Origin of the sequence: Pseudomonas sp. NFACC13-1 (genome assembly GCF_900104425.1) — a bacterium.
Classification (GTDB): domain Bacteria; phylum Pseudomonadota; class Gammaproteobacteria; order Pseudomonadales; family Pseudomonadaceae; genus Aquipseudomonas; species Aquipseudomonas fluorescens_AA.
The window spans coordinates 226,156-283,561 of the sequence record NZ_FMXV01000001.1 but is presented as its reverse complement, the minus strand read 5'-3'; the positions used below and the strand labels follow the sequence as shown (position 1 = coordinate 283,561).

The following is a 57,406-nucleotide window of genomic DNA, read 5'->3' as shown; positions in this document are numbered from 1 at the left end:
GTGACCGATGTTCAGCTCGTTGATGCCCTTGATGGCCGCCACGGCTTCGACGTTGTGGTAGTGCAAGCCATGGCCGGCGTTGACGATCAAGCCCTGGGCCAGGCCAAAGGCGACGCCATTGGCGACCCGCTGCAGCTCGTCGGCCACGGCGGTGGGGGTTTCGGCATCGGCGTAACGACCGGTGTGCAGTTCGATGGCCGGGGCGCCGACCCGCTTGGACGCCTCGATCTGCCGTTCGTCGGCATCGATGAACAGCGATACCTCGGCACCGATCTTCGACAGGCGTTCCACTGCCAGGCTGATCCGCGATTCCTGCCCCGCTACGTCGAGGCCGCCTTCGGTGGTCAGCTCCTGGCGCGTCTCCGGCACCAGGCAGATGTGCGCCGGGCGGATGAGCTCAGCGAACGCCATCATTTCCTCGGTCACGCCCATTTCGAAGTTCATGCGGGTTTGCAGCACGTCCTTGAGCAGCAGCACGTCGCGCTCCTGGATGTGGCGACGGTCTTCACGCAGGTGCACGGTGATGCCGTCGGCACCCGCCTCTTCCGCGTCCAGCGCGGCCTTGACCGGATCCGGGTAGCGGGTACCGCGGGCCTGGCGCAGGGTGGCGACATGGTCGATGTTCACGCCGAGAAGAATGCGATTGCTGGTGCTCACAAAAAGGCTCCTGGAAGGGACAGATAGTCGGCCCACAGCATACGGGTTGATCAGGGCTTGCGAAACAACTCGCGACTGACCAGGGGCCGACCGCCCAGGTGCACGGCCAGGGCTTGGCGCATCAGACGCTTGGCCGCCGACAAGGCGCCCGGCGCGCTCCAGTCGGCCTCGGCCATGGCCAGCAGCTCGGCGCCATTGAACAGCCCCGGTTGCAGCAGGTACACCCGCTCCAGGCCAGCATCCACTTGCAAACGGTAGAGGCCGTCGGCGGCGATGGGCTCGCCGTGCAGGTCGGTGCTCAAGGCGAAGCCATAGCCCAGGTCATCCAGCAGCCGCCATTCGAACGAACGCAGCAGCGGCTCCAGTGGTCGGCCTTCGGCCAGGGCCAGCAGCGTGGCGGCGTAGTGGTCGAAGACGGCCGGGTGGGGATCTTCGGCGGGCAGCAGGCGGATCAGCAGTTCATTGAGGTACAAGCCGCTGAACAACGCCTCGCCGTTGAGCCAGGCGGCGACGCCGTTGCTTTCCATGCGCCCGACGTTCTTCAACTCGCCCCGCCCGCGAAATTCGACTTCCAGCGGCACGAACGGCCGCGCCAGCGTCCCCGCTTTGCCCCGCGCCCCCCGCAACACCGCCCGCAGCCGCCCCTGGGGCGTGAGGAAGTCCACCAAGGCGCTGCTTTCGCGGTAGGCGCGGCTGTGGAGGACGTAGGCGGGTTGGCCGGTGGGTTGGGTCGGGGGCATGGAAATCAGAGTTCTCAATATGACGAGCAGAGTTTTCAACAACCCCAAACCAATGTGGGAGCGAGCTTGCTCGCGATAGCGGTCTGTCAGTCAACATCCATGTTGAATATCAGGCCCTCATCGCGAGCAAGCTCGCTCCCACAATGGTTCTTGGTACATCCAGTCAGCTGATCAGAGGTCGCCGTAACCCAACGAACGCAGCGCACGCTCGTCATCGGACCAGCCGCCCTTCACCTTGACCCACAGGTTGAGCATGATCTTGGAGTCGAACAGCAGCTCCATGTCCTTGCGCGCCTCGGTGCCGATGCGCTTGATGCGCTCGCCCTTGTCGCCAATGATGATTTTCTTCTGGCCGTCACGTTCGACGAGGATCAACGCATGAATGTGCAGGGTCTTGCCCTGTTGCTTGAACTCCTCGATCTCGACCGTGATCTGGTACGGCAGCTCGGCGCCCATCTGGCGCATGATTTTCTCGCGCACCAGCTCGGCGGCGAGGAAACGGCTGCTGCGGTCGGTGATCTGGTCTTCAGGGAAGAAATGATCGTTTTCCGGCAGGTGTTCGGCAATCACCCGCTCCAGTGCATCGAGGTTATGGCCGTGCTGGGCAGAGATCGGGATGATCTGGGCATTGGGCAACTGTTCCTGCAACCAGGCCAGGTGCGGCATCAGCTCAGCCTTGTCTTCGATGCGATCGGTCTTGTTCAGCGCCACGATCAACGGCCCTGTCACGTACTGGACGCGTTCGAGAACCATCTGGTCTTCGTCGGTCCATTTGGTGCGGTCGACCACAAAGATCACCACATCGACGTCTTTCAACGCCGCCGAGGCAGTCTTGTTCATGTAGCGGTTCAGGGCTTTTTCGCCACCCTTGTGCATGCCCGGGGTGTCGACGTAGATCGCCTGCACGGCGCCTTCGGTCTTGATGCCCAGCATGTTGTGGCGGGTGGTCTGGGGCTTGCGCGAGGTGATCGCCAGTTTCTGGCCCAGGATGTGGTTCAGCAGCGTGGACTTGCCCACGTTCGGCCGACCGACAATGGCGACATAGCCGCAGCGGGTGACGGTTGTATCAGTCATTGCCATTCTCCACGCCCAGGGCTATCAGTGCTGCGGCGGCCGCTACCTGTTCGGCAATACGACGACTCACACCCTGACCCCGGCTTTTTTCATTCAGTAGGACAACTTCGCATTCGACGAAGAAGGTTCGGCAATGCGGCTCACCCTGGATATCCACCACTTCGTAGCGCGGCAGTTCGCAACTGCGCGATTGCAGGAATTCCTGCAAACGGGTCTTCGGATCCTTGTTGGTGTCCACCAGCGTCAGGCTGTCGATCTCGGAAGTCAGCCAGGCCAGCACGCGTTCGCGCGCCATGTCCATGCCTGAGTCCAGGTAGATCGCGCCAATCAACGCTTCCAGGGCATCAGCCAGGATCGACTCGCGGCGGAAACCGCCGCTTTTCAATTCACCGGAGCCCAGGCGCAGGTATTCGCCCAAGTCGAAACCACGGGCCAGTACGGCCAGGGTCTCACCTTTTACCAACCGCGCGCGCAAACGCGACAACTGGCCTTCGCGGGCCAGCGGGAAGCGCTCGAACAGCGCCTCGCCGGCCACGAAGTTGAGGATGGCATCACCGAGGAACTCCAGGCGTTCGTTGTTGCGCCCGGCAAAACTGCGGTGAGTGAGGGCCAGGAGCATCAGGTCCGGGTCCTTGAAGGTGTAGCCGAGCTGACGCTCGAGACGGCTTAGAGAAACGCTCACGGTTTACCCACGCTGAGTTCGTGGCTGGATTCCACCGCCAGGGTGGCGAGGCACCGTTGGCTTGGGACAATTAACGCTGTGTTCAAAAATGACGTCCTGACTATCGTTGGCTTCATGCCTCCGGGCAACCTTAGTGCAGGCTCCAGAAAAGCATTCGGCGCTGTGTTCAACAGCGCCGTGTGGGATTACTTGATCAGGCCAACCCGCGAGAAATTCGGCAGGTGGCTGAGTTTGGGTTCCGGCCAGCTCATCCAGACCGCAAAGGCCTTGCCGACGATGTTTCGGTCCGGGACCATGCCCAGCAGGTCCTTGGGAATGTTCGGATCATCCCAGTAACGGCTGTCGTTGGAGTTGTCGCGGTTGTCGCCCATCATGAAATAGTGCCCCGCCGGCACGGTCCACGAACGGTCCGGCGTTGCGCGGTAGCGGCTCATTTCCTTACGGATCAGGTGTTCGGCCTCGCCGAGTTTTTCCCGGTAGAGTTCGGCACTGCCCAGCGTACCCGGCTCGGAGCCGAGCAATTGTTCGGCCACTGATTCGCCATTGACGAACAGACGCTTGTCGGCGGTGTAGCGGATCGTGTCGCCCGGCAAGCCGACCACGCGCTTGATGTAGTTGACGTTCGGGTCGCTCGGGAAGCGGAACACCATGACATCGCCGCGCTGCGGGTCACCCACTTCGATGACCTTCTTGTCGATCACCGGCAGGCGGATCCCGTAGGAGAACTTGTTCACCAGAATGAAGTCGCCCACGTCCAGGGTCGGCTTCATCGAGCCGGATGGGATCTGGAACGGTTCCACCAGGAACGAACGCAACACCAGCACGATGAACAGCACCGGGAAGAACGACTTGCCGTATTCGACCAGCAGCGGTTCCTTGTTGAGCTTTTCGACCACCACGCCATCAGGCTGGCTGACGCTGCCCTGATAAGAGGCAATGGCCGCCCGGCGCCGAGGCGCCAGGAACAACAGATCAAGCAACGCCAACAGGCCGCAGACAAACACGGCGATAACCAGCAACAGCGGGAAATTTAGCGACATAGGACCTAACTATCCAACCTGAGCACCGCAAGGAAGGCTTCCTGTGGAATTTCCACGTTACCGACCTGCTTCATGCGTTTTTTACCGGCCTTCTGCTTTTCCAACAGCTTGCGCTTACGGCTGACGTCGCCGCCATAGCATTTGGCCAATACGTTCTTTCTGAGCGCCTTGACGGTTGTACGCGCCACAATCTGCCCGCCAATGGCGGCCTGGATTGCCACGTCGAACATCTGCCGCGGAATCAGTTCCTTCATCTTCTCGGTCAATGCACGACCTTTGTAGTGCGCGTTGTCACGGTGCACGATCAATGCCAGTGCATCGACTTTCTCACCGTTGATCAGCACATCCAGTTTCACCAGATTAGCCGATTGGTAACGATCAAAATGATAGTCCAGCGAAGCATAGCCGCGACTGGTGGATTTGAGACGGTCGAAGAAGTCCAGCACCACTTCGTTCATCGGCAGGTCGTAGGTCACCTGGACCTGCGTGCCAAGGAACAGCATGTCGTGTTGTACGCCGCGTTTCTCGATGCACAGGGTAATGACGTTACCCAGGTGCTCCTGAGGCACAAGGATGTTGGCCCGCACGATCGGCTCGCGCATGTCCTCGATGGCCGACAGGTCCGGCAGCTTGGACGGGTTGTCGACGTAGAGGGTTTCGCCGTTCTTGAGCAGCAGCTCGAAGATTACCGTCGGCGCCGTGGTGATCAGGTCCAGGTCGTACTCGCGCTCCAGGCGCTCCTGGATGATTTCCATGTGCAGCATGCCCAGGAACCCGCAGCGGAAGCCGAAGCCCAGGGCGTCGGAGCTTTCCGGGGTGTATTGCAGGGACGAGTCGTTCAGGGTCAGCTTTTGCAGCGCTTCGCGGAAATCCTCGAAGTCGTCGGAGCTGACCGGGAACAGGCCGGCATAGACCTGCGGCTGGATGCGCTTGAAACCGGGCAGCACGTCGACGTCGGGGGTGGAGCTCAAGGTCAGGGTGTCGCCGACCGGCGCCCCGTGGATGTCCTTGATACCGGCGATGATGAAGCCCACTTCGCCGGCCTTCAGGTCGACGGTGGCGGTATGTTTCGGGTTGAAGACCCCGACGCTGTCCACCAGGTGGATCTTGCCGGTGGACTTGACCAGGATCTTGTCGCCCTTCTTCACGCGGCCATGGCGCACGCGTACCAGGGAGACTACGCCCAGGTAGTTGTCGAACCAGGAGTCGATGATCAACGCTTGCAGCGGATCTTCGATGTTGCCGGTTGGCGCGGGAATGGTGGTGACCAGGCGTTCGAGCACTTCATCCACGCCCAGGCCGGTCTTGGCGCTGCAGGTGACCGCGTCGGTGGCGTCGATGCCGATGATTTTCTCGATTTCTTCCTTCACGCGGTCCGGATCGGCCTGGGGCAGGTCGATCTTGTTCAGCACCGGCATGACCTCCAGGCCCTGCTCGATGGCCGTGTAGCAGTTGGCAACCGACTGGGCCTCGACGCCCTGGCCGGCATCGACCACCAGCAATGCACCCTCACAGGCCGCCAGCGACCGGCTGACTTCATAGGTGAAGTCGACGTGGCCGGGGGTATCGATGAAGTTCAGTTGATAGGTGACGCCGTCCCGGGCCTTGTAATAGAGGGTAACGCTGTGGGCCTTGATGGTGATCCCGCGCTCACGCTCGAGGTCCATGGAATCCAGGACCTGGGCTTCCATTTCACGCTCGGCCAGGCCGCCGCACATCTGGATGAAGCGATCAGCCAGCGTCGACTTGCCATGGTCAATGTGGGCGATGATGGAGAAATTGCGGATATGACTCAAATCACTCACGGATCAACACTCAAAAAGGCTGCAGGCATGGCCCGCCGAAAAATAGCCGGGAATTGTACCTGATACACCGCGCGAGTGGGAGCAAAGCTTGCTCGCGAAACAGCCACCTCGATTTCCGAAAGACCGCATCGCCCGTATCGCGAGCAAGCTTTGCTCCCACACAGCCCAGCCCCCACAGCCCCCTCGCTACGCCTGCGGTCAACCCGCCCGACGCAGCAGCCAGACCCCGGCCAACGCGCAGACACCGGCCGGCACCAGCACCGCGAACAGTGGCGAGAAACCGAACACCAGGCTCGACGGCCCCAGCAGATCCTGGGCGATACGGAAGGTGAAGCCCACCAGCACGCCGGTGAACACTCGTTGACCGAGGGTCACCGAGCGCAGCGGGCCGAAAATGAAGGAAATCGCCATCAACACCAGGGCGGCGGTGACCAGCGGTTGCAACACCTTGACCCAAAAAGCCAGCCAGTAGCGGCCATTGTTCAGGCCCTGGTCCGCCAGGTAGTGGATATAGCCCCACAAACCGGTAATCGACAGCGATTCCGGCGCCATCACCACGGTGCTGAGCAACTGCGGACTGATCGACACGTCCCAACGCTCTTGCGGGGCGGAGACCACTTCGGTGCGCTTGTCATGGAACAGGGTGGTGGTGACATCACTCAGTTGCCAGTGGTCCTCGGCGAAATTCGCCCGCTTGGCGAAGCTCGATGACAGCATGTGCCGCTGGTCGTCGAAACGATAGCGGGTCACGCCATAGAGGATGCCATTGGGCTGGACCGAGTTGATGTGGATGAACTCGTCGCCCTGGCGGTGCCACAGGCCGTGCTTGGCGCTTTGCGCATCACCGCCGCCCTGGGCCAGGGAACGGTTCGCCTGGGCGGTGTTCTCGGTGGCCGGGGCAATGTATTCGCCGATCAACACACCCACCAGCATCAGCACCAGCATCGGCTTCATCACCGCCCAGACGATCCGACCAATGGACACGCCTGCGGCGCGCATGATGGTCAGCTCGCTGTTGCTGGCCAGGCTGCCCAGGCCGATCAGGCAGCCGATCAGCGCCGCCATCGGCAGCATGTCGTACAGGCGACGAGGCGCGGTCAGCAGCACGTAGCTCGCCACGTCCGTGAGGGTATAGGTGTCGCTGACGTCGCTCATTTCATCGATGAAGGCAAACAGGGTCGCCAGGCCAAGGATGATCCCCAGCACCGCGAGAATCGCCATGAACACGCTGCTGCCGATGTAGCGGTCGAGTTTAACCACGGGCCACCTCCAGCGCGCTGCGACGACTGGCCAGTTTCAGGCGCAGCGGTTCCCAATAGAGCAGCCCCAGGCCGATGGCCAGGAAGATGCCATGCACCCACCACAAGCCCAGCGCCGGCGGGATCTTGCCCTTCTCCAGGGCGCCGCGGGCGGAAATCAGGATGGTCAGGTAAGCCATATACAGGAGAATCGCCGGCAGCAACTTGAGGAAACGGCCCTGGCGCGGGTTGACCCGCGACAGCGGGACCGCCATGAGGGTCACGATGAATACCAGCAGCGGCAACGACAGGCGCCATTGCAGCTCGGTGCGGGCACGAATGTCCTGGTTGCCCAGCAGGCTGGCGGTCGGCATCGCATCGCGATCGGTGACTTCGTCGCTGACCTCGGGCTTGGGCAACAGCACGCCATAGGTGTCGTACTTGATGGCCCGGTAGTCGGCCTGCCCCGGCTTGCCATCGTAGCGATAACCATTGTGCAGGATCAGGTAGCGGTTGCCGTCGGGGTTGATCTCCTGCCGGCCCTTCTCGGCCACCAGCACGGAAATGCCACGGTCCTTCTTGGCGTCCGAAGACAGGTTCTTTTGCGTAATGAAGACGCCGCCCAGGTCGATCCGGTCATCCGAGAGCTGTTCGGTGTAGGTCACCCGGGTGCCATCGCGCAGGGCCTGGAAACGCCCTGGCACCAGGGTGTCGAATTCGGTCATGGCGTCCTGCTGGTTGATCAGCAGCTGGAATTGGTTGGCGCCCTGGGGCGACAGGCTCAGGCTCAGCCAGGCCACCACCAGCGCCACCAATGTGGCCGGGAACAGGGTCATGCGAAACAGCCGCTGCTGGCTCATGCCGGTGGCCGACAGCACGGTCATTTCACTGTCCAGGTACAGGCGCCCATAGGCCAGCAAAATGCCGAGGAACAACCCCAGCGGCAGGATCAATTGCAGGAAGCCCGGCAGGCGGAACCCCATGATCAGGAACAGGGAGCCCGGATCCAGGGCGCCGGAGGCCGCCTGGGCAAGGTATTTGATGAAGCGTCCGCTCATGATGATGACCAGCAGCACGGCGCTCACGGCGCTCAGGGTCAGCAGGACTTCGCGGGATAGATAACGAAAGACGATCACACCAGACACTCCAGGGTTGTCAGGCTGGGTTTTGTATGAAAATTGCCTGCGCGACGATCATGCAGCGTTGAAAACAGGCTCGGAATGCTCATTGACAGCCAGTCAACTCCGCTTCCTCGCCTGTTTTCGCCGTGCCTGATCGCCGCTCGGCGACTTTTCATACAAACCCTTAAGGCGGCCAAACAAGCAAACGTATCGAGCCGGCCCGCCAACGCGAACCGCCGAAAAAAGAGCCGCATTATCCTGTGATTGGAGGCGCCTGTCACTTCGCACGCTTTAAACCGCTGCTTAAAGCCAAAAGTTAGCGCCGCCGAGGGTTGTCAGGCTCGGGCGCCGGGGTTCAAACTGCGGCCTTTGTCGCCGGCAAGCACCGGCGCTTCTTTTATATAGAAGAAGCTCGCTCAGCGCGCCATTGTGTCGGCGCCTGGCCTCTTGACCATTCACTCAGGGATCCGGACATGGAACTGGTTGTAAAAAGCGTCAGCCCAGAAACGTTGAAAACCGCCACGCTGGTGGTTGCCGTCGGTGAAAACCGCAAGCTCGGCGTCGTCGCCACCCAGCTCGACAGCCTGAGCGGCGGTGCCATCAGCGCCGTGCTCAAGCGCGGCGACCTGGCCGGCAAGGTCGGCCAGAGCCTGTTGCTGCACAGCCTGCCCAACCTCAAGGCCGATCGGGTGCTGCTGGTGGGCGTGGGCAAGGACGCCGAACTGGGCGACCGTCCGTTCCGTAAAATCATCGCCGGCGCGCTGGGCACCCTCAAGGGCCTGGGCGGCACCGATGCCGTCCTGGCGTTGGACGAGTTGGTGGTCAAGGGGCGCGACAGCTACGGCAAGAACCGTCTGCTGGCGGAAACCCTGGTGGACGGCGAATACCAGTTCGACCAGTTCAAGAGCCAGAAAGCCGACCCTCGCGCCCTGGAGAAAATCACCCTGCTGACCATCAAGGCCGCCCAGGCTGAAGTCCAGCGCGCCGTGACCCACGCCACCGCGATTGCCAACGGCATGGCCTTCACCCGCGACCTGGGCAACCTGCCGCCGAACATCTGCCACCCGACGTTCCTCGGCGAACAGGCCAAGGCACTGGGCAAGGAGTTCAAGGGCCTGAAGGTCGAAGTCTTCGACGAGAAGAAGATCAAGGACCTGGGCATGGGTTCGTTCTATGCCGTCGGCCAGGGCAGCGCCCAGCCGCCACGCCTGATCGTCATGCAATACAACGGCGGCAAGAAGTCCGAGAAGCCTTACGCGCTGGTCGGCAAGGGCATCACCTTCGACACCGGCGGCATCAGCCTCAAGCCAGGCGCCGGCATGGATGAAATGAAGTACGACATGGGCGGTGCCGCGAGTGTGTTCGGCACCCTGCGCGCCGTGCTCGAACTGCAACTGCCGATCAACCTGGTGTGCATCCTGGCCTGCGCCGAGAACATGCCCAGCGGCACGGCCTCGCGTCCGGGCGACATCGTCACCACCATGAGCGGCCAGACCGTGGAAATCCTCAACACCGACGCCGAAGGCCGCCTGGTGCTGTGTGACGCCCTCACCTACTCCGAGCGCTTCAAGCCGCAGGCGGTGATCGACATCGCCACCCTGACCGGCGCCTGCGTCGTCGCCCTCGGTGCCCACACTTCGGGCCTGCTGGGCAACAACGACGAACTGATCGGCCAATTGCTCAGCGCCGGCCAGCAAGCCGACGACCGCGCCTGGCAGTTGCCCTTGTTCGACGAGTACCAGGAACAACTGGACAGCCCGTTCGCCGACATCGCCAACATCGGCGGCCCGAAAGCCGGGACCATCACCGCGGCCTGCTTCCTGTCGCGTTTCACCAAGAACCTGAACTGGGCGCACCTGGACATCGCCGGCACGGCCTGGACCAGCGGCGGCAAGGACAAAGGCGCCACCGGTCGCCCAGTGCCCCTGCTGACCCAGTACCTGCTGGACCGCGCCAAAGCCTGACACCAATGACCGTCGTTGGCGTCGCCCTCGGGTGGCGCCAGCGGCGGCTCAGGAACCGCAATGACCAAAGTCGATTTCTATATCCTGCCCAGCGCCGATCCGTCGGCGCGGCTGGATTTCGCCTGCAAGCTCGTCGAAAAGGCCTGGCGGATGGGGCACCGCATCTACCTGCATTGCAGCGATGCCGCCCAGCGCGACGACCTGGATGCACGCCTATGGGCTTTCAAGGGCGAGAGTTTCGTGCCCCACGGCCCGGCCGAAAGCGAACCCGAGGGGCTGATCGTGCTGGGGCTGGGAGATGACTGCGGCCAGCACCAGGACCTGTTGGTCAACCTCGACCTGAAAGTACCGGCCTTTGCCCAGCGCTTCGCCCGCGTGGCGGAAGTGGTGGTGGAAGACCCGGCCATCCGACAAGCCGCGCGGGAGAGTTTCCGTTTCTACCGCGAACAGGGCTATCCTCTGCAAGACCACCGTTTACAGCGACTCTGAGCCCTACGATGGACACTCCAAAATCGCCACAAAAGTCCGCGCACCTGCTGGATGACCTCGAGTCGATCCGCCAACTGCTCGGCGACGACAACCTGCAACCACCGCTGTTGACCGACACGGTCGTGCCCGAGCCGGTGCATGACGAGCAGATTCCCTTGCTGTTCGATCCGATCAACGGCCAGCCCGAACCCGAGCCTGCCGCCAAGGCCGAAGCCAAGGGCCCCGACGCCCTGCTGCACCTGGACCGCGAATTGCGCGCTGCGGCGCAGTTGATCATGCAAGACGTCATCGATGACTTCGCCCCGCACATCGAAACCGAGATCAAGCGCCGGCTGGATGCGCGGATGGAGCGGTTGCTCAGCCACTACGAGTAGGTTTTCCTGCCTCACAGTGGACACCTTGTGGGAGCCGAGCTTGCTCGCGATGGCGGCGGGTCAGCCTGCATCATTGTCGGATGTGCCGCCGCTATCGCGAGCAAGCTCGGCTCCCACAGGATTCGGCACTGCTCACACTTTCTGCGCCTGTGGCTTGCACCAGCCCCGCCCGCTATACTTCCCGGCTTTTCCTGAATAAATGCCAATAGGGTCCCGCCGCGCATGGATAAGACCTACCAGCCGCACGCCATTGAAACTTCCTGGTACAACACCTGGGAGTCCGAGAATTATTTCGCTCCGCAAGGCGCGGGCGATTCCTACACCATCATGATCCCGCCGCCGAACGTCACCGGCAGCCTGCACATGGGCCACGGCTTCAACAACGCGATCATGGACGCCCTGATCCGTTTCCGTCGCATGCAAGGTCGCAACACCTTGTGGCAGCCGGGCACCGACCATGCCGGTATCGCCACGCAGATGCTGGTGGAACGCCGCCTCGAAGCCCAAGGCCAGAATCGCCACGACCTGGGCCGCGAGAAATTCCTCGAGAAAGTCTGGGAATGGAAAGACGAGTCCGGTGGCAACATCAGCCGCCAGATCCGTCGCCTCGGCTCGTCCGTGGACTGGAGCCGCGAGCGCTTCACCATGGACGACGGTCTTTCGGAAGCGGTGAAGGAAGCCTTCGTGCGCCTGCATGAAGACGGGCTGATCTATCGCGGCAAGCGCCTGGTCAACTGGGACACCAAGTTGCACACGGCCATTTCCGACCTCGAAGTGGAGAACCACGACGAGAAAGGTTTCCTGTGGAACCTCAAGTACCCCCTGGCCGATGGCGCCAAGACCGCCGAAGGCAAGGATTACCTGATCGTCGCCACCACGCGTCCGGAAACCATGCTCGGTGACGCCGCCGTGGCGGTAAACCCGAACGACGAGCGCTACCAGGCCCTGATCGGCAAGTTCGTCGAGCTGCCCCTGGTTGGCCGGCGCATCCCGATCATCGGCGACGATTACTGCGACCCTGAATTCGGCACCGGCTGTGTGAAAATCACCCCGGCCCACGATTTCAACGACTACGAAGTCGGCAAGCGCCACAACCTGCCGCTGCTGAACATCTTCGACAAGAACGCCAACGTGTTGCCCGCGGCCCAGGTGTTCAACCTCGACGGCACGCTGAACGAAAGCGTCGACGGTGCGTTGCCGGCCGAATACGCCGGCCTGGACCGCTTCGAAGCGCGCAAGCGGATCGTCGCGGCGTTCGAGGCCGCCGGCCTGCTGGTCAGCGTCGACGATCACGCCCTGAAAGTCCCGAAAGGCGACCGCTCCGGCACCATCATCGAACCGTGGCTGACCGACCAGTGGTACGTGTCCACCAAACCGCTGGCCGAGCCGGCGATTGCCGCCGTGGAAGACGGCCGCATCCAGTTCGTACCCAAGCAATACGAAAACATGTACTTCTCGTGGATGCGCGACATCCAGGATTGGTGCATCAGCCGTCAGCTGTGGTGGGGCCATCGCATCCCGGCCTGGTACGACGAATCGGGCAAGGTCTATGTCGGCCGTGATGAAGCCGAAGTCCGCGCCAAGCACAACCTCGGTCCGGACATCGCCCTGACGCAGGACAACGACGTCCTCGACACCTGGTTCAGCTCGGGCCTGTGGACCTTCTCGACCCTGGGCTGGCCGCAGCAGACCGAGTTCCTGAAGAAATTCCACTCCACCGACGTGCTGGTCACCGGCTTCGACATCATTTTCTTCTGGGTCGCCCGGATGATCATGCTGACCATGCACCTGGTGAAGAACGAGGACGGCACTCCTCAAGTGCCGTTCAAGACGGTCTACGTCCACGGCCTGGTGCGCGATGGCCAGGGCCAGAAGATGTCCAAGTCCAAGGGCAACGTCCTGGACCCGCTGGACATCATCGACGGCATCGACCTGGAAACCCTGGTGCAGAAACGCACCTCCGGCCTGATGCAGCCGAAACTGGCGAAGAAGATCGAGAAGGCCACCCGCGAAGAATTCGCCGAGGGCATCGCCAGCTACGGCACCGATGCCCTGCGTTTCACTTTCTGCTCGCTGGCGTCCACCGGTCGCGACATCAAGTTCGACATGGGTCGCGTCGAAGGCTATCGCAACTTCTGCAACAAGATCTGGAACGCCGCGCGCTACGTGCTGGACAAAGGCGAAGACTGCGGCCAGAACGGCGAAGCCTACGAGCTGACCCTGGCCGATCGCTGGATCATTTCCCAGTTGCAACGCACCGAAGCCGAAGTGACCCGCCAACTGGACCAGTTCCGTTTCGACCTGGCCGCACAAGCCTTGTACGAGTTCATCTGGAACCAGTACTGCGACTGGTACCTGGAGCTGTCCAAGCCGGTGCTGTGGGACGAAAACGCACCGGTCGAGCGCCAGCGCGGCACCCGTCGCACCCTGGTTCGCGTGCTGGAAGTGGCCCTTCGCCTGGCGCATCCGTTCATGCCGTTCATCACCGAGGAAATCTGGCAGCGCATCGCACCGCTGGCGGGCATCCAGGGCAAGACGATCATGCTGCAACCGTGGCCGGTGGCCAACGAGACCCGCATCGATCCGGCAGCCGAGGACGACATCGAATGGCTCAAGACCTTCATGCTGGGCCTGCGTAACATCCGCGCCGAAATGAACATCGGCCCGGGCAAGCCGCTGACCCTGTTCCTGAAGAATGCCAGCGCCGAAGACCTGCGCCGCCTCAACGAAAACGAGGCGCTGCTCAAGAAGCTGGCGAAGCTCGAGTCGGTGACGGTGCTGGCCGCCGGCGAAGAAGCGCCACTGTCCGCCACCGCCCTGGTCGGCGAGATGGAAGTGCTGGTGCCGATGGCCGGCCTGATCGACAAGGCCGCCGAACTGGCGCGCCTGGACAAGGAAATCCTGCGTCTGAAGGGTGAAGTGCAGCGGGTCGGCGGCAAGCTGTCCAACGCCGGTTTCGTTGACAAGGCTCCGGCCGAAGTCATCGAGAAGGAACGGGCCAAACTGGCCGAGGCCGAGCAGGCCCTGGGCAAGCTGGCCGAGCAGCATGGGCGGATCTCCAGCCTGTAACGGCGGTTCGTCACTGAAGAAGGAGGCCCTGGCGGCCTCCTTTTTTTCTGCCTGGCACTTTCCTACTCATGCTGAGCCCCTCTGTGGGAGAGCTTGCTCGCGATAGCGGAGGGTCAGCTTGCATCAATGCCGGATGTGTCGCCGCCATCGCGAGCGAGCTCGCTCCCACATTTGAACTGTGCAGTCATCAAGACCAGGCTGGATGTGGGACAATACCCGCCACTTTTTGAGCCACCCCGAATCGACCCGCCCATGACAGCCCCTCGCGCCCCAAAACCTGTCCGCCAGAAGCCCAAGCCCGCCATCGAGGCCAAACCTGTGGTGCCGCGGGAGAAGGCCAGCCTCCACCCGCGCAACCGCCACCAGGGCCGCTACGACTTCCCGGCGTTGATCAAGTCCACGCCTGAATTGGCCAGGTTCGTGATCCTCAATCCGTACGGCAAGGAGAGCATCGACTTCGCCAGCCCCGACGCGGTGCGGGTGTTCAACCGGGCGCTGCTCAAATCCTTCTATGGCATCGCCCATTGGGACATTCCAGCCGACTACCTGTGCCCCCCAGTGCCTGGTCGCGCGGACTATGTGCACTTCCTCGCCGATCTGCTCGCCAGTCATAACGACGGCGAAATCCCTCGGGGAGCGGCGGTGAAGGTGCTGGACATCGGCACTGGCGCCAACTGTGTCTATCCATTGATCGGCTACAGCGACTACCGCTGGCACTTCCTTGGCTCGGAGATCGACCCAACCGCCATCGCCTCGGCCAAGGCCATCGTCCAATCCAACGGCTTGAGCAAGGCCATCCAGTTGCGCCAGCAAGCCAACCGCAAGCAGATCCTCCTGGGCCTGCTGGAGGATGGCGAACGGTTCGACCTGACGATGTGCAACCCGCCGTTCCACGCCTCCCTGGAAGAAGCCACCAAGGGCAGCCAGCGCAAGTGGCGGGCACTGGGCAAGGCCGATCCGAAGCGCAAGCTGCCGGTGCTGAATTTTGGCGGCCAGGCCGCGGAGTTGTGGTGCGAGGGTGGGGAAGCCCGGTTCGTGACGCAACTGGTCGGCGAGAGTGCCCAGGTGGCCGGGCAAGTGTTGTGGTTCAGCACCCTGGTATCGAAGGCGTCGAACCTGCCGGCGATCCAGGCGGCGTTGAAGAAAGCCGGTGCGCTGCACAGCCACGTGGTGGAGATGTCCCAGGGCCAGAAGCAGAGCCGCTTCGTGGCCTGGACCTTCCAGACCGAGGCGCAGCAACAGGCGTGGCGCCAAATGCGCTGGGTCCGCAAAGATTAGAAGGACATTGCGCTAGCGTAGGAGCTGCCGAGCGAAGCGAGGCTGCGATCTTTTGATCTTTCGCTTGAAATTTAACAGCCAGGGGAAAGATCGCAGCCTCGCTCCGCTCGACAGCTCCTACGGGCGGTTTCCCAAGGCAATAAAAAACCGTGCCCGGATCACTCCGAGGCACGGTTTTTTTACAGCGATCTTACTTGTTGACCGCGTCGGTCAGGCCTTTGGCCACAACCAGCTTGATCACTTTCTTGGCAGCGATTTCGATGGCAGCGCCAGTCGAAGGGTTACGGCCGGTACGGGCAGGACGCTCGGTGACTTTCAGCTTGCCGATACCTGGCAGGGTGATTTCGCCGCCGTTTTCCAGCTGATCGGCAACGATTTGGCCCAGTTGGTCCAAAGCGTTACGCGCGGTGGTTTTTGGCGCGTCGATAGCTTCAGCGATGTCAGCGATCAGTTGGTCTTTAGTAAGAGCCATGTAGTGTTCCTTCCCTATCAAATTCATATGGATTGCAGAGTGCAGTGTCAGCCATCGAGCCCGATCTCTCTGGATCAGGCACCCTCGGCAATCACCACGACGGATCGGGGTAATAGATGCCGAAAACCGGGTTTGGTTCGACCTGACAGATGCTGAATGCACGCTTAACGCAGTGACTTCGCGTAAGACCGGGCAAAACTAGCACAACGCCTCTGAAATATCCGCCTCTAGCTACCCATTTGGTCAGCTTTCTTGCACTAAAACGTTAAAAAAATGCATATAGGCAGTCGGACGGGCCTGAAAGGACCTTTGCCGGGTTCCAAAACCAGTGATTGCGGTACACTGGGCCTTTTTCGGGGAGCACGCCCTCCTCTCTTTCATCAGCCGAGAAATCCATGCCGATCCGTCATTGCATCGTCCACCTGATCGACAAAAAACCCGACGGCACCCCTGCCGTGCTCCATGCCCGCGACTCCGAACTGGCAGAGTCCACGGCCATCGAGAACATGCTCGCCGACCTCAACGAAAGCTATAACGCCAAGCAAGGCAAGGCCTGGGGTTTTTTCCATGCCGAGTCCGGGGCGCATCCGTTCAGCGGCTGGCTGAAGGAGTACCTGGACGGCGGGAAGGATTTCACCGCGTTCAGTCGAGTGGCGGTGGAACACCTGCAAAAACTGATGGAAGAGTCCAACCTGTCGGTGGGCGGCCACGTGCTGTTCGCCCATTACCAGCAGGGCATGACCGACTACCTGGCCATCGCCCTGCTGCACCACAGCGAAGGCGTGGCGGTGACAGATGAATTGGACGTGACCCCGTCCCGCCACCTGGACCTGGGCCAGCTGCACCTCGCGGCGCGGATCAACGTCTCGGAATGGCAGAACAACAAGCAGTCCAGGCAGTACATCTCGTTCATCAAGGGCAAGAACGGCAAGAAGGTCTCGGAGTACTTCCGCGACTTCATCGGCTGCCAGGAAGGCGTCGATGGTCCCGGCGAGACCCGCACCCTGCTCAAGGCCTTCAGTGACTTCGTCGAAAGCGAAGACTTGCCGGAAGACGATGCCCGGGAAAAAACCAAGACCCTGGTGGACTACGCCAGCAGCCAGGCCAAGCTCGGCGAGCCCATGGGCCTGGAAGAACTGTCCGAGTTGATCGACGAAGATCGCCCGAAAGCCTTCTACGACCACATCCGCAACAAGGACTACGGGTTGTCGCCGGAAATCCCGGCGGATAAACGCACCCTCAACCAGTTCCGCCGCTTCACCGGCCGGGCCGAAGGCTTGTCCATCAGCTTCGAAGCGCATTTGCTGGGCTCCAAGATCGAGTATGACGAGGAAGCCGGAACGTTGATCATCAAGGGGTTGCCGACGTCGCTGACGGATCAGCTCAAGCGGCGCAATTGATGCTCGGTGGCGTACTGAAGAAAGTTCTGCTGGTCTTGCTGGTGGTGGTGGCTTACCAGAACTGGGGCAAGATCGAGCGGGTGTTCAACCCGTCGCAGAGGGTTTCAGAACAGATTCGCAACAATGCCCGCGTGGTGTTGTATGCCACCGACTGGTGCGGCTACTGCAAAGCCACCCGACGGTTCCTGGATGAGAAAGGCGTGCCGTTTCGCGAGTTCGATATCGAGAAGGACCCCGAGGCGCGCAAGGCCTACGAGGCGTTGGGTGGCCGGGGAATTCCGATCCTCGACGTAAATGGCACGTTGATTCGTGGGTACGAGCCGGAGAATATTCTCAAGGCGTTGTCTGCCATCTAGCCATCATCGCCAATCCCCTGTGGGAGCGAGCTTGCTCGCGATGGCGATGGATCGGCTTGCATCAATGCTGGATGTATCGCCGCCATCGCGAGCAAGCTCGCTCCCACAGGTCATTCGTTGCTCAGCGAGCCTCGATCCGAAACCCGAACCGCGGAAAGTGCACATGCACTACCCCGCCACGCTCATCTTCGCGACGCAGAATCAATTCTTCGCTGCCAGCAAACAATAACTCCCCGACCACCGGATCAACACCATAGTCCGTCGCGGCGATGGTCACCTGCTGCCCTGCGGTGAACCCGTTCGGCTCTTCGAACGACTCATCCGGCAGCGCTGCCGGTGTCGCGTTGCGGGCAACGTCCAGGGCTTCTTCGGCACTTATCTGGCTCGACGCGCCATGGCCGAAACCCAGCACCCGTGCCAACCATGCCGAAACGGCCGGATACGCGTCCACCAGCGGCGAGGTCACGGGGGTGCCCTTGAGGAACCACAGCGGATGGGCCATGGCGAAGTCGGCAATCGACGGTTCCCCCAACAGAAAATCGCCCTCTTCGCGCTGCAACTGCTGCTCCAGGCGCGCCATGATCGTTGGCCACTGGTGCTTGGCCTGCTCGGCAGGCAAGCGCGTGGTCGTGCCGCCACTGAACAGCCCGGCGCGGTCGCTGATGAACGCCTTGATGGCTTCAGGCGATAGCTTGGCGAAACGCACCGCCACCGATTCAGGCTGGAACACCAGGCTCACCGCATGCTGGAACACCACCGAGTCGGCCCAGGCGGCAAAGGACGCAGCCAGCATTTCCCGGCCTTCGGGGAACAGGGCCGGCGAGGCTTTTTCCTGCTCCAGCCGACGGGCGATCAGGGACGTATCGCAATAGATGTCCGCGCCAATCTGCAATACCGGCGTCTTGCGATAGCCGCCCGTCAGCGCCGTCAGGTCAGGCTTGGGCATCATTGGCGGAATGCTAGCCGAACGCCATGACAGGCCCTTGAAGCCCAGCAACAGCCGGGCCTTTTCCGCGAAAGGAGACGTAGGGTAATGATGAAGAATCAGCTCTGACATGAGACTCGCCACTGCAGGAATGAAGTCTTGCAGCTTAGCGCGACTGACCGGGCCAGCCTACCAGCCTGATAAAGGCCTATCAGCCAGGCTGATGAAGCGACAGCGCACTGGCCACCAGGCATTCCTTGGCGCTTTTCTTGAGCTTTTTGATCAGTCGCTCCTGGCGCAGGGCCTCGCCCTTGTCGCGACAGGCCTCGGTATACACCAGGGCCACTGCCGGGCTGGACAGGAAGAAGCGCGCGCCCTTGCCGCTTTGATGCTTGGCGAAGCGCCGCACCGGGTCATCACTGATGCCGCAGTACAGCGAGCCATTGGCGGCCCGTACCAAGTAGACGAACCAGGGTTTGTCCGCTTCGGAGGGACCTTGCGCAGGCAGATCGGGAGAGAGGTCGGCGGTCGTCACAAGATGTTCAACAGGTGGGCAAAGACAAGCCGCGATCTTATCAGCGACTGGCCTGGAACGCCCGCAACCCCTTCAGCGCCTGGGCCCTGACAGCGTTGCGCACCAGCGGCGTCCACCCCAGCAGCAGGCCCTTGGCGCCCAGCGCCTGGCGGGACCAGCGCCATAGATCGAAGCTGTCATGGTGCTCGCAGATCTTGCCATCGCGAAACACGAAGCGCGCCTGAATGTCGTTGATCACGATGTTGCCGGTCTGGCTGAACAGGTACGTCGCCACCCAGTGGGCACCGCCGGTACGCTCGTCGCTGCGCACGTTATCGAAGGTCAGGGAAAAGTCCTTGGCCCGGGTCGTCAACATGCGCCACATGTCACCGGCATCGCGTCCGCGCAGCTCGCCAAACGCCGGATCGCTGAACAACACGTCGTCGGTGTAGCAAGCGCTCATGGCGTCGGCGTCCAGGCGCTGGAAGGCCTGATAAAAACGGGTGATCAAGGCGTTGTGGGCATCACTCATGGACCGGCTCCGAAAAACGTTTCAGTAGGCCTGCACGATAATCTGCCAACGCGGGGAAAACTATCGTCATTCGCCATGAAAATGATATCAACGAAGGTCGGTGACTCTTTCGCTCTCGACCCCGACGTACAGCGCCCGGCCTGCGCCGATGCCCGCGATGATCGCCCCCAGGCCAATCAGGCCGAAGATCCAGCCGAGGGCATTCCAGCCCCCGGTCAAGTCGTGGACCACCCCCACCGCGAAAGGCCCCAGCGATGCCAGCGTATAACCGAAGCCCTGGGCCATGCTGGACAGGTTGGCGGCCACATGGGCATCCCGCGAACGCAACACGATCAGCGTGAGCGCCAGGCTGAACGTCGCGCCCTGCCCCAAGCCCAGCAATATCGCCCAGCCCCACAAACCATCGATGGGGGCGTAGAGGCAACCGAACAGCCCGCTCAGGGTCATGACCATGACGATCACGATGGCCAGGCGCTGGTCCTTGCCGCGCGTTGCCAGCCAGGGCGCCGCGAGGGAGCTGATCAATTGCACGATGACCGAGCCGGACAGCACGAGCCCGGCCTCGGTCGGGGTCAGGCCACGTCCAATCAGGATCGAGGGCAGCCAGCCAAAGACGATATAGGCCAGTGACGATTGCAGCCCCATGTACAAGGTCACTTGCCAGGCCAGGGGATCACGCAGCAAGCCGCGTACCCGGTACGCCACCTGATGGGCACCGGGTTTCTCGCCCACTTGCGGCAACCAGAACACCGCAGCCAGCAGCGCCGGGACCACCCAGAACCCCAGGCCCGAGGCCCAGCTATGGCCAAGGTGCTCGCTCAACGGCACTGTCGCCCCGGCCGCCATCGCCGCGCCCAGGCATAGCGCCATGGTGTACACACCCGTCATGGCGCCGGCCTGTCTGGCGAAGTCGCGCTTGACGATGCCCGGCAGCAGCACGCCGATCACGCCGATGCTCGCACCGGCCAGGATACTGCCGGCGAACAGCCCAACCTGACCGAACGCACTGCGCAGGACAATCCCACCCGCCAGTGTCAGCAAGATCCCCAGCACCACGCGCTCGGCCCCGAAGCGCCGCGCCAGCACTGGCGCCAGCGGGGCGAACAGGCCCAGGCAAAGCACTGGCAACGTGGTCAGCAAACCGGCCTGGGCAGCCGACAGGCCAAGGCTTCTTGACACGTCGCTGAGCAGCGGCGCCATGCTCGACAACGCCGGACGCAGGTTCAGCGCCACCAGGATCAGCCCGAGCAGCAAGAGCCAAGGCCGGCGCACCAACGCCTGGCTCTGCTGGACCTGGGCGTCGTCGGCTTCGGCGTCGATCAACAGTTCTTCGAGTTCGGCGGCGCGTTTGCACGCCGTCGAGGTGGCTGGGTCAAGCAGATCGCGGGACATGGAAAGCTCGGGTTCAGGGTTCATTGATCAACTGCCGACACAGGGCCTTGGCCTGCTCCGGGTCTTGGCGTTCGACCGCTTCGAGAATGTCGACATGCAGGTCGAACACATGCTGATGGCGGGGGACGATATTGAGGCTCTGGCGCAACTGCGCGCCGATCACGCTGGAAAAGTAACGATAAAGCTCGCTGAGCGTTGGATTGTGCGCGGCATCCACCAGCAGGCGGTGGAACACCAGGTCGCAGGCGATGTAGTGCTCCAGGTCGCCGTGGTAATGCTCGCCACTGGCCTGGAGCGCCTTGCGCAAGGCCTGCAAGTCTTCTTCGGTACGCCGCAGCGCGGCCAGGCCGATGGCCTCGACTTCGAGGATATGCCGGGTTTCCCGGGCCTGGTCCAGCGAACAGCGCGACAGCACCTTGAGGGTATCGAGCGGGTCCACCGTCGCCCGTACATAACTGCCGTCGCCCTGGCGGATCTCAATCAACCCGGAAAACGCCAGCACGCGCATGGCTTCGCGCACGGTATTGCGGCTGATACCCAGCTCGGCCACCAACTCGGGCTCGGTGGGCAAACGCTGGCCCACGACCCACACGCCATCACTGATGCGCTGGCGCAGTTGGTCCAGGGCTTGATCGACCAAGGACCGCTTAATTAATGGAGAAATGTCTGACATGGAGCTCACCCTTTCATCCAATCATAGGATGAATTTTCTGACATGTTAGTCAGCTTCATGTGGGACGGCAACCGCCTAGGGTCAACAGGAGGTAAAGAAACGAGATTTTCGATTAGTCAAAATTACCCTTTAAGGGTAATTTTAAGAACAAGGCACACCGTTCCATGGAAAAGAACACACCTCACTACGCCTTGGCGGCGATACAGGCAGATGTCAGGCGGCTTAAAGGGAAAGCTTTCACCAGCACTGCGAAGAACACTGCCCGGACGCTCGGTTTAAACGTCTCGGACATGCAGCAGGTCATCCATGGGCTTGAGCGAAAACAGTTCTACAAATCGATGCCCCCCCATGACGATCATCGAGTCTGGCATGACGTCTACCCCGCCAATTCACACGGTCTGCAGGTTTACCTGAAGGTGACGTACCGCCCCAGCGGAGGCCCACCGGTCGTTTCCTTCAAGGAGAAAAACTCATGAAACACCAGCAATGCTTCAGCTGTGGTGCCCCGGAAGGCATGTTGCATTTCGAAGGTCGCGGCGAAACCATGAGCGTCAAGGGATTGGAACGCCGGGTCGATGACTTGTCTGGCTGGGAATGTCAGATGTGCGGCGAAGTCGAGCTCGATTCAAGCTGCTCGGATCGCTACGACCACGCAGGTGATGAACTGGTCAACGCGGCCAGGCGAATGATCGGCGAAGAGATCAAACGTGTCCGGCGCAAACTGCATCTATCGCAAAAGGAAGCGGTACTGCTGCTATCGGGCGGTGGACACAATGCGTTTTCCCGCTATGAGCGCGGCGAGGTAGTGCCACCCAAGGCGTTGGTCTTGCTGATGCGCCTGCTTGATCGCTATCCGCACTTGCTTGCCGATGTCCATGCCTTCGCTGAAGACGCAGACTTGCGGCAATTCAAAACGACGGTGCACAAGGAACACGAGACCCTCACGGCTTGCTGAGCGGCCCATTAAAAACAAACCCGGAACACGTCCGGGTTTATTTCACTGCCTAAGACCGGATCAATGCAGAATCTGGCTCAGGAACAGCTTGGTGCGGTCGTTCTGCGGGTTGTCGAAGAAGTCGTTCGGCGCGGCCTGTTCGACGATTTCACCCTTGTCCATGAAGATCACGCGGTTGGCCACGGTGCGGGCGAAGCCCATTTCGTGGGTCACGCAGAGCATGGTCATGCCGTCTTCGGCCAGGCCGATCATGGTGTCCAGCACCTCTTTCACCATTTCCGGGTCGAGGGCCGAGGTCGGCTCGTCGAACAGCATGATTTTCGGTTTCATGCACAGGGCACGGGCGATGGCCACACGCTGTTGCTGACCGCCGGAGAGCTGGCCCGGATACTTGTTCGCCTGTTCTGGAATGCGCACGCGCTCCAGGTAATGCATGGCGATTTCCTCGGCCTTGCGCTTGGGCATCTTGCGTACCCACATCGGCGCCAGGGTGCAGTTCTGCAGGATGGTCAGGTGCGGGAACAGGTTGAAGTGCTGGAACACCATGCCGACTTCACGGCGGATCGCTTCGATCTGCTTGAGGTCGTTGGTCAGTTCCACGCCGTCGACCACGATGCGACCCTGCTGGTGCTCTTCCAGGCGGTTGAGGCAGCGGATGGTGGTGGACTTGCCGGAGCCCGACGGGCCGCACAGCACGATACGCTCGCCCTGCTTGACGTTCAGGTTGATGTCTTTCAACACGTGGAACTGGCCGTACCACTTGTTGACGCCCTGCATCTGAATAATGCCTTCAGGGCTCACAGGCTGTTTGATCGCTTCACTCATAAACTACGCTCCTAACGCTTGTGGCCAGTGTCCAGCTTGCGTTCCAAATGCATGGAATAGCGGGACATACCAAAACAGAAAATCCAGAACACCAGGGCGGCGAACACATAGCCTTCAGTGGCCATGCCCAGCCATTTCGGGTCGGCGGCAGCTTGTTTCACGCTGTTGAGCAGGTCGAACAGGCCGATGATGATTACCAGGCTCGTGTCCTTGAACAACGCAATGAAGGTGTTGACGATACCCGGGATCACCAGCTTCAAGGCTTGCGGCAGAATCACCAGGCCCATGCTGCGCCAGTACCCCAGGCCCATCGCCGCGGCCGCTTCGTACTGGCCCTTGGGAATGGCTTGCAGGCCGCCGCGCACCACTTCGGCCACATAGGCCGACTGGAACAGGATCACCCCGATCAGTGCTCGCAGCAGCTTGTCGAAGTTCATGCCTTCGGGCAGGAACAGCGGCAGCATCACCGACGACATGAACAGCACCGTGATCAACGGCACACCGCGCCAGAACTCGATGAAGGTCACGCAGACCACCCGGATCGCCGGCATGTTCGAACGCCGGCCCAGGGCCAGGACGATACCCAGCGGCAGTGCGCCGACGATACCGACGGTGGCGATCACCAACGTCAGCATCAGGCCGCCCCACTGGCTGGTCGCCACGGCATCCAGACCGAAAACGCCACCGTGCAGCAGGCACCAGGCAATGATCGGGTACAGCACCAGGAAGCTCAGGCCGTAGATCGCCTTGCGCGGGAAGCGCGAGATGAACAGCGGTGCCACGCCGAGCACTGCCGCCCACACGGTCAGGTCTACGCGCCAGCGCAGGTCCACCGGGTAGTAGCCGTACATGAACTGGCCGAAGCGCTGCTGGATGAACACCCAGCAGGCGCCCTCCTTCGTGCAGTCGGCACGAGTGGTACCGACCCAGTTGGCATCGAGGATCGCCCATTGCAGCAGCGGCGGTACGATCAGGTAGATCAAGTAGAACGCGAACAACGTCAGCAGCGTGTTGAGCCAGCTGGAGAACATGTTGGCGCGCATCCACGCCACCACGCCGATGCTACTGCTCGGCGGGGGCATGTCAGGTTTGAAAGTATGAGTCGTCATGCGCGTTTCCTCACCGCTCGATCAGCGCAATGCGCTTGTTGTACCAGTTCATCAGCAAGGAAATGCTGATACTGATCGCCAGGTACACACTCATGGTGATCGCGATCACCTCGATGGCCTGGCCGGTCTGGTTCAACACCGTGCCGGCAAACAACGACACCATTTCCGGGTAGCCGATACCGGCAGCCAGGGAGGAGTTTTTCGCCAGGTTCAGGTATTGGCTGGTCAACGGTGGAATGATCACGCGCAGGGCTTGCGGGATGATCACCTTGCGTAGGGTCGGACCGTTGCGCAGCCCCAGGGAGCGGGCCGCTTCGGTCTGGCCGTGGCTCACCGACTTGATGCCCGAACGCACGATTTCGGCGATGAACGCCGCGGTGTACACGGTCAAGGCGAGGGTCAAGGCCAACAGTTCAGGAATCAGAACCCAACCACCGACGAAGTTGAAACCCTTGAGCTCCGGCATTTCCCAGTGCACCGGCGCACCAAAGAGCAGCGCGCTCACGGCCGGGATCACCAGGAACAGCGCCAGGCCGGCCCAGAATTTATGGAACGGTTCACCGGTCGCTTCGAAACGCTTGTTGGCCCAGCGGGCCATCAGCACGATAGCGACAATCGCCAGCACGATGCTGATCACGAACGGCCAGAACCCTTCGGCCACCAGCGCGGCAGGCATGTTCAGGCCGCGGCTGCTGACAAAGAAGGTGTCGCCGAAGTTATGGGCGGCTCGCGGTCCCGGCATGCTCAGGAACACGGCAAAGTACCAGAACAGGATTTGCAGCAGTGGCGGGATGTTACGGAAAACCTCCACATAAACGGTTGCCAGCTTGGCGATGATCCAGTTCTGCGACAACCGCGCCACGCCGACGATGAAGCCGAGGATGGTCGCCAGGATCACGCCGATGAACGTCACCAGCAGCGTGTTGAGCAAACCGATGACAAAGACGCGGGCATAGCTGTCCGCTTCGGTGTAGTCGATCAGGTGTTGGGCAATGCCGAAGCCGGCACTGCGTTCCAGGAAGCCGAAACCGGAAGTGATGCCCCGGTGCGCGAGGTTGGTCTGCGTGTTGTCGAACAGAAACCAGCCCAGCGAAATGACCGCCACGATGGTGACGATCTGAAATACCCACGCACGCACTCGTGGATCGCTGAGGCTGAGCCTCTGCTTAGGTGCGCCGATTGAATTTTGCATGAAGTGCCCCGCAAGGAATGGAACAGAACATCACCCGGTGGTTGGCCCACCGGGTGACAGAACCATCAGCGCACTGGTGGTGCGTATTGGATGCCGCCAGCGTTCCACAGAGCGTTCAGGCCGCGGTCGATTTCCAGCGGAGTGCTCTTGCCGAGGTTGCGCTCGAACATTTCACCGTAGTTGCCGACTTGCTTGACGATCTGCACGACCCAGTCTTTCGGCAGTTTCAGATCCTTGCCGTATTCACCGTCAGCGCCGAGCATACGAGCCACGTCCGGGTTCTTGGTGGATTTGGCTTCAGCCTCGACGTTTTTCGAGGTCACGCCAGCTTCTTCAGCATTGAGCAGTGCGTAGCCAGTCCAGCGGACGATGGCCAGCCACTCGTCGTCACCGTTACGCACGACCGGGCCCAGGGGCTCCTTGGAAATGGTTTCCGGCAGAACCACATAGTCCTTCGGCGAAGCCAGCTTGCTGCGCTGGGCGAACAGTTGGGACTTGTCGGAGGTCAGCACGTCGCAACGACCGGATTCCAGCGACTTGGCGCTTTCATCGGAGGTGTCGAAGGTGATCGGGGTGTACTTCAGGCCGTTGGCGCGGAAGTAGTCGGAAACGTTCAGCTCGGTGGTGGTACCGGCCTGGATGCAGATGGTTGCACCGTCCAGTTCCTTGGCGCTCTTGACGCCCAGCTTGTTGTTGGCCAGGAAGCCGATCCCATCGTAGTAGGTGATGAAACCTGGGAATTTCAGGCCCATGCCCGCGTCACGGGAGCTGGTCATGGTGGAGTTGCGCGAGAGCATGTCGATTTCGCCGGACTGCAGCGCGGTGAAGCGCTCCTTGGCGTTCAACTGGCTGAACTTGACCTTGGTCGCATCGCCGAATACCGCAGCGGCAACGGCACGGCAGAAGTCAGCGTCGATACCGACGATCTTGCCGGTCGAATCAGGCACCGAGAAACCCGGCAAACCATCACTCACACCACATTGCACAAAACCTTTCTTCTGCACGGCATCCAGGGTTGCACCCGCCTGAGCGAACCCGCTGACACCGAGTACTGCTGCCGCAGTCACGACTGCCAGGGTGGATTTCAGTAACTTCATTCAAACCTCCAGTTTTGCTCTTGTTGTGTCGGAGCTCGAGTCCTGTCGCACCCTTTTGAGGCATTGCCGACCCTTGTTGGCTTTTTTTAGGGTCAACCGACGTCTGGACCTTCGCTATGAGTCTAATAATGAGGATGTCCGTAAACAGTGGTCATGCCCATCTCTCACCAATCGGCCGAACGGGCTGTAGCCCTTCACGTTCGCGAAGCCCGTAGCGGCTACTGGCGAACATTCATCACCGGATTTCTGATATCCCATGCGGCGCGTCTAACTGATAGTGTTACCGCGCAGCGTAAGAATCATCACTCAGCAACCCCATAGCAAAGCCCGTACCAGACCGCTGCGCTTAGGCCATGTAGAACACGTCAAGACAAAAACTTTCAACTTTGCGACATCTAATTAACTGAGGCACCGGGAGCGCACTGTAATCACGCACTGATTGGGCGCACCCGCACAGATTTGGAGCACAACCATGACCGACCCCTTGATTCTCGAGCCCAGCGGCACTGTTGACGCGTGCGTTATCTGGCTCCACGGCCTGGGCGCCGATCGTTATGATTTCCTGCCGGTGGCCGAAATGCTGCAGCAAAAACTGCTCACCACACGTTTCGTTCTACCCCAGGCGCCAACCCAGCCAGTCACGATCAACGGCGGCTATGAGATGCCCAGTTGGTACGACATCCGCGCCTTGAGCCCGGCGCGGGCCATTGACGAACAACAACTCGAAGCCTCGGCGCAACGGGTCATGGACCTGGTCGAAACCCAGCGAGCCAGCGGAATAGACGCCTCGCGGATTTTCCTCGCCGGTTTTTCCCAAGGAGGCGCGGTGGTCTATCACACCGCCTTCGTGAAATGGCAGGGGCCACTGGGCGGCGTGATCGCGCTGTCTACTTATGCACCGACGTTCAGCGATGAACTGCAATTGTCGGCCAGCCAGCAACGCATTCCGGTCCTGGCCCTGCACGGCCAATACGACGAAGTGGTACTCAACCCGATGGGCCGGACCGCAAAAGAGTATTTGAAGCAGCATGGTGTCACCGTGACATGGCAGGAATACCCAATGGGCCACGAAGTGTTACCCGAGGAGATTCATGACATCGGCACCTGGCTGGCCGAACGGTTGCGCTAAGAGGCCAAACGCCACGCCGGTCCTTTGACGATCCCACTACGCCGCGCCCGTTTCTTGCATTACACTGGCCGGCGTACATTCCTTAACCAATCGATGAGATGACCGTGCTCAAAGCACTCAAGAAGATGTTCGGTAAAAGCGAGGCCGAGCAACTCGCGCCTGGCTCCACTGCGCCGACCCACGGCCCGAGCCGTACCGATGCGCAACAACCGCGCCGGACGGCCCCCGTCGCACAGGCGAAAAAAGAACCCGTCGCCCAGCCTGTTACGCCCCCCGAGCCCGAGACACCACGCAACGAAGCCCCCCGGCCGCGCCGCGAACGCGCACCGAAACCGCCGGTCGTCGCCTGGAAACTCGAGGACTTCGTCGTAGAACCCCAGGAAGGCAAGACGCGCTTTCACGACTTCAAGCTCGCCCCGGAACTGATGCATGCCATCCAGGACCTGGGTTTCCCGTATTGCACGCCGATCCAGGCGCAGGTGCTGGGTTTCACCCTCGCCGGCAAGGACGCCATCGGTCGCGCCCAGACCGGCACCGGCAAGACCGCCGCGTTCCTGATTTCCATCATCACCCAGTTGCTCCAGACCCCGCCGCCCAAGGAGCGCTACATGGGCGAACCACGGGCGCTGATCATCGCGCCGACCCGGGAGCTGGTGGTGCAGATCGCCAAGGACGCCGCCGACCTGACCAAGTACACCGGCCTGAACGTCATGACGTTCGTGGGCGGCATGGATTTCGACAAGCAGCTCAAGCACCTCGAAGCCCGTCATTGCGACATCCTGGTCGCCACGCCGGGCCGTCTGCTGGACTTCAACCAGCGCGGCGACGTGCACCTGGACATGGTCGAAGTGATGGTACTGGACGAAGCCGACCGCATGCTCGACATGGGCTTCATCCCGCAAGTGCGCCAGATCATTCGCCAGACGCCCCCCAAAAGCGAACGCCAGACCCTGTTGTTCTCCGCCACCTTCACCGAGGACGTGATGAACCTGGCGAAGCAGTGGACCACCGACCCGGCCATCGTCGAGATCGAAGCCGAGAACGTCGCCAGCGAAAACGTCGAACAACATATCTACGCAGTCGCCGGTGCCGACAAGTACAAGCTGCTCTACAACCTGGTCAACGACAACGGTTGGGAGCGCGTGATGGTGTTCGCCAACCGCAAGGACGAAGTGCGGCGCATCGAAGAACGCCTGGTGCGCGATGGCGTCAACGCGGCCCAGCTCTCGGGCGACGTGCCCCAGCACAAGCGCATCAAGACCCTCGAAGGTTTCCGCGAGGGCAAGATCCGCGTGCTGGTTGCCACCGACGTGGCCGGTCGCGGTATCCACATCGACGGTATCAGCCACGTGATCAACTTCACCCTGCCGGAAGTCCCGGACGACTACGTGCACCGTATCGGTCGTACCGGGCGTGCCGGGGCCGCCGGGGTGTCGATCAGCTTCGCCGGTGAAGACGACTCCTACCAGTTGCCGTCGATCGAGGCGTTGCTGGGGCGCAAGATCAGTTGTGAAATGCCACCGACCCACCTGTTGCGACCGGTCGAGCGCAAGCGCCCTTAACCGTCTCCACAGAGCAAAAAGCGCAGCCAGGACAGGCTGCGCTTTTTTTTGCCTCGGGATATTGCTCGACTAAACTAAAAGTCCATAATGGACAAATTAGTTTACAAAGTACCCGGAGCCTCCATGCCCAGCACGCCCTATGTGATGACCCAAGCCCAAGTCAGTGAACTGCTCGGGCAAATCGACGTGCCGCACATCCTGCGCCAGCTGTTTCGTGATCTGGCGGCCGGGCAAGCGGTGCAACCGCCCCAACAATGGGTGGTGTTTCCCCAAGGCGCCGGGGACTTCATCAACTACCTGGGCGTGTTGGCGCAAGACCAGGTCTATGGGGTCAAGACTTCGCCCTATATCGTGCGCGAGCAAGGCCCATTGGTGACCGCCTGGACCTTGCTGATGTCGATGCAGACCGGCCATCCGCTGCTGCTCTGCGACGCCGCCGAGCTGACCACCGCCCGTACCGCCGCCACCACCGCCGTCGCCGTCGATGCCCTCGCCCCGCACAACGCCAGGCGCCTGGCGGTCATCGGCAGCGGCGCGGTGGCCCAGGCGCACGTGCACTACGTCAAGAACCTGCGGGACTGGCAAGGCATCCGCCTCTACTCGCCAGGCCTGAAAACCAAGTCGGCACAGGAACGTGCCTCGCTCACCGGCCTGGACCCGCGCCTGCACATCGCCGACACCCTCGAAGCGGCGCTGCACGACGCCGATGTGGTGATGCTCTGCACTTCGTCCGCCAAAGCCGTGCTCGACCCGCAGACCTTGGACAAACCGGCGCTGATCACTTCCATCAGCACCAACGCCCCACGCGCCCACGAAATACCGCCCCAGCGCCTCAACGACATGGACGTGTTCTGCGACTATCGTCAGACCACCCCGGGCTCGGCCGGTGAAATGCTGATCGCCGGCGAACAGCACGGCTGGGAGGCGTCGCGCATCGTCGGCGACTTGCCTGAATTGCTCAGCGAACACGTGGCGCGTCCCGATTACCAACGCCACGTGTTCTTCCGCTCCATCGGCCTGGGGCTGGAGGATGTTGCGCTGGCGAATGCGCTGTACCGACTTCGCACCTGACACACCCCAGTTTCCCTTGTGGGAGCGAGCCTGCTCGCGATAGCGGTTTATCGGATAAATATATGTGGCTGACACTCCGCTATCGCGAGCAGGCTCGCTCCCACAGGGCTGCACTAACACCCGGCAATGTGCTCTACAGGAGAGCTTCATGACCTCAGCAGACTTCATCATCATCGGCGGCGGCATTGCCGGTGCTTCCACCGGTTACTGGCTGGCGCCCCATGGCCGGGTGATTGTGCTCGAACGCGAGTCCCATCCGGCCTATCACTCCACCGGACGTTCGGCGGCGCTGTACTCCGCCGCCTACGGCACCCCGCAGGTGCGGGCGCTGACCCAGGCCAGCCGGGACTTTTTCGATGCCCCGCCGGCCAGTTTCTGCGAGCACCCGTTGCTAAGTCCTCGGGGCGAAATGACCGTGGATTTCACCGGCGACCCGGCCGAGCTGAACAACCAGTACCTGAGCGCCAAGGCCACGGTGCCACAGATGCAACTGCTCAGCGCCGATGAAGCCTGTGTGCGGCTGCCGATCCTGCGGCGGGACAAGGTCCACGGGGCGATCCATGACCCGACGGCCTGCGACATCGACACCGACGCCCTGCACCAGGGCTACTTGCGCGGTATTCGCCGCAATGGCGGTGCAGTGCACACCGACAGCGAAGTGCTGGGCCTGAGCCGCGACGACCAGGGACTTTGGCAGGTGAAGACAGCCAGCCAACGCTTCACCGCCCCCATCGTGATCAACGCTGCCGGTGCCTGGGCCGATCAGGTGGCCGACCTGGCTGGTGCCCGAAAGCTGGGGCTGCAACCCAAGCGGCGTGCGGCCTTCATCTTCGCCGGCCCCGAAGGCGTGGATATCCATGACTGGCCGATGCTGGTGAGCCTGGACGAATCCTTCTACATGAAGCCCGACGCCGGCATGTTCCTCGGCTCGCCGGCGAACGCCGACCCGGTGGAGCCTCACGACGTTCAGCCGGAAGAGCTGGACATCGCCATGGGCATCTACCAGATCGAAGAAGCCACCACCCTGACCATCCGCCGCCCGACCCGCACCTGGGCCGGATTGCGCAGTTTCGTCCACGACGGTGACCTGGTGTCCGGTTTCGATCCACAGGTGCCCGGACTGTTCTGGGTCGCGGCCCAGGGCGGCTACGGCATCCAGACGTCACCGGCCATGGGCCAGGCCAGCGCGGCGCTGGTGCGTGGCGAACCGCTGCCCGAAGCCCTGGCCCGTTTCGGCCTGAGCAGCGCCATGCTCTCCCCCAAGCGCTTGGGGTGAGCCAACCGGCGTGACGCATCGCCACGATTGCGGCACACTTCCCGCGCCCCTGTTCCACGGGGCGCTGACGCTGCCTGGAGCCCTGTCATGACCGCTTCGCCATCCGATCCGGCGCTGGAAAACTTCCGCACCATCGCCGACGCCATCGCCACGCTGTTCTATCCCCACGCCGAAGTGGTGCTGCACGACCTGCGCAGCCAGAAAGTCGATTACATCGCCAATAACCTGTCCAAGCGCGAAATTGGCGATGACTCGTCCCTGGAAGACATGCTCAGTGAGGACGTCAACGAACGTAACATCGGGCCGTACGAGAAACTGAACTGGGACGGACAGAAAATTCGCAGCCTCAGCAGCGTCCTGCGCGACGCCCACGGTCATCCGCTGGCGGTGCTGTGCATCAACCTGAATATTTCGCTGTTCGAGAATGCCAAGGCCGCGTTGGATTTGTTCCTGTCGCCGGGCAAGTTGATTCCCCAGCCGGATTCACTGTTTCGCGATGACTGGCAGGAACGGATCAACACCTTCCTCCACGCCTGGATGCGCGAGCGTCAGCTGAGCCTGAACCTGTTGACCCGCGATCACAAACGCGAGCTGGTGCTGGCGCTGCATGCCGAAGGCGCCTTCAAGGGCAAGAGCGCGTCCAACTATGTGGCTAATGTGCTGAACATGGGACGGGCGACGGTGTACAAGCATTTGAAGGAGTTGAAGAGCTGAGGTTTTGAGTTGCCTGGTCTGGCCTCATCGCGAGCAAGCTCGCTCCCACATTTGATCTCATTGCACACAGATATCGTGTACGACACCAATCCTCTGTGGGAGCAAGCCTGCTCGCGATAACGATCAGTCAGTCGCCATAGATATCCGACTTGAAATACTTGGCCTGGATCTCCTGGTACTTCCCATTGGCCCGAATCCCATCGATGGCCTTGTTCAAGTCCGCCACCAGTTGGGTATTGCCCTTGCGCACCGCGATACCGGCGCCCTCACCGACGTATTTCGGGTCCTTGAGTTCGGGACCGACAAACGCGTAACCCTTGCCACGGGGCATCGACAGGAAGTCTTCCAGCGGGATGGTATCGGCGAAAACCGCGTCCAGGCGACCGGACGCCAGGTCCATGTAGATTTCTTCGTTGTTGCTGTAGCGCTTGACCGTCACACCCTTGGGTTCGAGCACTTCAGTGGCGTAGCGGTCGGTGGTGGTGGCCCGTTGCACACCCACGGTCTTGCCCTTGAGGCTGGCGTACTGATCATCGACCACCGCCCCTTCCTTCATGACCAGGCGCGAGGAGGTGAAGTAGTACTTGTGGGTGAAATCCACCGACTTCTTGCGCTCTTCGGTGATGGTCATGGACGACAGCGCCAGGTCGATCTTCTTCACCTTGAGCGACGGAATCAGCCCGTCGAACTCACCCTCGATCCATTGGCACTTGACCTCCATCTGCGCGCACAGGGCATTGCCGATGTCGTAGTCGAACCCCTCGATTTTCCCTTCCGAGGTCTTGGAAGCGAACGGCGGATAAGCTGCCTCGATGCCGATGCGCAAGGTTTTCTCAGCGGCGAACAGGCTGCTGGAGGCCAACAGGCTCAAGGCCAGGCCGGTGATGAGGGGGAATTTGCTCATGATGTTCTCTCGCGGGTTGTTGTTGGTCTGGCAGAGAAAGGTGGACGCGGCTACTTGTACTTATAAATCCATACTGGACTTTAATGTACACATCGTCAATCGGCGGGCGGGGGGATGTGATGGGTGGCTGATGGCCTCATCGCGAGCAAGCTCGCTCCCACACTGGATCTTTATGCATCAAGGATCCCCTGTGGTAGCGAGCTTGCTCGCGATGACGGACTCATGACTTGCGAAAAACTACAGGGGGACTTACTGCTTCCAGCGATCCGCCGCCGCATGATCACTGTCCCGCCCTTCAACCCAGCGCGGGCCGTCGACGGTGTTTTCCTTTTTCCAGAACGGCGCACGGGTCTTGAGGTAGTCCATGACAAAGGCGCAGGCGTCGAACGCCGCCTGGCGATGAGCACTGGCGGCCGCGACGAAGACTATTGGCTCGCCCGGTTCCAGGGCACCGATGCGGTGCAGCACTTCCAGCTTGAGCAACGGCCAGCGCTGCTCGGCCTCGGTGGCGATCTTGCCCAAGGCCTTTTCAGTCATGCCCGGATAGTGCTCCAGAAACAGCCCGGACACATCAAGGCCGTCATTGAAGTCGCGCACGTAACCGACGAAGCTCACCACCGCCCCCACGCCGACATTGGCGGCGTGCATCGCGTTGACTTCGACGCCCGGGTCGAACGGTTCGGCCTGCACACGAATCGCCACGGCTCAACCTCCGGTCACGGTAGGAAAGAACGCCACTTCGTCACCGTCCGCCAGGGGCTCGTCGAGCTGGCACAGGTCTTCGTTGCGTGCGCACATCAGGTTCTGCTCTGTCAGCACCTCGGCTCCGTCGCGCTGGGCGAGCAGCGCGCGCACATCGTCGACCGTGGCGAACTCGCCTTCTACCCTGATCGAATCCACGCCGAGCGCTTCACGGTAACGAGCAAAGAACTTCACAGTGATGTTCATGATGCATCCGCCTGGAAGTGGCCGCTCTTGCCGCCGAGCTTTTCCAGCACCCGTACGCCTTCGATGGTCATGCCACGGTCGACGGCCTTGCACATGTCGTAGATGGTCAGCGCCGCAACGCTGGCGGCGGTGAGGGCTTCCATCTCCACGCCGGTCTGGCCCGACAGCTTGCAGCGGGCGACGATGCGCACCCGCTCCTCTCCTTCGGCCGTGAGCTCGACCTTGACGCTGGTGAGCAGCAACGGATGGCAGAGCGGAATCAGGTCGCTGGTTTTTTTCGCGGCCTGGATACCGGCGATGCGCGCGACGGCGAACACATCGCCCTTGGGGTGACCGCCGCTGACGATCATCTGCAGCGTGTCGGGCAACATGCGCACAAAGGCCTCGGCCGTGGCTTCACGGAACGTCACGGCCTTGTCGGTCACATCGACCATGTTGGCGCGACCTTGGGAATCGAGATGGGTCAGCACAGGGTTACTCCTGATCGGGAGCCTTGATTGTAAACCTGTGGGTCAGATTCCGGCAGGGTTGATTGTCGCACCTGCAATTTGCCAGACACTGTGGATCCCTGTGGGAGCGAGCCTGCTCGCGATAACGGTGTGTCAGACAGCGATGTTTAGCTGATGCGTCGCCATCGCGAGCAGGCTCGCTCCCACAGGGTTCTCGTTAGCGCCATAAAAAACCGGGCGGCTTGAAGGCCGCCCGGTTGGGTTACAGGTGGGATTCGGCGTATTCGGCCAGGATCGAGCGCGGTACGCCCTGCAGGGTGATGTGGACCCCGTTGGGGAAGTCCTTGAAGCGTTCGGTCAGGTAGGTCAGCCCGGAGCTGGTCGCGGACAGGTAAGGGGTATCGATCTGCGCCAGGTTACCCAGGCACACCACTTTGGAACCGGCGCCGGCACGGGTGATGATGGTTTTCATCTGGTGCGGGGTCAGGTTCTGGCATTCGTCGATCAGGATCAGGCTCTGCTGGAAGCTGCGCCCGCGAATGTAGTTGAGGGATTTGAACTGCAACGGCACTTTGCTGAGGATGTAGTCGACGCTGCCATGGGTGCTTTCGTCATCCATGTGCAAGGCTTCGAGGTTGTCGGTGATCGCCCCCAGCCATGGCTCCATTTTCTCCGCCTCGGTGCCGGGCAGGAAACCGATCTCCTGGTCCAGGCCCTGCACGCTGCGGGTGGCGATGATGCGCCGGTAGCGCTTGCTGACCATGGTCTGCTCGATGGCGGCGGCCAGGGCCAGGATGGTCTTGCCGGAACCGGCGGCGCCGGACAGGTTGACCAGGTGGATATCCGGGTCGAGCAAGGCGAACAGGGCCAGGCTCTGGTAGATGTCGCGAGGCTTGAGGCCCCAGGCTTCCTGGTGCAGCAGCGGTTCCTGGTGCAGGTCGAGGATCAGCAGTTTGTCGACCTGGATTTCCTTGATCCAGCCGACGAAGCCTTGTTCGTCGATGATGAACTCGTTGATGTGCACGGCCGGCAGGTTGTCGATCAATTGCACCTGGTGCCAGGTGCGGCCATGGTCCTGGCGAGTCTCGACCTTGCTCACACGGTCCCAGAAGGAGCCGGTCATGGTGTGGTAGCCGTTGGGCAACAGCGAAACGTCGTCAACCAGTTGGTCGGTGCTGTAGTCCTCCGCCGCGATCCCGCAGGCGCGGGCCTTGAGGCGCATGTTGATGTCTTTGGTCACCAGCACCACGGACTGGTCCTTGTTGCGCGCGTGCAGGTCGATCAACTGGTTGATGATGATGTTGTCGTTCAGGTGTTCGGGCAGCACCAGGTTGGGTTCGGTGCGCTTGCTCATCAGGATCGAAAGCAAGCCCTTGGGACCACTTTTACCGCGCTGGATCGGCACGCCGAGCTCTACGTCTTCCGGGGAGGCATCCCCCAGGGTCTTGTCGATCAGGCGGATCGCCTGCCGGCATTCGGCCGCAACACTGTGGTGCCCGCTCTTGAGCTTGTCCAGCTCCTCAAGCACGGTCATCGGGATGGCGACGTGGTGTTCTTCGAAGTTCAGGAGCGCGTTTGGATCGTGGATCAATACGTTGGTATCGAGTACATAGAGGATTGGCTGGTTGGAGGAAAGGCTACGTCCGTGGTCATCCATACTCGGTCACCTATGTGGGGGCCATTCGACGCAATACCGTGACAGTGCTGCGCCTCGAGGTAGCCACCGAATCCACCCGCGAGGGTTCAGGTGAACTGCACACAATCTGGGTCTTGGAAGACGCCACCTGTGTTGCAGGTTTCGGCGGTCTGACTTCTTGATACTCCAAAAACCATGACAGGAAAAAGCACTTTGACGCTTTTTTGAAGTTTATTTTTCAGAGTGACGAATAACCCTTGGCGTACCGCCGTCGCGCCGTTAAAGTCGGAAGTCCGGTTGTCATGAATCTGTCCCGGATTTTCCTCCTTCCCCAATGTTTCCGGGCCTTTCCCGGTTTCAGCGAAACGCCTCCTGACAGTCCGCCCACCCGATCCCGCTCTGCGCCGTCTGCGCCATGAGCCAGGGCATCGCCGTTTTCACCCCATCCTGCTTGGCGTTGAAATTGATCACCCCGTGGCGCCACAGCAGCATCAGGGTCAGCACACGCTGGGCGCTTTGCTCAGGCTTGAGCCGATTGCCGCTGTCCTGGGGATCGATGTCCCACAGCGCCACCTGCAGGCCCTGCTGTCGGAAAAACCCTTCGGCATCGCCACGCCGCTGACCTTGGGGCGGCCGGAACAACGGCACATAATTTTCGGGCAGCTTGCCCTTGACCAGCTCGACACTGCGCCGGACCGAGTCTTGCCAGTCCTGCCAATGACTGTGGGAACGGAACTCCCAGCCCTGCACACCTACGCACTGCCCTGCATACAACATCTGGAGACTGTTGACCGAGCGCTCTTCCAACCGCGCCTGGATGTCCTTGCCCAGCACGAAGAAGGTGCCGTTCATGTTCGCCTTGCGCAGGTAGTCGGTCAGCCACGGGGTGTTGTCCGGCACGACGTTGGCGGCGCTGTCGAAGGTCAACAGGAACAGCCGGTCGTTCATCTCCTCGCCGTTGCGCTCGTATTCGCCAAAACGGGCGATTTCACTGCTGGTTTGCGGGAAAAGCGCGGCCTTACGTAGCAGTTCATCACGATATTGCGTATGAAAGATCTGGCTCGGTGCCGCCCATTTGATGTAGTAGGAGTCGTCATCGAGATGGAACCTGCGGGCCTCTTCACGCAGGGTCGCCATGTCCTCGACCAGGTAACAGAAGGACGCATCCTGATCGCAACTGCGCTGGGCGAAGTTGTAGTTGCTCAGCAACCGTTGCCACAGCCGGGCGCGAAGAGCGTCGATCGCGACCATATTGACCGTGCGCAGCCCCAGGTACTGCTTGAGCGCGATTTCGTCCATGGCATCGACGTCCAGCAAGCCCCGGGCGAACATCAGGATCTCGGCCCGCGAGGCCACGTCGAACAGCGTCGGGCTGGTGAGTTGTTCCGGCCAGGTCGTGCGGTCCAGGGTGGCGACGTCGTTGGGCGCCGCGAGGGCGCCGAAGCTCAACAGCCAGGCCGATAACACAAGGGCGATGCGCAAAAGGGATGTCTCCATAACGAAACCCGCGCGGCATCATAGCCGATCTGTGACGAGGGGATTTATCCCCGCTGGGCTGCGCAGCAGCCCCAACAACAGTGGAATCAATCTGATTAATGAGGTTGCCGTGATTCAGGCGACACGGTCCAGCTGCGAGACTGCGTCATCGTTCATCGCGAGCAAGCTTTGCTCCCACAGCCCCCTCGCCACAAAAGCCCATCAATGCTCGCCCCATCCATCACCTATTGCCTCGATAGCTGGAGTCCACCCGGACAACCCCCTAGAATCGCCGAACCTTCAAGGAGACGATTGCATGCTGATGGTGATTTCCCCCGCCAAGACCCTCGATTACGAAACACCGCCGGCCACCGCGCGCTTTACCCAGCCGCAGTACCTGGATCACTCCCAGGAACTGATCGAACAACTGCGCGCACTCTCGCCGGCACAGATCAGTGAACTGATGCACGTCTCTGACAAGATCGGCGGCCTCAATGCCGCGCGATTCGGCAGTTGGACGCCAGCGTTCACCCCAGCCAACGCCAAGCAGGCGCTGCTGGCCTTCAAGGGTGACGTGTACACCGGCCTCGATGCGCAAAGCTTTGGCGAAGCCGACTTCGACTATGCCCAGCAGCACTTGCGCATGCTCTCGGGGCTCTATGGCCTGCTGCGCCCACTGGACCTGATGCAACCCTATCGCCTGGAGATGGGCACGAAGCTGGCCAATGCCCGCGGCAAGGACCTGTATGCCTTCTGGGGCACGCGCATCAGCGAATGGCTGAACGAAGCCCTGGCCGAACAAGGCGATGACGTCCTGTTGAACCTGGCGTCCAATGAATACTTCTCGGCGGTCAAGCGCAGCGCACTGAAAGCGCGCGTCATCGATACCGAATTCCGCGACTTGAAAAATGGCCAGTACAAGATCATCAGCTTCTACGCCAAAAAGGCCCGGGGCCTGATGAGTCGTTTCGTCATTGAAGAGCGTATCAACGACCCTGCGGCACTCCGCCAATTCGATGTTCAGGGTTATCGCTTCAATGCACTACAGTCGAGCCAGGACAAACTAGTGTTCTTGCGCGATCATGCTCCCGAATAAGGCATAACCTTATATCGCCCCTGATCGGGGGCTTCGATCAAGCCCCGATCTGTCATCTTAGTTCCCCGCCTGTTTCGCCAGTTTCATGACGTCAATTAATCGCCCCACTCCCCCTCTAACTTTTCTTTCACTCGACACTCGTCAGTTTTTTGCGTAGTGGCACCGAAATTTTTTATAGGTAGTGGCACAAAACCATCTACCACTCCTAACTCCCCATTAATAAAGGATGAAACGGCAAGTGCCATCATATTGAGGGCAGTGCCATCTTGGATAATATTTCGAAAAATTTCGAAAATCGCGATGAGCGGATCGGAACTATGTGAAATTGCACGGCTCATACCACCCGTAACGATTCTCACGGAGCGTGTAAGAGATGACTTACACAGGCTGTCGATCCAAGTAACCAAGTTGTCATGGCAATTTAGCGAAACGGTCGCCTATCTGGATCCATCTTATAAAGGACAGGAGATAACGCACCATTACTATCCCCTACAAGGCCAAGGCTGCGCCCCTATAACGTGCTCACCCGAGCACACAAGCTTCTGATTTTGTGGGCTTTTGCCAGGAATCGGAGGTGAGAGACTTTTTGCACGAGCGTTCTTGATTTACAGGGACTGGCTGCATAACAGGGCAGGTCATAACAACTAGGCCGCTTTGCGCACAACTTGAGTGCACTTATTTAGACACTCGGAACTTAGTATGCCTGCACACGGCACTGTGGCGCCTGCATTCCACACTTCCGAGTGCTCGATGACCGCTGAACACTATTAACTCCGGCCATTTAATGGCGTGAAAACAGAGGTAAATGCGATGCGCATTAGCATATTTGGTTTGGGTTACGTCGGTGCAGTATGTGCCGGTTGCCTGTCTGCACGGGGCCATGATGTAGTTGGCGTGGATGTCGCCAAAGACAAAATCGACATGATCAACGCCGGTAAATCGCCGATCGTTGAACCGGGTCTTGGTGAGCTATTGGCGCAAGGCATTCAAACTGGCCGACTGCGCGGCACGACCAACTTCGCCGAGGCGATTCGCGATACTGACCTGTCGATGATCTGCGTCGGTACACCGAGCAAAAAGAACGGCGACCTGGAACTGAACTACATCGAAGCGGTGTGCCGCGAGATCGGTTTTGTCCTGCGTGACAAGACCACCCGCCACACTATCGTAGTTCGCAGCACCGTATTGCCGGGCACCGTGGCAAACGTTGTCATCCCGATTCTCGAAGACTGCTCCGGCAAGAAAGCCGGCGTCGATTTCGGTGTCGCGGTCAACCCTGAGTTCCTGCGTGAAAGCACCGCGATCAAGGACTACGACCAACCGCCGATGACCGTTATCGGTGAGTTCGACACCGCCTCCGGCGACGTCCTGCAGTCGCTGTACGAAGAGCTCGATGCGCCGATCATCCGCAAGGACATCGCCGTCGCCGAGATGATCAAGTACACCTGCAACGTGTGGCACGCCACCAAGGTGACCTTCGCCAACGAGATCGGCAACATCGCCAAGGCCGTCGGCGTCGATGGTCGTGAAGTGATGGACGTGGTCTGCCAGGACAAGACCCTGAACCTGTCCCAGTACTATATGCGCCCAGGCTTCGCCTTCGGCGGCTCCTGCCTGCCCAAGGACGTTCGCGCCCTGACCTACCGCGCCGGCGCCCTGGACGTGGAAGCGCCGCTGCTCAACTCGCTGATGCGCAGCAACGAGTCCCAGGTGCAAAACGCCTTCGACATCGTTTCCAGCCACGACAAGCGCAAGGTCGCCCTGCTGGGCCTGAGCTTCAAGGCCGGCACCGACGACCTGCGCGAAAGCCCGCTGGTGGAACTGGCGGAAATGCTGATCGGCAAGGGTTTCGACCTGAAGATCTACGACAGCAACGTCGAATACGCCCGCGTCCACGGTGCGAACAAGGATTACATCGAGTCGAAGATTCCTCACGTCTCGTCCTTGCTCAACGCCGACTTCGACTCGGTGATCGACGGCTCCGACATCATCATCCTGGGTAACCGCGACGAGAAGTTCCGCGCGCTGACCGAAAACGTACCGGAAGGCAAGCAGGTCATCGACCTGGTCGGCTTCATGTCCAAGGCCACCAATCCGAGTGGCCGGACCGAAGGCATCTGCTGGTAAGTCTGTTTGCCGGCCGGGGCATGCCCCGGCCGGCCTTTCGCCTGCCTTAACCCATCGGGCCGCCCACAAGGCCCGCCCGAGATAGAGACGGATGCAGATTATGCACAGGCTAAAGCACGGCCTGCTTCAGGCCGCCGGTTGGCTGTTTTACTTGAGTTTATTGATGGGCATCGCCATGGCGCTGCCCACGTCCACGTTCGACTCCGAATCCAAGGACTTCATCTTCCTGATCGGCGCCGTGGGCATCTGGCGTTACTCCATGGGAGCGACGCATTTCGTGCGCGGCATGATCTTCCTGTACATCGTCTACCCACACCTGCGCCGCAAGGTCCGCAAGCTGGGCAAGGCGGCGGATCCGTCCCACGTGTATCTGATGGTCACCAGCTTCCGGATCGATGCGCTGACCACTGCCCAGGTGTATGGCTCGGTGATCCGCGAGGCCATCGACTGCGGGCTGCCCACCACCGTGGTCTGCTCCATCGTGGAAATGTCCGACGAATTGCTGGTCAAGAGCCTCTGGACCCGCATGAACCCGCCTGAGCGAGTCAAGCTGGACTTCGTGCGTATCCCTGGCACCGGCAAGCGTGACGGCCTGGCCTACGGCTTCCGCGCCATCTCCCGCCACCTGCCGGACGACCGCGCCGTGGTCGCCGTGATCGATGGCGACACCGTGCTCGCCGAAGGCGTCGTGCGCAAGACCGTGCCGTGGTTCCAGCTGTTCGGCAACGTCGGCGGCCTGACCACCAACGAGTTCTGCGAAGTGCGCGGCGGCTACATCATGAGCGAGTGGCACAAACTGCGCTTCGCCCAGCGGCACATCAACATGTGCTCCATGGCCTTGTCCAAGCGCGTGCTGACCATGACCGGGCGCATGTCGGTGTTCCGCGCCACCGTGGTCACCAACCCGGACTTCATCGCCGACGTGGAAAGCGACTCGCTGCAACACTGGCGCCTGGGCCGCTTCAAGTTCCTGACCGGTGACGACAAGTCGAGCTGGTTCAGCCTGATGCGCCTGGGCTACGACACGTTCTACGTGCCCGACGCGGCGATCAACACCGTCGAGCATCCGCCGGAGAAGAGCTTCATCAAGGCCAGCCGCAAGCTGATGTTCCGCTGGTACGGCAACAACCTGCGGCAGAACTCCCGGGCCCTGGGCCTGGGCCTGCGCCGTCTGGGCCTGTTCACCTCGGTGGTGCTGTTCGACCAGCGCGTGTCGATGTGGACTTCGCTGCTGGGCTTGACCGTGGCCTTGATCGCCAGCTTCAAATACGGCACCGCGTTCATCCTGGTGTACCTGCTGTGGATCGGCATCACACGGTTGATCCTGACCTTGCTGCTGTCGTGCTCCGGTCACCGGATCGGCCCCGCCTACCCGGCGATTCTCTATTACAACCAGATCGTCGGCGCGTTGGTGAAGATCTACGTGTTCTTCCGCCTTGACCAGCAGTCCTGGACTCGCCAGCCCACCTCACTGACCCGTGATCTCGCCAGCTTTCAACGTTGGTTCAACACTTGGTCGTCTCGGACCATGACCTTCTCCGCCGGCAGCATTTTTGTCGCCGTGCTGCTGACGATGGTCTGACCGGACTTGAATGAATTAACTAGGAAATCGCCCCTATGAACACCGCCGTGAATGTCAACGTAGTGCATGAATCCGAAGCCCAGCGCCAACATGCCCGGGTCAAAATCCCGGCCAAGCTGCGCTTCTTCGGCCCCGACCGTACGCCCATGGAAGTCAAGGTCCTGGACCTGTCCGCCGGTGGGCTGTGCTTCAACGCCGGCCAACTGCCGCTCAAGGTTGGCGAGACCTACAAGGCTCGCCTGCAGTTCGTGATCGACAACCTTGGCCTGGCCATGGACGTGGAGTTGCAGATCCGTTCCTACGACCGCCAGACCGGCCGCACCGGTTGCCAGTTCCAGAACCTGGAGCCGCGGGACATCTCGACACTGCGTCACATCATCACCTCGCACCTGGCCGGCGACATCGTCGGTGTCGGTGACGTGCTGGCGACCCTGCAACGCGACAACTTCACCAAGGCCCGCAAGCAGAAAGACGAAAACGGCGGCATGAGTGCCTTGGGTCGCCTGCGCGCCGTGACCTTCAGCCTGGGGGTCTTCGTCGTTGGCCTGGCGGCGTTCGGTTTCATCTTCAAGTCGGTGTACGGCATGTACTTCGTCAGCCACGCCCAAGCCGGCCTGGTGAACGTACCGGGCATGGCCATCACCATGCCGCGCGACGGCACCGTGCAGAGCCTGGTCAAGACCGACGGTGTGGCCGCCAAAGGCGCCCCGCTGGCGACCTTCAGCACCAGCATGCTCGACGTGCTCAAGGGTCACCTGGACGACAACCAGTTGCAGCCGGCCAAGGTCGAGGAGCTGTTTGGCAAGCAAATGACCGGCACCCTGACCTCCCCGTGCGATTGCATCGTGGCCCAGCAAATGGTCGCCAACGGCCAGTACGCCAGCAAGGGCGACGTGATCTTCCAACTGGTCCCACGAGGCACCGAAGCCAACGTCGAAGCGCGCTTCTCCTATCGCCAGTTCAACGACGTGCGCCCAGGCACCCCGGTCAACTTCCAGGTCGCCGGCGAAGACACCCTCCGTACCGGCAAGATCGTCAGCAGCACCAGCCTGAAAAGCGAAGACCTGTCCTCCGATATCCGCGTGCTGATCAAGCCTGACGAACCGCTGGACAGCGCGCTGGCCGGCCGTCCGGTAGAAGTCACCAGCGACCGTGGCCCGAACCTGAACTGGCTGATCGACAAAGCCATGGCTGTCGGTATTTAAGTCGAGGATATGCCCGTGACCACTCCACAAAACAACAATGCACCGCATTCCCTGTGGGAGCGAGCTTGCTCGCGATGGGATCGACGCGGTCTGTCTGGTACACCGAGCGGCCTGCATCGCGAGCAGGCTCGCTCCCACACAGGATATGCGTTGTGTGCTCTGGCGCTGGCAGTCAGTCTCAGTGGCTGTGCCGGCCTGCCCGACCAGCGCCTGGCCAACGAAGCGCTCAAGCGCGGCGACACGGCGCTGGCGCAGCAGAACTACCAGCAACTGGCCGACCTGGGCTACAGCGAGGCCCAGGTGGGCCTGGCCGACATCCAGGTGGACAGCCGCGACCCCGAGCAGATGAAAAAAGCCGAGGCGACTTACCGCGCCGCGGCCGATATCTCGCCACGGGCCCAGGCTCGCCTGGGTCGCCTGCTGGTGGCCAAGCCCGGTTCCACCGAAGCGGAAAAACACGAAGCCGAAGGCCTGTTGAAGAAAGCCTTCGCCAACGGCGAAGGTAACACCCTGATCCCGCTGGCGATGCTGTACCTGCAATATCCCCACAGCTTCCCGAACGTCAACGCCCAGCAGCAGATCAGCCAATGGCGCAGCGCCGGCTACCCGGAAGCGGGCCTGGCGCAGATTCTGCTCTACCGCACCCAGGGCACCTACGACCAGCACCTGGATGAAATCGAGAAGGTCTGCAAGGCCGCGCTGGCGACCACGGACATCTGCTACGTCGAACTGGCCACGGTCTATCAGAAACGCGGCCAGCCGGAACAGCAGGCCGCATTGCTCAAGCAGATGCAGGACGGTCACGCCCGTGGCGTCGTATCCGCCCAGCGCGTGGACAGCGTCGCCCGTGTCCTGGCCGATGCCAGCCTGGGCAAGACCGACGAAAAGACCGCCCAGTCGTTGCTCGAAGGCATCGCCCCTGGCTACCCCGCAGCCTGGGTCAGCCTGGCGCAACTGCTCTACGACTTCCCGGAACTGGGTGACGTCGACAAGATGATGCAATACCTGGAAAACGGCCGCGCCGCCGACCAGCCTCGCGCCGAGCTGTTGCTGGGCAAGCTGTACTACGAAGGCAAGTGGGTCCCGGCCGATGCCAAGGCCGCCGAGGCGCATTTCCAGAAAGCCGTGGGCCGCGAAGTGGCCGCCGATTACTACCTCGGCCAGATCTATCGCCGCGGTTACCTGGGCCAGGTGTACTCGCAAAAAGCCCTGGACCACCTGCTCAAGGCCGCCCGCAACGGCCAGAACAGCGCCGACTTCGCCATTGCCCAGCTGTTCTCCCAGGGCAGGGGCACCAAGCCCAACCCGGTCAACGCTTATGTGTTCAGCCAGTTGGCCAAGGCGCAGAACACCCCGCAAGCCATCGAGCTTGCCCAGACCCTCGAAGCACAATTACCGCCGGAACAACTTGCACAAGCGCAACGCCTGCTACAACAAGAGCAGGCCATTCGCGGCGCAATGAGCCCCGATACGCTGGAACTGCAAGCCCTAAAAGAAGATGACGGCGAGGAACCTCTATGAAGCTTTTGAAGCTCAATCCTTTTGTGCAGGCTGGTATTGGCCTGTCGTTTGCTCTGCTGTGGTCCTGCCCGACCCTGGCGGCACTGACCGAAAGCAAGAATTTCGGCCTGGAAGTGAAGATCACCGGCCAGTCCGAAGACGACCGTGACCTCGGCACCCAGAGCGGTGGCGACGTCAACGGTGTCGGCCTGGACCTGCGTCCCTGGGTCTACGGTGAAAGCGAAAGCGGTGCCTGGAGCGCCTATGCCATGGCCCAGGCCGTGACGTCCTCCGACATCATCGAGACCGACACCCTGCAACAGTCCGATGGCAGCACCCAGCAAACCGACAGCGGCGATCGCGAAGCCAAGAAAAGCTACCTGGCCATGCGCGAGTTCTGGATCGGCTACCGCGGCCTGACCCCCTACCCGGGCGAGCAGTTGAAGTTCGGTCGCCAACGCCTGCGCAACGACGACGGCCAATGGCGCGACACCAACATCGAAGCCCTGAACTGGACCTTCGACACCACCTTGCTGCGGGCCAACCTCGGCGTGGCCGAACGCTTCAGCGAATACCGCACCGACCTCAAGGAACTGTCCCCCAAGGACAAGGACCGCCTGCACGTCTATGGCGACGTGGGCTACCAGTGGATGCCAGGCCAGTGGGCCAGCATCCGTGCCCACCATTCCCACGACAACGGCAGCCTCGACTACCCGACCCCGGGCGAGCCCACCGACACCCTGGACAAGACCCAGAACGGCGACATCTCCTGGCTGGGCCTGGAAGCCAACAGCGATGCCTACAACTGGCGCAACACCAACACCGTCAACTACTGGGCCAGCATCACCGGCATGAGCGGCGAGCGCGACACCGTCAACCCGCTCAACGCCGACGGCACGCGCCCGACAGAAGCCAAGCACAGCGATGATGTGGACGGCTGGGCCACTGACCTGGGTATCCGCTTGCGTCTCGACCCGCAATGGCAAGTCGGTGCGGCCTATGCCCGCGCCAGCGACGAGTACCAACAGAACGGCCTGCAAAGCAACCGCTCGAACTTCACCGGCACCCGCTCGCGGGTCCACCGTTTCGGCGAAGCGTTCCGGGGCGAAATGGCCAACACCCAGAGCGCCAGCCTGTTCGGTTCCTGGCAGTTGCGTGACGAATACGATGCCAGCCTGGTGTACCACAAGTTCTGGCGCGTGGACGGCAACAAGCCCGTGGGCAGCAACGGCATCAACGCCGTGGAAAACAACACCGACGACGTGACCGGCGCGATCCTGTCCACCTCGACCCTGCCGCTGCGTGACGGTGACAAGGACCTGGGCCAGGAAGTCGACCTGGTGGTCACCAAGTACTTCAAGCAAGGCCTGCTGCCGGCCGCGCTGAGCCAGTCCATCGATGAGCCGTCGGCGCTGGTGCGCTTTCGTGGCGGTGTGTTCAAGCCAGGCGACGCCTACGGCAAAGAGGTCGATTCGTACATGCATCGCGCCTTTGTCGACGTGATCTGGCGCTTCTGATGCGAATGGCCATGGGAGTGCCCGATATGAACCGCTACCTCAGGAACAGCCAGGCGATGAAAGGTTCGATCAGCCTGTTGGTCGCAGCCATGCTGCTGGCTGGCTCGCCGGCGTTCGCCAACGTTGAACCGGCGGTCAAGCCGGGCAACGTGGTCAAGGAACTGCAACGGGCCAAGACCTACACGGTCAGCAGCGCGCCGACCGCACCGCTGGAATTGGCCAAGCCGACCCTGCCCGACCTCAAAGGCTTCACCGCCGAAGCGGCCGCGGCCAAGATCGTGCGCACCAAGCCCGGCAAGGTCAGCGTGCGCCGGATGATGCAGGAAAACGCCTTGAAGGACTTCATTGGCGGCGACAACAAGATGGCCGAGTGGGTCGTGCGCCAGCACGGTATCCCACAGGCCATCTTCCTCGACGATGGCTACATGAACCTCAAGGACCTGGCCAAGAAACAGCCCAAGTACATCATCGAAACCTCGCCGGGTGTCTACCTGGCGAGGATTCCGATCGTGGTCGGCCAGAAAGGCATCCTGGAGATCGACAAACAGACCCAGGAACTGCGCCTGTCCCAAGAGGGCGGCTCATTCCTGGTCAACGATGGCCAGATGTTCATCCGCGACACCAAGGTCACCGGCTGGCGCGAAAAGGACAACGGCCCTGCCACGTTCCGCTCGCCCAAGGAGTTCCGTCCATTCCTGCTGGCCTGGGGTGGCACCGAGACCTACATCGTCAACACCAAGATGGCCAGTTTCGGCTACGCCAACAGTAAGTCGTACGGGGTGAGTATTTCCCAGTACACGCCGAACATGGCCAAGGTCCTCAAGCGCCCGGAACCGACTGGCTGGATCATCGGTTCCGAGTTCTCGGACATGTGGTACGGCTTCTACTGCTATGAGACCCGCGACTTCGTGGTCAAGGGCAACACCTACAAAGACAACATCGTCTACGGCATCGACCCCCACGACCGTTCCCATCGGCTGATCATTGCCGACAACACCGTCTACGGGACCAAGAAGAAGCACGGGATCATTATTTCCCGTGAGGTCAACGACAGCTTCATTTTCAACAACCGCAGCTACGACAACAAACTCTCGGGCCTGGTGATCGACCGTAACAGTGTGAACAACATCATCGCCTACAACGAGATCTACAAGAACCACACCGACGGCATCACGCTCTATGAGAGTGCTGACAACCTGCTGTGGGACAACAAGGTGATCAGCAACCGCCGCCACGGCATCCGTATTCGTAACAGCGTGAACATCCGCCTCTACGAAAACGTCGCCATGGCCAACGGCCTGACCGGTATCTACGGCCACATCAAGGACCTGTCCAACACCGACCGGGACATCAAGCTCGACCCGTTCGACGCCGAGGTCTCGCTGATCGTGGTGGGTGGCGAACTGGCTGGCAACGGCAGCGGCCCGCTGACCATCGACTCGCCGCTGAGCGTCGAGCTGTACCGCGTGTCCATGCTCGCGCCGACCAAATCCAGCGGCATCACTTTCACGGGAGTTCTGGGCGAACGCCAGGATGAAATTCTCGACCTGTTGGTGCGCCAGCAGAAAGCCGTGCTGATCGACCCTGTCGAACGCCAGACCGAATTGCGGGACTGAGGATGACCTTTATGAACCCACAGATGATCAAACTCCTGGGCCTCTCCGCCCTGACTGCCGGCATCCTGGCCGCTGCAAGCGGCGCGCGCGCCGACGACATCAAGGCCCCGACCTTTACGGCCGAACCGTGCTGCAACCTGTGCCCCGCAGCTCACGATCCGAAGAACTACACCACGCGCTACCAGCAGAACTTCACCACGCTGGTGCAGGCCCAGGGCGACTGGCTGTTCCGTACCCAGGAAGACCTGCGCACCGAATTCAACACCACGCCGGCCGGCTACCAGCGCATGCAGCAGTTGCACGATGCGTTCAAGAAAAAAGGCATCGAGCTGGTGATCGTCTACCAGCCGACCCGGGGCCTGGTGAACCGCAACAAGCTCAACCCACAGGAAAAGGCCGCCTTCGACTACGAGAAAGCCCTGACCAACTACAAATCCATGCTCGGCCGCTTCGCCCAGATGGGTTATGTGGTGCCGGACCTATCGCCGCTGACCAACGAAAACCTGCCCGAGACGCTGCCGGCCCACGATTTCTATTTCCGTGGCGACCAGCACTGGACGCCGTATGGCGCCCAGCGCACGGCCAAGATCGTCGCCGAGAAGATCAAGCAGATCCCGGCCTTCGCCGACATTCCCAAGCGTGAGTTCGAGACCAAGAAATCCGGCCGCATGGGCAAGACCGGCACCCTGCACAACATGGCGGGGCAACTGTGTGGCACCAGCTATGCGATCCAGTACATGGACCAGTTCACCACCGAGCCCAAGGGCGAGGCCGGCGACGGCGACCTGTTCGGCGACTCCGGCAACCCGCAGATCACCCTCGTGGGCACCAGTCACAGCGGCAAGAACTACAACTTTGCCGGCTTCCTGGAAGAAGCCATCGGCGCCGACATCCTCAACGTGGCCTTCCCCGGTGGTGGTTTCGAAGGCGCGATGATCCAGTACCTGGGCAGCGAAGAATTCCAGAAAAGCCCGCCGAAAATCCTGATCTGGGAATTCTCGCCGCTGTATCGCCTGGACCAGGAAACCATTTACCGCCAGATGATGGCGCTGCTGGACAACAACGGTTGCGAAGGCAAGCCGGCACTCATGAGCAGCAAGACCGCGCTCAAGCCAGGCAAGAACGAATTGATGGTCAATAGCAAGAACATGGATCTGCGTAACAGCAGCCACCAGGTCGACATCCGCTTCGCCGATACCTCGGTGAAAACCTTGCAAGCCACCCTCTGGTACATGAATGGGCGCCACGAGGATATCAAGATCGAAAAACCGGATACCTCCGACACCGACGGACGTTTCGCCTTCCAATTGCGCACCGACGCGGACTGGGCTTCGCAGAACCTGCTGGCTGTCGAAGTCCAGGGTCCCGAAGCCGGCGCAGCGCCACAGCAAGTCGAGGCGAAAATCTGCAAACGCAACGCATCTCCGCAAGCCGAACAAACGGCTCAAATCGGACAATGAGGTCTCGTCTCATGACCAGAACCATGCGCACCCGAACGTTGAAAACACTGCTGGCACCGTCCCTGCTGACCCTGGCGATGTTCGCCGGGGCCACGCAGGCCGCGGCCCCGCTGCGCCCGCCACAGGGCTACTTCGCACCGATCGAGAAGGTCAAGGTCGGCGATGCCGCCCAGGGTTGCGACGCCACGCCGACGCCCTACACCGGCTCCCTGCAATTTCGCAGCAAATACGAGGGCTCCGACAAGGCCCGCGCGACGTTGAACGTGCAGTCGGAAAAAGCCTTCCGCGACAGCACCGCCGACATCACCAAGATCGAGCGTGGCGTCAGCAAGCAAGTCATGCAGTTCATGCGTGACGGCCGCCCCGAGCAGCTGGAATGCACGCTGAACTGGCTGACCGCCTGGGCCCAGGCCGATGCGCTGATGTCCAAGGACTTCAACCACACCGGCAAGTCCATGCGCAAATGGGCGCTGGGCAGCATGGCGTCGGCCTATGTGCGCCTGAAGTTCTCCGAATCGCGTCCACTGGCCAACCACCAGGAGCAGGCGCAACTGATCGAAGGCTGGTTCAGCCGGATGGCCGATCAGGTCGTCAGCGACTGGGACAACCTGCCGTTGGACAAGACCAACAACCATTCCTACTGGGCCGCCTGGTCGGTGATGGCCACCTCCGTGGCAACCAACCGCCGTGACCTGTTCGACTGGGCTGTCAAGGAATACAAGGTCGGCGTCAACCAGGTCGATGCCGACGGTTTCCTGCCCAACGAACTCAAGCGCAAGCAACGGGCCCTGTCCTACCACAACTATGCCCTGCCGCCGTTGGCGATGATCGCCAGCTTCGCCCAGGTCAACGGTGTGGACCTGCGCCAGGAAAACAACGGCGCCCTCAAGCGACTGGGTGACCGGGTGCTGGCGGGGGTGAAAGACCCGGACATCTTCGAAGAGAAGAACGGCGAAGAGCAGGACATGAAAGACCTGAAGGTCGATTCGAAATTCGCCTGGCTCGAACCGTTCTGCAGCCTCTACACCTGCTCCGAGGATGTGCTGGAGCGCAAGCATGAAATGCAACCGTTCAAGACCTTCCGCCTCGGCGGGGACTTGACCAAGGTGTACGACCCTTCGCGGGATAAGGGTGAGAAAGGAAGCTGAGCCCACCCTCCCCGCCTGGCGGGGAATCCTGTGGGAGCAGGCTCCCACAGGGAATGTGGTTTGTTTCGAATGTAATCAACCCCCCGGTTTTCATGGGGGGGTTTGGGGGGGCTCTGGCCCTTGACTGTTGATTCAACATGGAGAGATCGGGATGGTATTTTCATCCAACGTGTTCCTGTTCCTGTTCCTGCCGATCTTTCTCGGCTTGTACTACTTGAGCGGGCAACGCTATCGCAACCTGCTGCTGCTGATCGCCAGCTACGTGTTCTATGCCTGGTGGCGGGTGGACTTCCTCGCCCTGTTCGCTGGCGTGACCCTGTGGAACTACTGGATCGGCCTGAAAGTCGGCGCCGCCGGTGTGCGCACCAAACCGGCCCAGCGCTGGCTGTTGCTCGGCGTGGGCGTGGACTTGGCCATCCTGGGCTATTTCAAGTACGCCAACTTCGGCGTGGACAGCCTCAACGCCATCATCACCGGCTTCGGTCTCAACCCGTTCATCCTGACCCACGTGTTGTTGCCGATCGGGATCTCGTTCTACATCTTCGAGTCCATCAGCTACATCATCGACGTCTATCGCGGTGACACGCCGGCAACCCGCAACCTGATCGACTTCGCAGCGTTCGTGGCGATTTTCCCGCACCTGATCGCCGGCCCCGTGTTGCGTTTCCGCGACCTGGCCGACCAGTTCAACAACCGCACCCACACGCTGGACAAGTTCTCCGAAGGCTGCACCCGCTTCATGCAGGGCTTCATCAAGAAAGTGTTCATCGCCGACACCCTGGCGGTGGTGGCCGACCATTGCTTCGCCTTACAGAACCCGACCACGGGCGATGCCTGGCTCGGCGCCCTGGCCTACACCGCGCAGCTGTACTTCGACTTCTCCGGCTACAGCGACATGGCCATCGGCCTGGGCCTGATGATGGGTTTCCGTTTCATGGAAAACTTCAAACAACCCTACATCAGCCAGTCGATCACCGAGTTCTGGCGCCGCTGGCACATCAGCCTGTCGACCTGGCTGCGCGATTACCTCTACATCACCCTGGGCGGTAACCGCAAAGGCACGCTGATGACCTATCGCAACCTGTTCCTGACCATGCTCCTTGGTGGTCTGTGGCACGGCGCGAACATCACCTACGTGATCTGGGGTGCCTGGCACGGCATGTGGCTGGCCATCGAGAAAGCGGTGGGCATCAACACCACGCCACGCAGCATCAATCCGATCCGCTGGGCGCTGACCTTCCTGCTGGTGGTGATGGGCTGGGTGATCTTCCGGGCCGAGAACCTGCACGTGGCCGGTCGCATGTACGGCGCCATGTTCAGCTTCGGCGACTGGTCGCTGTCGGAACTGACCCGCGCCAACCTCACCGGCCTGCAGATCGCCACGCTGGTGGTGGCCTACGTCACCCTCGCCTTCTTCGGCCTGCGGGACTTCTACACCAACCGTCCGCCGGTCAAGACCAAGCCTGAAGTCAACACCGAGGCCAACGGCCCGGCCACTGCGCAACCGGGGCTGATCAAGGCGGTACCGGGCGACAACCCGGCGTCGATCCATGAACCCGGCTACACCGTGGGTGTCGAAGCCCAGGTGCAACCGGCCTACTGGACCGTGGACTGGTCGCGCTACGTGATGCGCGCCCTCGTGCTGCTGCTGTTCATCGCTTCGATTCTCAAACTCTCGGCGCAAAGCTTCTCGCCGTTCCTTTACTTCCAGTTCTGAGGGATCTGAACATGACCCGCTCATTACGCATCTTTTACATCGCACTGTTCCTGCTGATCCTGACAGCACTGGGCCTGTGGTCGATGCGCAGTTTCTTCGGCTTCAGCACCAACCCCGACGCGACCGTGCTCAACGGTCGCTGGGCCAAGGCCGTGGAAACGCACTATGACGACCAGTTCCCGATCAAGCGCCTGGGCACCAACATCTGGGCCGCACTGGACTACAAGCTGTTCAACGAAGGCCGCAAAGGCGTGGTCCTGGGCCGCGACCAGTGGCTGTACAGCGACGAAGAGTTCAACCCGATCGTCAACGAAGAGCTGAACCTGCAAGGCAACTACGCGCTGGTCGAAGGCGTGCGCCAGAAGCTCAAGGAACAAGGCATCACCCTGGTCATGGCGATCGTGCCGGCCAAGGCGCGGCTGTACCCCGAGCACCTGGGCGAAGTGAAGCCATCGAGCATTCACACCAACCTCTACCAGGATTTCCATGCTCGCGTCGCGGCCGACAATATCCTCGCGCCTGACCTGCTCGGCCCGCTGCAACAGGCCAAGCAAAGCGGCCAGCAAGTGTTCCTGCGCACCGACACCCACTGGACGCCGGAAGGCGCCCAGGTCGCTGCCGAGAACCTGGCCAAGGCCATCGCCGAACGCGCGCCGCTCAACGGCGAGCCGCAGCGCTTCGTCACCGAGCCGGCAGAAAAAATCACCCACAAGGGCGACCTGCGCCAGTTCCTGCCGCTGGACCCGCTGTTCGAAAACCTGATGCCAGCCCAGGAGCCGCTGGTCAAGCGCAACACCCGCGAAGTCGACGACCAGCCGGCCGGCGACGACGCACTGTTCGCCGATGCCCAGGTGCCCGTGGCCCTGATCGGCACCAGCTACAGCGCCAACCCCAACTGGAACTTCGTCGGTGCACTCAAGCAAGCCCTGCACAGCGACGTCGTGAACTACGCCGAAGACGGCCACGGCCCGATTCTGCCAATGCTCAGCTACCTCAAGAGCGATGCCTTCAAGAACAGCCCGCCGCAGGTGCTGATCTGGGAGTTCCCTGAACGTTATCTGCCTGTAAACAACGAAATCGGCGACGCCGACCCGCAGTGGGTCGCAGAGCTCAAGCAAGCCGGCGCTCGCCAACAGAACGTAGCCGCCAACACCCCATCCGAGACGCCCGAACGGGCGCAAAACTGAAAGAGAGGTCCACCATGACTTTCAACACTACTCCTCGCCGTCTCGCTGCTCGCTCCTTCAAGGCCGTAGCCCTCGTCGCCAGCATGAGCGCCCTCTCGTTGTCCGCCTTTGCCGGTGACTCGGCCCTGTACGGCCCGGTCGCACCAAAAGGTTCGAGCTTCGTACGCATCTACAACGCCAGCAACACCGAAGTCAGCGCCACTGTCGGCAGCACCAACCTCAACGACGTGGCGCCCCTGGCCAGCAGTGATTTCAGCTTCATGCCCGGTGGCGACTACAGCGCCAAGGTTGGCAGCCAGACCGTCCCGGTAAAACTGGCCCCCGACCACTATTACACCCTGGTCAACAACGCCAGCGGCCAGCCTCAGCTGATCGAAGAGCCGCCGTTCAAGAACAAGCAGAAGTCCCTGGTCCGCGTGCAGAACCTCAGCGACAAGGCGCTGACCCTCAAGACCGCCGATGGCAAGACCGAAGTGGTCCCGAACGTGGCGGCCAAAGGCCGTGGCGAACGTGAAATCAACCCGGTGAAAGTCTCCCTGGCGCTGTTCGAAGGCGACAAGAAAGTCGGCGACCTCAAGCCTGTGGCCCTGGAACGCGGCGAAGCCGCGGTGCTGTACGTCACCGGTTCGGGCAGCAGCCTGTCGCCAGTTTGGGTGAAACGCCCGGTGTCGACCCGCTGATGAATTCACCTGAAGGCTGAACGCCTATTTGTGTAGGAGCTGCCGCAGGCTGCGATCTTTTGATCTTGATCTTTCGCTTGGGATTCAAGTGTTAGCGCAAAGATCGCAGCCTCGCTGCACTCGTCAGCTCCTACAGCAGAGGCCAGTCATTCGGGTACGGAACAACAACAAGAGAGTGAAACGACAGAACGCAGTAGCTCTATAACCATTTCGATTTGTAGGAGTAACAAACATGATTCCGGTGATCTTGTCAGGTGGTAGCGGCTCACGTCTTTGGCCGCTTTCGCGTAAGCAATTCCCTAAACAGTTCCTGGCCCTGACCGGCGAACACACCCTGTTCCAGCAGACCCTCGAGCGCCTGGTGTTCGAAGGCATGGACACGCCGATCGTGGTCTGCAACAAAGACCACCGGTTCATCGTCAACGAGCAGTTGGCCAACCGCAAACTCGAAGCCCAGCGCATCCTGATGGAACCGTTCGGGCGCAACACCGCACCGGCCGTGGCCCTGACGGCCATGATGCTGGTCAACGAAGGCCGCGACGAGCTGATGCTGGTGCTGCCGGCCGACCACGTGATCGAAGACCAAAAAGCCCTGCAACGCGCCCTGGCCCTGGCCACCGTGGCCGCCGAACGTGGCGAGATGGTGCTGTTCGGCGTGCCGGCCACCAAGCCGGAAACCGGCTACGGCTACATCAAGTCGACCAACGACGCGCTGCTGCCTGAGGGCGTGAGCCGCGTCTCGCACTTCGTCGAAAAACCCGACGTCAAGCGTGCCACCGAGTTCGTCGATGCCGGTGGTTACTTCTGGAACAGCGGCATGTTCCTGTTCCGCGCCAGCCGTTTCCTCGAAGAGCTGAAAAAGCACGACCCGGACATCTACGACACCTGCCTGCTGACCCTGGAGCGCAGTGAACAGACAGCCGACACCATCACCTTCGACGAAGCCACCTTCGCCTGCTGCCCGGACAACTCCATCGACTACGCCGTGATGGAAAAAACCCAGCGCGCCTGCGTGGTACCGCTGTCGGCCGGCTGGAGCGACGTCGGCTGCTGGGCTTCGCTGTGGGAAGTCAACGAAAAAGACGCCAACGGCAACGTCACCAAGGGCGACGTGGTAGTCCAGGACAGCCGCAACTGCATGATCCACGGCAACGGCAAGCTGGTGTCGGTGATCGGCCTGGAAAACATCGTGGTGGTCGAAACCAAGGACGCCATGATGATCGCCCACAAGGACAAGGTCCAAGGCGTCAAGCAGATGGTCAACACCCTCAACGCACAGGGCCGCACCGAGACCCAGAACCACTGCGAGGTCTATCGTCCGTGGGGTTCCTATGACTCGGTGGACATGGGCGGTCGTTTCCAGGTCAAGCACATCTCGGTCAAGCCGGGCGCGTGCCTGTCGCTGCAGATGCACCACCACCGCGCCGAACACTGGATCGTGGTCAGCGGCACCGCCGAAGTGACCTGCGACGAGAACGTGTTCCTGCTCTGCGAAAACCAGTCGACCTACATCCCGATCGCGTCGGTCCACCGCCTGCGCAACCCGGGCAAGATCCCGCTGGAAATCATCGAAGTGCAGTCCGGCAGCTACCTGGGCGAAGACGACATCGAGCGTTTCGAAGACATCTACGGTCGTTCCACCCCGGTTGAGCGCGGCGTCTCGGTGAAAACCATCGCGCAGTAACCCTTGGCAAAAGAGAAGCCCCCGTCCAGCCCACTGCGTCCCCTATCCGCAGTGGGTTGGGTGGGGGCTTTTTTTTGAGTCGGGTGATGGCCTGATATCATTGCTTCAACATTGCCCGCGCCCTTCGGTAGGATGTGCCTACGGTAACGGAGGCTTCCACCATGCTTATCGGCGTCTTGCTGGTCATCACTTGGCTCATCCTGCTGTTGCGCTACCCGGCCAAGGCCTTGCCGGTCTCCCTGGCGGCCTTCATCGGGCTGGGACTGGTCGCCGCGTGGGTGCTCTGGCAGGAGAACCGCGAGACCCGCCAATTGGAGCGCCTGGAACTGCGCATCCGCTACGCCCCCGAACAATGCCCCGCCGACCGGCCGCTGTCGCTGACCCTGAAAAACAACAACGACGTGCCGCTGATCGAGCTGCGCTGGCGGGTTGCGGCCTATGCGCCCGGGGACACCATCAACCTGGCCGACAGTCCCTACGACGCTCCGCGCTACCGTGGCCCCGGCGAATTGCAAGCCGGCGCCGACTGGCAAGACTGCCTGCCGCTGCCGCCCCTGCGCCCGGGTTATCGCCCGCAGACCCTGGAGTTTCGCGCCGAACGATTGCACGGTAGCTTTTCCAACTGATTGCCCTCCCCCAACTTTTGCACAAGGACCGCGCCATGCCTGTTGCGTTGATTACCGGATGTTCCAGCGGCATTGGCCACGCCCTCGCCGACGCCTTCAAGGCCGCGGGTTATCAGGTCTGGG

The 57,406-nt window shown here is 61.3% G+C and carries 54 protein-coding genes (2 of these 54 running past the window's edge); 29 read left to right on the top strand and 25 right to left on the bottom strand.

Annotation, left to right across the window (positions count from 1 at the left end; translation table 11 throughout):
• The 8 genes from pdxJ to lptF form a co-directional block, all read right to left on the bottom strand.
• A protein-coding gene (gene pdxJ / locus BLQ55_RS01340) for a pyridoxine 5'-phosphate synthase (protein WP_092251908.1) crosses the window boundary here: on the bottom strand, positions 1-657 show its 5' portion. It extends 87 nt beyond the left edge of the window; only the first 657 of its 744 coding nucleotides appear in the window; its start codon is at positions 655-657; the stop codon falls past the left edge of the window.
• Between the two features lie 50 nt (positions 658-707).
• The gene (recO, locus tag BLQ55_RS01335; RefSeq protein WP_092251906.1) at positions 708-1,397 is read right to left on the bottom strand and encodes a DNA repair protein RecO; all 690 of its coding nucleotides are present in this window, start codon (positions 1,395-1,397) and stop codon (positions 708-710) included.
• A 171-nt stretch (positions 1,398-1,568) separates the two neighbouring features.
• On the bottom strand, positions 1,569-2,471 hold the full coding sequence (gene era, locus BLQ55_RS01330; RefSeq protein WP_092205367.1) for a GTPase Era: 903 nt from the start codon (positions 2,469-2,471) through the stop codon (positions 1,569-1,571).
• The gene (gene rnc, locus BLQ55_RS01325; RefSeq protein WP_060740811.1) at positions 2,464-3,153 is read right to left on the bottom strand and encodes a ribonuclease III; all 690 of its coding nucleotides are present in this window, start codon (positions 3,151-3,153) and stop codon (positions 2,464-2,466) included. Before rnc ends, era begins: the two co-directional genes overlap by 8 nt.
• Before the next feature lie 185 nt (positions 3,154-3,338).
• Positions 3,339-4,193 carry a signal peptidase I gene (gene lepB, locus BLQ55_RS01320; RefSeq protein WP_060740810.1) on the bottom strand — a complete coding sequence of 285 codons (855 nt, stop codon included), beginning with the start codon at positions 4,191-4,193 and terminating at the stop codon, positions 3,339-3,341.
• A gap of 5 nt (positions 4,194-4,198) precedes the next feature.
• On the bottom strand, positions 4,199-5,998 hold the full coding sequence (gene lepA / locus BLQ55_RS01315) for a translation elongation factor 4 (protein WP_060740809.1): 1,800 nt from the start codon (positions 5,996-5,998) through the stop codon (positions 4,199-4,201).
• A gap of 198 nt (positions 5,999-6,196) precedes the next feature.
• Entirely contained in the window at positions 6,197-7,258 is a 1,062-nt protein-coding gene (lptG, locus tag BLQ55_RS01310; RefSeq protein WP_092205366.1) for an LPS export ABC transporter permease LptG, read from the bottom strand.
• The gene (lptF, locus tag BLQ55_RS01305; protein ID WP_092251903.1) at positions 7,251-8,372 is read right to left on the bottom strand and encodes an LPS export ABC transporter permease LptF; all 1,122 of its coding nucleotides are present in this window, start codon (positions 8,370-8,372) and stop codon (positions 7,251-7,253) included. Before lptF ends, lptG begins: the two co-directional genes overlap by 8 nt.
• Positions 8,373-8,830: 458 nt before the next feature.
• Between lptF and BLQ55_RS01300 the strand changes: the two genes are divergently transcribed.
• The 5 genes from BLQ55_RS01300 (at position 8,831) to rlmF (ending at position 15,531) form a co-directional block, all read left to right on the top strand.
• Positions 8,831-10,321, top strand: coding sequence for a leucyl aminopeptidase (locus BLQ55_RS01300; RefSeq protein WP_092251901.1), 1,491 nt, complete (start codon positions 8,831-8,833; stop codon positions 10,319-10,321).
• 60 nt (positions 10,322-10,381) lie between these two features.
• Entirely contained in the window at positions 10,382-10,810 is a 429-nt protein-coding gene (locus tag BLQ55_RS01295) for a DNA polymerase III subunit chi (RefSeq protein ID WP_072408970.1), read from the top strand.
• A gap of 8 nt (positions 10,811-10,818) precedes the next feature.
• Positions 10,819-11,184 (top strand): DNA polymerase III subunit chi, encoded by a 366-nt coding sequence (locus tag BLQ55_RS01290; RefSeq protein ID WP_092251899.1) that lies wholly within the window; start codon positions 10,819-10,821, stop codon positions 11,182-11,184.
• Between the two features lie 222 nt (positions 11,185-11,406).
• Positions 11,407-14,253 (top strand): valine--tRNA ligase, encoded by a 2,847-nt coding sequence (locus tag BLQ55_RS01285; RefSeq protein ID WP_092251897.1) that lies wholly within the window; start codon positions 11,407-11,409, stop codon positions 14,251-14,253.
• Positions 14,254-14,505: 252 nt separating this feature from the next.
• Complete coding sequence (rlmF, locus tag BLQ55_RS01280) at positions 14,506-15,531, top strand: 23S rRNA (adenine(1618)-N(6))-methyltransferase RlmF (RefSeq protein WP_092204093.1); 1,026 nt, start codon at positions 14,506-14,508, stop codon at positions 15,529-15,531.
• Positions 15,532-15,721: 190 nt separating this feature from the next.
• Here the strand turns inward: rlmF and BLQ55_RS01275 are convergent, their stop codons facing one another.
• The gene (locus BLQ55_RS01275; RefSeq protein WP_007905514.1) at positions 15,722-16,003 is read right to left on the bottom strand and encodes an HU family DNA-binding protein; all 282 of its coding nucleotides are present in this window, start codon (positions 16,001-16,003) and stop codon (positions 15,722-15,724) included.
• Between the two features lie 395 nt (positions 16,004-16,398).
• On the opposite strand from BLQ55_RS01275, the gene yejK reads away from it, so the two are divergent.
• Positions 16,399-17,403, top strand: coding sequence for a nucleoid-associated protein YejK (yejK, locus tag BLQ55_RS01270; protein WP_024777637.1), 1,005 nt, complete (start codon positions 16,399-16,401; stop codon positions 17,401-17,403).
• Positions 17,403-17,759: a glutaredoxin family protein gene (locus BLQ55_RS01265; protein WP_092204094.1), complete on the top strand. Its 357-nt coding sequence runs from the start codon at positions 17,403-17,405 to the stop codon at positions 17,757-17,759. Before yejK ends, BLQ55_RS01265 begins: the two co-directional genes overlap by 1 nt.
• A gap of 121 nt (positions 17,760-17,880) precedes the next feature.
• Here BLQ55_RS01265 and BLQ55_RS01260 read toward each other — a convergent pair whose 3' ends face one another.
• The 5 genes from BLQ55_RS01260 to BLQ55_RS01240 all read right to left on the bottom strand — a co-directional run bounded on the left by BLQ55_RS01260 (position 17,881) and on the right by BLQ55_RS01240 (position 21,795).
• Positions 17,881-18,816 carry a glutathione S-transferase family protein gene (locus BLQ55_RS01260; RefSeq protein WP_092204095.1) on the bottom strand — a complete coding sequence of 312 codons (936 nt, stop codon included), beginning with the start codon at positions 18,814-18,816 and terminating at the stop codon, positions 17,881-17,883.
• 79 nt (positions 18,817-18,895) lie between these two features.
• Entirely contained in the window at positions 18,896-19,219 is a 324-nt protein-coding gene (locus BLQ55_RS01255; protein WP_092204096.1) for a GIY-YIG nuclease family protein, read from the bottom strand.
• 40 nt (positions 19,220-19,259) lie between these two features.
• Positions 19,260-19,730, bottom strand: a complete 471-nt coding sequence (locus tag BLQ55_RS01250) for a nuclear transport factor 2 family protein (RefSeq protein WP_092204097.1) — start codon at positions 19,728-19,730, stop codon at positions 19,260-19,262.
• 87 nt (positions 19,731-19,817) lie between these two features.
• On the bottom strand, positions 19,818-21,146 hold the full coding sequence (locus BLQ55_RS01245; RefSeq protein ID WP_092251895.1) for a CynX/NimT family MFS transporter: 1,329 nt from the start codon (positions 21,144-21,146) through the stop codon (positions 19,818-19,820).
• Complete coding sequence (locus BLQ55_RS01240) at positions 21,136-21,795, bottom strand: FadR/GntR family transcriptional regulator (RefSeq protein ID WP_092204099.1); 660 nt, start codon at positions 21,793-21,795, stop codon at positions 21,136-21,138. Before BLQ55_RS01240 ends, BLQ55_RS01245 begins: the two co-directional genes overlap by 11 nt.
• 164 nt (positions 21,796-21,959) lie before the next feature.
• Here BLQ55_RS01240 and BLQ55_RS01235 point away from each other — a divergent pair, with 164 nt between their 5' ends.
• Both BLQ55_RS01235 and BLQ55_RS01230 read left to right on the top strand, forming a co-directional pair.
• Positions 21,960-22,271, top strand: coding sequence for a type II toxin-antitoxin system MqsR family toxin (locus tag BLQ55_RS01235; RefSeq protein WP_092251893.1), 312 nt, complete (start codon positions 21,960-21,962; stop codon positions 22,269-22,271).
• Positions 22,268-22,750, top strand: coding sequence for a type II toxin-antitoxin system MqsA family antitoxin (locus BLQ55_RS01230; RefSeq protein ID WP_092204101.1), 483 nt, complete (start codon positions 22,268-22,270; stop codon positions 22,748-22,750). The genes BLQ55_RS01235 and BLQ55_RS01230 overlap by 4 nt, the downstream gene beginning before the upstream one ends.
• Positions 22,751-22,810: 60 nt before the next feature.
• Here BLQ55_RS01230 and BLQ55_RS01225 read toward each other — a convergent pair whose 3' ends face one another.
• The 4 genes from BLQ55_RS01225 to BLQ55_RS01210 all read right to left on the bottom strand — a co-directional run bounded on the left by BLQ55_RS01225 (position 22,811) and on the right by BLQ55_RS01210 (position 26,973).
• Positions 22,811-23,575 carry an amino acid ABC transporter ATP-binding protein gene (locus BLQ55_RS01225; RefSeq protein WP_003205299.1) on the bottom strand — a complete coding sequence of 255 codons (765 nt, stop codon included), beginning with the start codon at positions 23,573-23,575 and terminating at the stop codon, positions 22,811-22,813.
• 11 nt (positions 23,576-23,586) lie between these two features.
• Complete coding sequence (locus BLQ55_RS01220; RefSeq protein ID WP_092204102.1) at positions 23,587-24,684, bottom strand: amino acid ABC transporter permease; 1,098 nt, start codon at positions 24,682-24,684, stop codon at positions 23,587-23,589.
• Positions 24,685-24,694: 10 nt separating this feature from the next.
• The gene (locus tag BLQ55_RS01215) at positions 24,695-25,876 is read right to left on the bottom strand and encodes an amino acid ABC transporter permease (RefSeq protein WP_092204103.1); all 1,182 of its coding nucleotides are present in this window, start codon (positions 25,874-25,876) and stop codon (positions 24,695-24,697) included.
• 65 nt (positions 25,877-25,941) lie between these two features.
• Positions 25,942-26,973, bottom strand: coding sequence for an amino acid ABC transporter substrate-binding protein (locus BLQ55_RS01210; protein ID WP_060740792.1), 1,032 nt, complete (start codon positions 26,971-26,973; stop codon positions 25,942-25,944).
• Positions 26,974-27,445: 472 nt separating this feature from the next.
• Here BLQ55_RS01210 and BLQ55_RS01205 point away from each other — a divergent pair, with 472 nt between their 5' ends.
• The 5 genes from BLQ55_RS01205 (at position 27,446) to BLQ55_RS01185 (ending at position 32,725) form a co-directional block, all read left to right on the top strand.
• Positions 27,446-28,102, top strand: a complete 657-nt coding sequence (locus tag BLQ55_RS01205; RefSeq protein ID WP_092251891.1) for an alpha/beta hydrolase — start codon at positions 27,446-27,448, stop codon at positions 28,100-28,102.
• A 98-nt stretch (positions 28,103-28,200) separates the two neighbouring features.
• Entirely contained in the window at positions 28,201-29,664 is a 1,464-nt protein-coding gene (rhlB, locus tag BLQ55_RS01200) for an ATP-dependent RNA helicase RhlB (protein WP_092251889.1), read from the top strand.
• Between the two features lie 123 nt (positions 29,665-29,787).
• Positions 29,788-30,735, top strand: coding sequence for an ornithine cyclodeaminase family protein (locus tag BLQ55_RS01195; protein WP_092251887.1), 948 nt, complete (start codon positions 29,788-29,790; stop codon positions 30,733-30,735).
• A 148-nt stretch (positions 30,736-30,883) separates the two neighbouring features.
• Positions 30,884-32,011, top strand: coding sequence for an NAD(P)/FAD-dependent oxidoreductase (locus BLQ55_RS01190; RefSeq protein WP_092251885.1), 1,128 nt, complete (start codon positions 30,884-30,886; stop codon positions 32,009-32,011).
• 87 nt (positions 32,012-32,098) lie between these two features.
• On the top strand, positions 32,099-32,725 hold the full coding sequence (locus BLQ55_RS01185; RefSeq protein ID WP_092204107.1) for a helix-turn-helix transcriptional regulator: 627 nt from the start codon (positions 32,099-32,101) through the stop codon (positions 32,723-32,725).
• A 127-nt stretch (positions 32,726-32,852) separates the two neighbouring features.
• Here the strand turns inward: BLQ55_RS01185 and BLQ55_RS01180 are convergent, their stop codons facing one another.
• The 6 genes from BLQ55_RS01180 to BLQ55_RS01155 form a co-directional block, all read right to left on the bottom strand.
• The gene (locus BLQ55_RS01180) at positions 32,853-33,629 is read right to left on the bottom strand and encodes an ABC transporter substrate-binding protein (RefSeq protein WP_092204108.1); all 777 of its coding nucleotides are present in this window, start codon (positions 33,627-33,629) and stop codon (positions 32,853-32,855) included.
• Positions 33,630-33,878: 249 nt separating this feature from the next.
• Positions 33,879-34,331, bottom strand: a complete 453-nt coding sequence (gene moaE / locus BLQ55_RS01175) for a molybdopterin synthase catalytic subunit MoaE (RefSeq protein WP_092204109.1) — start codon at positions 34,329-34,331, stop codon at positions 33,879-33,881.
• 3 nt (positions 34,332-34,334) lie between these two features.
• On the bottom strand, positions 34,335-34,577 hold the full coding sequence (gene moaD, locus BLQ55_RS01170) for a molybdopterin converting factor subunit 1 (RefSeq protein ID WP_092204110.1): 243 nt from the start codon (positions 34,575-34,577) through the stop codon (positions 34,335-34,337).
• A complete protein-coding gene (gene moaC / locus BLQ55_RS01165) occupies positions 34,574-35,047 on the bottom strand; it encodes a cyclic pyranopterin monophosphate synthase MoaC (protein WP_092204111.1) in 474 nt (157 codons plus the stop codon). The genes moaD and moaC overlap by 4 nt, the downstream gene beginning before the upstream one ends.
• A gap of 241 nt (positions 35,048-35,288) precedes the next feature.
• A complete protein-coding gene (locus BLQ55_RS01160) occupies positions 35,289-36,683 on the bottom strand; it encodes a PhoH family protein (protein ID WP_092204112.1) in 1,395 nt (464 codons plus the stop codon).
• Between the two features lie 336 nt (positions 36,684-37,019).
• Positions 37,020-38,144: a polysaccharide deacetylase family protein gene (locus BLQ55_RS01155; RefSeq protein ID WP_092204113.1), complete on the bottom strand. Its 1,125-nt coding sequence runs from the start codon at positions 38,142-38,144 to the stop codon at positions 37,020-37,022.
• A gap of 310 nt (positions 38,145-38,454) precedes the next feature.
• On the opposite strand from BLQ55_RS01155, the gene yaaA reads away from it, so the two are divergent.
• Positions 38,455-39,234, top strand: coding sequence for a peroxide stress protein YaaA (gene yaaA / locus BLQ55_RS01150; RefSeq protein WP_092204114.1), 780 nt, complete (start codon positions 38,455-38,457; stop codon positions 39,232-39,234).
• Between the two features lie 95 nt (positions 39,235-39,329).
• On the opposite strand, the gene BLQ55_RS31130 is transcribed toward yaaA, so the two are convergent.
• The gene (locus BLQ55_RS31130) at positions 39,330-39,572 is read right to left on the bottom strand and encodes a hypothetical protein (RefSeq protein WP_139208025.1); all 243 of its coding nucleotides are present in this window, start codon (positions 39,570-39,572) and stop codon (positions 39,330-39,332) included.
• A gap of 472 nt (positions 39,573-40,044) precedes the next feature.
• On the opposite strand from BLQ55_RS31130, the gene BLQ55_RS01145 reads away from it, so the two are divergent.
• The 14 genes from BLQ55_RS01145 to BLQ55_RS01075 all read left to right on the top strand — a co-directional run.
• On the top strand, positions 40,045-41,361 hold the full coding sequence (locus BLQ55_RS01145) for a nucleotide sugar dehydrogenase (protein ID WP_092251883.1): 1,317 nt from the start codon (positions 40,045-40,047) through the stop codon (positions 41,359-41,361).
• Positions 41,362-41,461: 100 nt separating this feature from the next.
• A complete protein-coding gene (gene alg8 / locus BLQ55_RS01140; RefSeq protein WP_371128509.1) occupies positions 41,462-42,943 on the top strand; it encodes a mannuronan synthase in 1,482 nt (493 codons plus the stop codon).
• A 35-nt stretch (positions 42,944-42,978) separates the two neighbouring features.
• The gene (locus BLQ55_RS01130) at positions 42,979-44,148 is read left to right on the top strand and encodes an alginate biosynthesis protein Alg44 (protein WP_092204117.1); all 1,170 of its coding nucleotides are present in this window, start codon (positions 42,979-42,981) and stop codon (positions 44,146-44,148) included.
• Between the two features lie 9 nt (positions 44,149-44,157).
• Positions 44,158-45,669 (top strand): alginate biosynthesis TPR repeat lipoprotein AlgK, encoded by a 1,512-nt coding sequence (algK, locus tag BLQ55_RS01125; RefSeq protein WP_092204118.1) that lies wholly within the window; start codon positions 44,158-44,160, stop codon positions 45,667-45,669.
• Positions 45,670-45,674: 5 nt separating this feature from the next.
• Positions 45,675-47,165 (top strand): alginate export family protein, encoded by a 1,491-nt coding sequence (locus tag BLQ55_RS01120; protein ID WP_092204161.1) that lies wholly within the window; start codon positions 45,675-45,677, stop codon positions 47,163-47,165.
• A 26-nt stretch (positions 47,166-47,191) separates the two neighbouring features.
• Positions 47,192-48,781, top strand: a complete 1,590-nt coding sequence (gene algG, locus BLQ55_RS01115) for a mannuronan 5-epimerase AlgG (RefSeq protein WP_092204119.1) — start codon at positions 47,192-47,194, stop codon at positions 48,779-48,781.
• An 11-nt stretch (positions 48,782-48,792) separates the two neighbouring features.
• Entirely contained in the window at positions 48,793-50,241 is a 1,449-nt protein-coding gene (locus BLQ55_RS01110) for an alginate O-acetyltransferase (RefSeq protein ID WP_092204120.1), read from the top strand.
• A 23-nt stretch (positions 50,242-50,264) separates the two neighbouring features.
• Complete coding sequence (locus BLQ55_RS01105; RefSeq protein WP_092204162.1) at positions 50,265-51,389, top strand: mannuronate-specific alginate lyase; 1,125 nt, start codon at positions 50,265-50,267, stop codon at positions 51,387-51,389.
• Between the two features lie 151 nt (positions 51,390-51,540).
• Complete coding sequence (locus BLQ55_RS01100) at positions 51,541-53,106, top strand: MBOAT family O-acyltransferase (protein WP_092204121.1); 1,566 nt, start codon at positions 51,541-51,543, stop codon at positions 53,104-53,106.
• Positions 53,107-53,117: 11 nt separating this feature from the next.
• Positions 53,118-54,293: an alginate O-acetyltransferase gene (locus BLQ55_RS01095; RefSeq protein WP_092204122.1), complete on the top strand. Its 1,176-nt coding sequence runs from the start codon at positions 53,118-53,120 to the stop codon at positions 54,291-54,293.
• 14 nt (positions 54,294-54,307) lie between these two features.
• Entirely contained in the window at positions 54,308-54,973 is a 666-nt protein-coding gene (locus tag BLQ55_RS01090) for an alginate O-acetyltransferase AlgF (RefSeq protein WP_092204123.1), read from the top strand.
• 232 nt (positions 54,974-55,205) lie between these two features.
• Complete coding sequence (locus tag BLQ55_RS01085; RefSeq protein WP_092204124.1) at positions 55,206-56,657, top strand: mannose-1-phosphate guanylyltransferase/mannose-6-phosphate isomerase; 1,452 nt, start codon at positions 55,206-55,208, stop codon at positions 56,655-56,657.
• A 161-nt stretch (positions 56,658-56,818) separates the two neighbouring features.
• Positions 56,819-57,283 (top strand): multidrug transporter, encoded by a 465-nt coding sequence (locus BLQ55_RS01080; protein ID WP_092204125.1) that lies wholly within the window; start codon positions 56,819-56,821, stop codon positions 57,281-57,283.
• 35 nt (positions 57,284-57,318) lie between these two features.
• Positions 57,319-57,406: the 5' portion of an SDR family oxidoreductase gene (locus BLQ55_RS01075; RefSeq protein ID WP_092251880.1), read on the top strand. 737 nt of this gene lie beyond the right edge of the window; 88 of the gene's 825 nt are visible here — the first part of the coding sequence; its start codon is at positions 57,319-57,321; its stop codon lies beyond the right edge, outside the window.

Bases quoted from the DNA above. Each gene is read 5' to 3' on its own strand.
- BLQ55_RS01260 (WP_092204095.1), bottom strand. From the start codon at position 18,816: ATGTCAGAGCTGATTCTTCATCATTACCCTACGTCTCCTTTCGCGGAA.
- BLQ55_RS01215 (WP_092204103.1), bottom strand. From the start codon at position 25,876: ATGCAAAATTCAATCGGCGCACCTAAGCAGAGGCTCAGCCTCAGCGAT.
- BLQ55_RS01085 (WP_092204124.1), top strand. From the start codon at position 55,206: ATGATTCCGGTGATCTTGTCAGGTGGTAGCGGCTCACGTCTTTGGCCG.
- yejK (WP_024777637.1), top strand. From the start codon at position 16,399: ATGCCGATCCGTCATTGCATCGTCCACCTGATCGACAAAAAACCCGAC.
- BLQ55_RS01220 (WP_092204102.1), bottom strand. From the start codon at position 24,684: ATGACGACTCATACTTTCAAACCTGACATGCCCCCGCCGAGCAGTAGC.
- BLQ55_RS01160 (WP_092204112.1), bottom strand. From the start codon at position 36,683: ATGGATGACCACGGACGTAGCCTTTCCTCCAACCAGCCAATCCTCTAT.
- BLQ55_RS01235 (WP_092251893.1), top strand. From the start codon at position 21,960: ATGGAAAAGAACACACCTCACTACGCCTTGGCGGCGATACAGGCAGAT.
- BLQ55_RS01225 (WP_003205299.1), bottom strand. From the start codon at position 23,575: ATGAGTGAAGCGATCAAACAGCCTGTGAGCCCTGAAGGCATTATTCAG.
- BLQ55_RS01230 (WP_092204101.1), top strand. From the start codon at position 22,268: ATGAAACACCAGCAATGCTTCAGCTGTGGTGCCCCGGAAGGCATGTTG.
- rhlB (WP_092251889.1), top strand. From the start codon at position 28,201: ATGACCGTGCTCAAAGCACTCAAGAAGATGTTCGGTAAAAGCGAGGCC.
- BLQ55_RS01080 (WP_092204125.1), top strand. From the start codon at position 56,819: ATGCTTATCGGCGTCTTGCTGGTCATCACTTGGCTCATCCTGCTGTTG.
- BLQ55_RS01185 (WP_092204107.1), top strand. From the start codon at position 32,099: ATGACCGCTTCGCCATCCGATCCGGCGCTGGAAAACTTCCGCACCATC.
- algG (WP_092204119.1), top strand. From the start codon at position 47,192: ATGAACCGCTACCTCAGGAACAGCCAGGCGATGAAAGGTTCGATCAGC.
- BLQ55_RS01290 (WP_092251899.1), top strand. From the start codon at position 10,819: ATGGACACTCCAAAATCGCCACAAAAGTCCGCGCACCTGCTGGATGAC.
- BLQ55_RS01285 (WP_092251897.1), top strand. From the start codon at position 11,407: ATGGATAAGACCTACCAGCCGCACGCCATTGAAACTTCCTGGTACAAC.
- BLQ55_RS31130 (WP_139208025.1), bottom strand. From the start codon at position 39,572: ATGAGCCGTGCAATTTCACATAGTTCCGATCCGCTCATCGCGATTTTC.
- BLQ55_RS01240 (WP_092204099.1), bottom strand. From the start codon at position 21,795: ATGTCAGACATTTCTCCATTAATTAAGCGGTCCTTGGTCGATCAAGCC.
- BLQ55_RS01105 (WP_092204162.1), top strand. From the start codon at position 50,265: ATGCGCACCCGAACGTTGAAAACACTGCTGGCACCGTCCCTGCTGACC.
- era (WP_092205367.1), bottom strand. From the start codon at position 2,471: ATGACTGATACAACCGTCACCCGCTGCGGCTATGTCGCCATTGTCGGT.
- BLQ55_RS01100 (WP_092204121.1), top strand. From the start codon at position 51,541: ATGGTATTTTCATCCAACGTGTTCCTGTTCCTGTTCCTGCCGATCTTT.
- BLQ55_RS01095 (WP_092204122.1), top strand. From the start codon at position 53,118: ATGACCCGCTCATTACGCATCTTTTACATCGCACTGTTCCTGCTGATC.
- BLQ55_RS01090 (WP_092204123.1), top strand. From the start codon at position 54,308: ATGACTTTCAACACTACTCCTCGCCGTCTCGCTGCTCGCTCCTTCAAG.
- BLQ55_RS01180 (WP_092204108.1), bottom strand. From the start codon at position 33,629: ATGAGCAAATTCCCCCTCATCACCGGCCTGGCCTTGAGCCTGTTGGCC.
- yaaA (WP_092204114.1), top strand. From the start codon at position 38,455: ATGCTGATGGTGATTTCCCCCGCCAAGACCCTCGATTACGAAACACCG.
- BLQ55_RS01130 (WP_092204117.1), top strand. From the start codon at position 42,979: ATGAACACCGCCGTGAATGTCAACGTAGTGCATGAATCCGAAGCCCAG.
- BLQ55_RS01300 (WP_092251901.1), top strand. From the start codon at position 8,831: ATGGAACTGGTTGTAAAAAGCGTCAGCCCAGAAACGTTGAAAACCGCC.
- BLQ55_RS01190 (WP_092251885.1), top strand. From the start codon at position 30,884: ATGACCTCAGCAGACTTCATCATCATCGGCGGCGGCATTGCCGGTGCT.
- BLQ55_RS01275 (WP_007905514.1), bottom strand. From the start codon at position 16,003: ATGGCTCTTACTAAAGACCAACTGATCGCTGACATCGCTGAAGCTATC.
- BLQ55_RS01245 (WP_092251895.1), bottom strand. From the start codon at position 21,146: ATGAACCCTGAACCCGAGCTTTCCATGTCCCGCGATCTGCTTGACCCA.
- BLQ55_RS01210 (WP_060740792.1), bottom strand. From the start codon at position 26,973: ATGAAGTTACTGAAATCCACCCTGGCAGTCGTGACTGCGGCAGCAGTA.
- moaD (WP_092204110.1), bottom strand. From the start codon at position 34,577: ATGAACATCACTGTGAAGTTCTTTGCTCGTTACCGTGAAGCGCTCGGC.
- lepB (WP_060740810.1), bottom strand. From the start codon at position 4,193: ATGTCGCTAAATTTCCCGCTGTTGCTGGTTATCGCCGTGTTTGTCTGC.
- BLQ55_RS01250 (WP_092204097.1), bottom strand. From the start codon at position 19,730: ATGAGTGATGCCCACAACGCCTTGATCACCCGTTTTTATCAGGCCTTC.
- BLQ55_RS01265 (WP_092204094.1), top strand. From the start codon at position 17,403: ATGCTCGGTGGCGTACTGAAGAAAGTTCTGCTGGTCTTGCTGGTGGTG.
- rlmF (WP_092204093.1), top strand. From the start codon at position 14,506: ATGACAGCCCCTCGCGCCCCAAAACCTGTCCGCCAGAAGCCCAAGCCC.
- BLQ55_RS01205 (WP_092251891.1), top strand. From the start codon at position 27,446: ATGACCGACCCCTTGATTCTCGAGCCCAGCGGCACTGTTGACGCGTGC.
- alg8 (WP_371128509.1), top strand. From the start codon at position 41,462: ATGCACAGGCTAAAGCACGGCCTGCTTCAGGCCGCCGGTTGGCTGTTT.
- BLQ55_RS01110 (WP_092204120.1), top strand. From the start codon at position 48,793: ATGAACCCACAGATGATCAAACTCCTGGGCCTCTCCGCCCTGACTGCC.
- BLQ55_RS01145 (WP_092251883.1), top strand. From the start codon at position 40,045: ATGCGCATTAGCATATTTGGTTTGGGTTACGTCGGTGCAGTATGTGCC.
- BLQ55_RS01295 (WP_072408970.1), top strand. From the start codon at position 10,382: ATGACCAAAGTCGATTTCTATATCCTGCCCAGCGCCGATCCGTCGGCG.
- BLQ55_RS01195 (WP_092251887.1), top strand. From the start codon at position 29,788: ATGCCCAGCACGCCCTATGTGATGACCCAAGCCCAAGTCAGTGAACTG.
- algK (WP_092204118.1), top strand. From the start codon at position 44,158: ATGCCCGTGACCACTCCACAAAACAACAATGCACCGCATTCCCTGTGG.
- recO (WP_092251906.1), bottom strand. From the start codon at position 1,397: ATGCCCCCGACCCAACCCACCGGCCAACCCGCCTACGTCCTCCACAGC.